Annotated in this window: 60 protein-coding genes (1 of these 60 only partly in view); 41 read left to right on the top strand and 19 right to left on the bottom strand. The window is 67.3% G+C overall.

Features of this window, described 5'->3' with window-relative positions; translation table 11 throughout:
• Window positions 1-1,011 carry the 3' portion of an AI-2E family transporter gene (locus MTR65_RS10715; RefSeq protein ID WP_243799980.1) on the top strand. The gene continues 69 nt to the left of window position 1, outside the view, so only the last 1,011 of its 1,080 coding nucleotides appear in the window; its start codon lies off the left edge, out of view; its stop codon occupies window positions 1,009-1,011.
• 25 nt (window positions 1,012-1,036) lie between these two features.
• Here MTR65_RS10715 and MTR65_RS10710 read toward each other — a convergent pair whose 3' ends face one another.
• Complete coding sequence (locus MTR65_RS10710) at window positions 1,037-1,348, bottom strand: DUF1244 domain-containing protein (protein WP_243799977.1); 312 nt, start codon at window positions 1,346-1,348, stop codon at window positions 1,037-1,039.
• Between the two features lie 77 nt (window positions 1,349-1,425).
• On the opposite strand from MTR65_RS10710, the gene pyk reads away from it, so the two are divergent.
• Window positions 1,426-2,907 (top strand): pyruvate kinase, encoded by a 1,482-nt coding sequence (pyk, locus tag MTR65_RS10705; RefSeq protein ID WP_039389023.1) that lies wholly within the window; start codon window positions 1,426-1,428, stop codon window positions 2,905-2,907.
• A 78-nt stretch (window positions 2,908-2,985) separates the two neighbouring features.
• Window positions 2,986-3,615 (top strand): LysE family translocator, encoded by a 630-nt coding sequence (locus MTR65_RS10700; protein WP_243799975.1) that lies wholly within the window; start codon window positions 2,986-2,988, stop codon window positions 3,613-3,615.
• A 31-nt stretch (window positions 3,616-3,646) separates the two neighbouring features.
• Here MTR65_RS10700 and MTR65_RS10695 read toward each other — a convergent pair whose 3' ends face one another.
• On the bottom strand, window positions 3,647-4,309 hold the full coding sequence (locus MTR65_RS10695) for a YggS family pyridoxal phosphate-dependent enzyme (protein ID WP_243799972.1): 663 nt from the start codon (window positions 4,307-4,309) through the stop codon (window positions 3,647-3,649).
• Between MTR65_RS10695 and MTR65_RS10690 the strand changes: the two genes are divergently transcribed.
• The 4 genes from MTR65_RS10690 to MTR65_RS10675 all read left to right on the top strand — a co-directional run bounded on the left by MTR65_RS10690 (window position 4,308) and on the right by MTR65_RS10675 (window position 9,782).
• On the top strand, window positions 4,308-4,922 hold the full coding sequence (locus MTR65_RS10690; protein ID WP_243799969.1) for a thiamine phosphate synthase: 615 nt from the start codon (window positions 4,308-4,310) through the stop codon (window positions 4,920-4,922). The genes MTR65_RS10695 and MTR65_RS10690 overlap by 2 nt on opposite strands.
• Window positions 4,923-5,009: 87 nt before the next feature.
• Complete coding sequence (locus MTR65_RS10685) at window positions 5,010-7,460, top strand: DNA translocase FtsK (protein ID WP_243799967.1); 2,451 nt, start codon at window positions 5,010-5,012, stop codon at window positions 7,458-7,460.
• Window positions 7,457-7,894 (top strand): hypothetical protein, encoded by a 438-nt coding sequence (locus MTR65_RS10680; RefSeq protein WP_243799965.1) that lies wholly within the window; start codon window positions 7,457-7,459, stop codon window positions 7,892-7,894. Before MTR65_RS10685 ends, MTR65_RS10680 begins: the two co-directional genes overlap by 4 nt.
• A gap of 100 nt (window positions 7,895-7,994) precedes the next feature.
• Complete coding sequence (locus MTR65_RS10675) at window positions 7,995-9,782, top strand: cation:proton antiporter domain-containing protein (protein ID WP_243799963.1); 1,788 nt, start codon at window positions 7,995-7,997, stop codon at window positions 9,780-9,782.
• Here the strand turns inward: MTR65_RS10675 and MTR65_RS10670 are convergent.
• Entirely contained in the window at window positions 9,767-10,222 is a 456-nt protein-coding gene (locus MTR65_RS10670; RefSeq protein ID WP_243799960.1) for an Lrp/AsnC family transcriptional regulator, read from the bottom strand. The genes MTR65_RS10675 and MTR65_RS10670 overlap by 16 nt on opposite strands.
• 156 nt (window positions 10,223-10,378) lie before the next feature.
• Here MTR65_RS10670 and ald point away from each other — a divergent pair, with 156 nt between their 5' ends.
• Both ald and MTR65_RS10660 read left to right on the top strand, forming a co-directional pair.
• Window positions 10,379-11,494, top strand: coding sequence for an alanine dehydrogenase (gene ald / locus MTR65_RS10665; RefSeq protein WP_243799957.1), 1,116 nt, complete (start codon window positions 10,379-10,381; stop codon window positions 11,492-11,494).
• Between the two features lie 58 nt (window positions 11,495-11,552).
• Entirely contained in the window at window positions 11,553-13,265 is a 1,713-nt protein-coding gene (locus tag MTR65_RS10660; RefSeq protein WP_327194329.1) for a sensor domain-containing diguanylate cyclase, read from the top strand.
• 12 nt (window positions 13,266-13,277) lie between these two features.
• On the opposite strand, the gene MTR65_RS10655 is transcribed toward MTR65_RS10660, so the two are convergent.
• Complete coding sequence (locus MTR65_RS10655) at window positions 13,278-13,697, bottom strand: acyl-CoA thioesterase (protein ID WP_243799954.1); 420 nt, start codon at window positions 13,695-13,697, stop codon at window positions 13,278-13,280.
• Between the two features lie 5 nt (window positions 13,698-13,702).
• Window positions 13,703-15,772 carry a S9 family peptidase gene (locus MTR65_RS10650; protein ID WP_226632415.1) on the bottom strand — a complete coding sequence of 690 codons (2,070 nt, stop codon included), beginning with the start codon at window positions 15,770-15,772 and terminating at the stop codon, window positions 13,703-13,705.
• Between the two features lie 51 nt (window positions 15,773-15,823).
• Here MTR65_RS10650 and MTR65_RS10645 point away from each other — a divergent pair, with 51 nt between their 5' ends.
• The 5 genes from MTR65_RS10645 to MTR65_RS10625 all read left to right on the top strand — a co-directional run bounded on the left by MTR65_RS10645 (window position 15,824) and on the right by MTR65_RS10625 (window position 21,135).
• Window positions 15,824-17,644, top strand: coding sequence for an aminopeptidase P family protein (locus MTR65_RS10645; protein ID WP_243799952.1), 1,821 nt, complete (start codon window positions 15,824-15,826; stop codon window positions 17,642-17,644).
• A gap of 53 nt (window positions 17,645-17,697) precedes the next feature.
• Window positions 17,698-18,105, top strand: coding sequence for a cupin domain-containing protein (locus tag MTR65_RS10640; protein WP_243799949.1), 408 nt, complete (start codon window positions 17,698-17,700; stop codon window positions 18,103-18,105).
• 208 nt (window positions 18,106-18,313) lie between these two features.
• Entirely contained in the window at window positions 18,314-18,955 is a 642-nt protein-coding gene (locus MTR65_RS10635) for an EF-hand domain-containing protein (RefSeq protein ID WP_243799947.1), read from the top strand.
• A gap of 27 nt (window positions 18,956-18,982) precedes the next feature.
• Window positions 18,983-19,717, top strand: coding sequence for a response regulator (locus MTR65_RS10630; protein ID WP_243799945.1), 735 nt, complete (start codon window positions 18,983-18,985; stop codon window positions 19,715-19,717).
• Window positions 19,714-21,135, top strand: a complete 1,422-nt coding sequence (locus tag MTR65_RS10625) for an ATP-binding protein (RefSeq protein ID WP_243799942.1) — start codon at window positions 19,714-19,716, stop codon at window positions 21,133-21,135. The genes MTR65_RS10630 and MTR65_RS10625 overlap by 4 nt, the downstream gene beginning before the upstream one ends.
• A 136-nt stretch (window positions 21,136-21,271) precedes the next feature.
• On the opposite strand, the gene MTR65_RS10620 is transcribed toward MTR65_RS10625, so the two are convergent.
• Both MTR65_RS10620 and MTR65_RS10615 read right to left on the bottom strand, forming a co-directional pair.
• Window positions 21,272-21,703, bottom strand: a complete 432-nt coding sequence (locus MTR65_RS10620) for a hypothetical protein (RefSeq protein ID WP_243799940.1) — start codon at window positions 21,701-21,703, stop codon at window positions 21,272-21,274.
• Window positions 21,704-21,727: 24 nt separating this feature from the next.
• Window positions 21,728-23,326, bottom strand: a complete 1,599-nt coding sequence (locus MTR65_RS10615) for a helicase HerA-like domain-containing protein (protein WP_243799938.1) — start codon at window positions 23,324-23,326, stop codon at window positions 21,728-21,730.
• Between the two features lie 198 nt (window positions 23,327-23,524).
• On the opposite strand from MTR65_RS10615, the gene pabB reads away from it, so the two are divergent.
• Genes pabB through arfB form a run of 4 tightly spaced genes read left to right on the top strand, consistent with a single transcriptional unit; the run spans window position 23,525 to window position 27,583 of the window.
• Window positions 23,525-25,351: an aminodeoxychorismate synthase component I gene (gene pabB, locus MTR65_RS10610; RefSeq protein WP_243799936.1), complete on the top strand. Its 1,827-nt coding sequence runs from the start codon at window positions 23,525-23,527 to the stop codon at window positions 25,349-25,351.
• A gap of 50 nt (window positions 25,352-25,401) precedes the next feature.
• Window positions 25,402-26,520, top strand: a complete 1,119-nt coding sequence (locus MTR65_RS10605; RefSeq protein ID WP_243800113.1) for a pyridoxal phosphate-dependent aminotransferase — start codon at window positions 25,402-25,404, stop codon at window positions 26,518-26,520.
• Window positions 26,517-27,170 carry an RluA family pseudouridine synthase gene (locus MTR65_RS10600; RefSeq protein WP_226632398.1) on the top strand — a complete coding sequence of 218 codons (654 nt, stop codon included), beginning with the start codon at window positions 26,517-26,519 and terminating at the stop codon, window positions 27,168-27,170. Before MTR65_RS10605 ends, MTR65_RS10600 begins: the two co-directional genes overlap by 4 nt.
• Window positions 27,167-27,583 carry an alternative ribosome rescue aminoacyl-tRNA hydrolase ArfB gene (gene arfB / locus MTR65_RS10595; RefSeq protein WP_039389057.1) on the top strand — a complete coding sequence of 139 codons (417 nt, stop codon included), beginning with the start codon at window positions 27,167-27,169 and terminating at the stop codon, window positions 27,581-27,583. Before MTR65_RS10600 ends, arfB begins: the two co-directional genes overlap by 4 nt.
• Window positions 27,584-27,599: 16 nt before the next feature.
• Here the strand turns inward: arfB and MTR65_RS10590 are convergent, their stop codons facing one another.
• The 5 genes from MTR65_RS10590 to dksA all read right to left on the bottom strand — a co-directional run bounded on the left by MTR65_RS10590 (window position 27,600) and on the right by dksA (window position 31,070).
• The gene (locus MTR65_RS10590) at window positions 27,600-27,791 is read right to left on the bottom strand and encodes a hypothetical protein (protein WP_243799933.1); all 192 of its coding nucleotides are present in this window, start codon (window positions 27,789-27,791) and stop codon (window positions 27,600-27,602) included.
• A 31-nt stretch (window positions 27,792-27,822) separates the two neighbouring features.
• Complete coding sequence (locus MTR65_RS10585) at window positions 27,823-28,212, bottom strand: DUF4112 domain-containing protein (RefSeq protein WP_039389060.1); 390 nt, start codon at window positions 28,210-28,212, stop codon at window positions 27,823-27,825.
• Between the two features lie 72 nt (window positions 28,213-28,284).
• A complete protein-coding gene (locus MTR65_RS10580) occupies window positions 28,285-29,949 on the bottom strand; it encodes an ABC transporter substrate-binding protein (protein ID WP_243799931.1) in 1,665 nt (554 codons plus the stop codon).
• Between the two features lie 71 nt (window positions 29,950-30,020).
• Window positions 30,021-30,386 carry a PilZ domain-containing protein gene (locus MTR65_RS10575; RefSeq protein ID WP_243799928.1) on the bottom strand — a complete coding sequence of 122 codons (366 nt, stop codon included), beginning with the start codon at window positions 30,384-30,386 and terminating at the stop codon, window positions 30,021-30,023.
• Window positions 30,387-30,611: 225 nt separating this feature from the next.
• Window positions 30,612-31,070, bottom strand: a complete 459-nt coding sequence (gene dksA, locus MTR65_RS10570) for an RNA polymerase-binding protein DksA (protein ID WP_039389064.1) — start codon at window positions 31,068-31,070, stop codon at window positions 30,612-30,614.
• A 299-nt stretch (window positions 31,071-31,369) separates the two neighbouring features.
• Between dksA and MTR65_RS10565 the strand changes: the two genes are divergently transcribed.
• On the top strand, window positions 31,370-31,720 hold the full coding sequence (locus tag MTR65_RS10565; protein ID WP_243799926.1) for an SEL1-like repeat protein: 351 nt from the start codon (window positions 31,370-31,372) through the stop codon (window positions 31,718-31,720).
• Between the two features lie 19 nt (window positions 31,721-31,739).
• On the opposite strand, the gene MTR65_RS10560 is transcribed toward MTR65_RS10565, so the two are convergent.
• From MTR65_RS10560 to MTR65_RS10540, 5 genes are read right to left on the bottom strand one after another with little or no spacing between them, the layout of a single operon-like run.
• Complete coding sequence (locus MTR65_RS10560) at window positions 31,740-32,882, bottom strand: GNAT family N-acetyltransferase (RefSeq protein WP_243799924.1); 1,143 nt, start codon at window positions 32,880-32,882, stop codon at window positions 31,740-31,742.
• Between the two features lie 21 nt (window positions 32,883-32,903).
• Complete coding sequence (locus MTR65_RS10555) at window positions 32,904-33,671, bottom strand: glycerophosphodiester phosphodiesterase family protein (protein WP_243799922.1); 768 nt, start codon at window positions 33,669-33,671, stop codon at window positions 32,904-32,906.
• Window positions 33,652-34,116: a RidA family protein gene (locus MTR65_RS10550; RefSeq protein WP_243799919.1), complete on the bottom strand. Its 465-nt coding sequence runs from the start codon at window positions 34,114-34,116 to the stop codon at window positions 33,652-33,654. The genes MTR65_RS10555 and MTR65_RS10550 overlap by 20 nt, the downstream gene beginning before the upstream one ends.
• Window positions 34,109-34,759, bottom strand: a complete 651-nt coding sequence (locus tag MTR65_RS10545) for an HAD family hydrolase (RefSeq protein ID WP_243799917.1) — start codon at window positions 34,757-34,759, stop codon at window positions 34,109-34,111. Before MTR65_RS10545 ends, MTR65_RS10550 begins: the two co-directional genes overlap by 8 nt.
• 37 nt (window positions 34,760-34,796) lie before the next feature.
• Window positions 34,797-35,084 carry a DUF3572 domain-containing protein gene (locus MTR65_RS10540; protein ID WP_243800110.1) on the bottom strand — a complete coding sequence of 96 codons (288 nt, stop codon included), beginning with the start codon at window positions 35,082-35,084 and terminating at the stop codon, window positions 34,797-34,799.
• Between the two features lie 62 nt (window positions 35,085-35,146).
• Between MTR65_RS10540 and MTR65_RS10535 the strand changes: the two genes are divergently transcribed.
• The 3 genes from MTR65_RS10535 (at window position 35,147) to spt (ending at window position 37,148) form a co-directional block, all read left to right on the top strand.
• The gene (locus tag MTR65_RS10535; RefSeq protein WP_243799915.1) at window positions 35,147-35,509 is read left to right on the top strand and encodes a response regulator; all 363 of its coding nucleotides are present in this window, start codon (window positions 35,147-35,149) and stop codon (window positions 35,507-35,509) included.
• Window positions 35,510-35,658: 149 nt separating this feature from the next.
• Window positions 35,659-35,898, top strand: a complete 240-nt coding sequence (locus tag MTR65_RS10530) for an acyl carrier protein (RefSeq protein WP_039391734.1) — start codon at window positions 35,659-35,661, stop codon at window positions 35,896-35,898.
• Between the two features lie 11 nt (window positions 35,899-35,909).
• Window positions 35,910-37,148, top strand: coding sequence for a serine palmitoyltransferase (gene spt / locus MTR65_RS10525; RefSeq protein ID WP_243799913.1), 1,239 nt, complete (start codon window positions 35,910-35,912; stop codon window positions 37,146-37,148).
• A 91-nt stretch (window positions 37,149-37,239) separates the two neighbouring features.
• On the opposite strand, the gene MTR65_RS10520 is transcribed toward spt, so the two are convergent.
• Window positions 37,240-37,794 (bottom strand): NADPH-dependent FMN reductase, encoded by a 555-nt coding sequence (locus MTR65_RS10520; protein WP_243799910.1) that lies wholly within the window; start codon window positions 37,792-37,794, stop codon window positions 37,240-37,242.
• Window positions 37,795-37,907: 113 nt separating this feature from the next.
• Window positions 37,908-38,546: a YqaA family protein gene (locus MTR65_RS10515; protein WP_243799908.1), complete on the bottom strand. Its 639-nt coding sequence runs from the start codon at window positions 38,544-38,546 to the stop codon at window positions 37,908-37,910.
• 191 nt (window positions 38,547-38,737) lie between these two features.
• Between MTR65_RS10515 and MTR65_RS10510 the strand changes: the two genes are divergently transcribed.
• The 19 genes from MTR65_RS10510 to MTR65_RS10420 form a co-directional block, all read left to right on the top strand.
• Window positions 38,738-39,253, top strand: a complete 516-nt coding sequence (locus tag MTR65_RS10510; RefSeq protein WP_243799906.1) for a hypothetical protein — start codon at window positions 38,738-38,740, stop codon at window positions 39,251-39,253.
• Window positions 39,243-40,565: a DNA-packaging protein gene (locus MTR65_RS10505; RefSeq protein WP_243799903.1), complete on the top strand. Its 1,323-nt coding sequence runs from the start codon at window positions 39,243-39,245 to the stop codon at window positions 40,563-40,565. The genes MTR65_RS10510 and MTR65_RS10505 overlap by 11 nt, the downstream gene beginning before the upstream one ends.
• A gap of 85 nt (window positions 40,566-40,650) precedes the next feature.
• Window positions 40,651-41,835: a phage portal protein gene (locus MTR65_RS10500; RefSeq protein ID WP_243799901.1), complete on the top strand. Its 1,185-nt coding sequence runs from the start codon at window positions 40,651-40,653 to the stop codon at window positions 41,833-41,835.
• A complete protein-coding gene (locus MTR65_RS10495) occupies window positions 41,832-42,140 on the top strand; it encodes a DUF6127 family protein (protein WP_226632356.1) in 309 nt (102 codons plus the stop codon). The genes MTR65_RS10500 and MTR65_RS10495 overlap by 4 nt, the downstream gene beginning before the upstream one ends.
• Window positions 42,137-42,574 carry an HK97 family phage prohead protease gene (locus MTR65_RS10490; protein ID WP_243799898.1) on the top strand — a complete coding sequence of 146 codons (438 nt, stop codon included), beginning with the start codon at window positions 42,137-42,139 and terminating at the stop codon, window positions 42,572-42,574. The genes MTR65_RS10495 and MTR65_RS10490 overlap by 4 nt, the downstream gene beginning before the upstream one ends.
• An 85-nt stretch (window positions 42,575-42,659) precedes the next feature.
• Window positions 42,660-43,802 (top strand): phage major capsid protein, encoded by a 1,143-nt coding sequence (locus tag MTR65_RS10485; protein WP_243799896.1) that lies wholly within the window; start codon window positions 42,660-42,662, stop codon window positions 43,800-43,802.
• A 192-nt stretch (window positions 43,803-43,994) separates the two neighbouring features.
• A complete protein-coding gene (locus MTR65_RS10480) occupies window positions 43,995-44,540 on the top strand; it encodes a head-tail connector protein (RefSeq protein WP_243799893.1) in 546 nt (181 codons plus the stop codon).
• Window positions 44,537-44,719: a hypothetical protein gene (locus tag MTR65_RS10475; protein ID WP_243799891.1), complete on the top strand. Its 183-nt coding sequence runs from the start codon at window positions 44,537-44,539 to the stop codon at window positions 44,717-44,719. Before MTR65_RS10480 ends, MTR65_RS10475 begins: the two co-directional genes overlap by 4 nt.
• Window positions 44,720-44,722: 3 nt before the next feature.
• Window positions 44,723-45,115, top strand: coding sequence for a DUF3168 domain-containing protein (locus tag MTR65_RS10470; RefSeq protein ID WP_243799889.1), 393 nt, complete (start codon window positions 44,723-44,725; stop codon window positions 45,113-45,115).
• 24 nt (window positions 45,116-45,139) lie between these two features.
• Complete coding sequence (locus MTR65_RS10465; protein WP_243799887.1) at window positions 45,140-45,547, top strand: phage major tail protein, TP901-1 family; 408 nt, start codon at window positions 45,140-45,142, stop codon at window positions 45,545-45,547.
• Entirely contained in the window at window positions 45,544-45,858 is a 315-nt protein-coding gene (locus tag MTR65_RS10460) for a gene transfer agent family protein (protein WP_243799885.1), read from the top strand. The genes MTR65_RS10465 and MTR65_RS10460 overlap by 4 nt, the downstream gene beginning before the upstream one ends.
• The gene (locus MTR65_RS10455) at window positions 45,855-46,061 is read left to right on the top strand and encodes a phage tail assembly chaperone (RefSeq protein ID WP_243799882.1); all 207 of its coding nucleotides are present in this window, start codon (window positions 45,855-45,857) and stop codon (window positions 46,059-46,061) included. Before MTR65_RS10460 ends, MTR65_RS10455 begins: the two co-directional genes overlap by 4 nt.
• Window positions 46,051-46,614 carry a tail tape measure protein gene (locus MTR65_RS10450; protein WP_243799880.1) on the top strand — a complete coding sequence of 188 codons (564 nt, stop codon included), beginning with the start codon at window positions 46,051-46,053 and terminating at the stop codon, window positions 46,612-46,614. The genes MTR65_RS10455 and MTR65_RS10450 overlap by 11 nt, the downstream gene beginning before the upstream one ends.
• 41 nt (window positions 46,615-46,655) lie before the next feature.
• Entirely contained in the window at window positions 46,656-49,004 is a 2,349-nt protein-coding gene (locus tag MTR65_RS10445) for a DUF2460 domain-containing protein (protein ID WP_243799878.1), read from the top strand.
• Entirely contained in the window at window positions 49,001-49,822 is an 822-nt protein-coding gene (locus tag MTR65_RS10440; protein WP_243799876.1) for a DUF2163 domain-containing protein, read from the top strand. Before MTR65_RS10445 ends, MTR65_RS10440 begins: the two co-directional genes overlap by 4 nt.
• Entirely contained in the window at window positions 49,819-50,259 is a 441-nt protein-coding gene (locus MTR65_RS10435; protein WP_243799873.1) for an NlpC/P60 family protein, read from the top strand. Before MTR65_RS10440 ends, MTR65_RS10435 begins: the two co-directional genes overlap by 4 nt.
• Before the next feature lie 25 nt (window positions 50,260-50,284).
• Entirely contained in the window at window positions 50,285-52,483 is a 2,199-nt protein-coding gene (locus MTR65_RS10430; RefSeq protein ID WP_243799871.1) for a GTA baseplate fiber-binding domain-containing protein, read from the top strand.
• Window positions 52,484-52,528: 45 nt separating this feature from the next.
• Window positions 52,529-52,987: a DUF2793 domain-containing protein gene (locus MTR65_RS10425; protein WP_243799868.1), complete on the top strand. Its 459-nt coding sequence runs from the start codon at window positions 52,529-52,531 to the stop codon at window positions 52,985-52,987.
• 191 nt (window positions 52,988-53,178) lie between these two features.
• On the top strand, window positions 53,179-53,817 hold a 639-nt coding region (locus tag MTR65_RS10420), incomplete at its 3' end, for an outer membrane protein (RefSeq protein ID WP_243799866.1).

The following is a 53,817-nucleotide window of genomic DNA, read 5'->3' as shown; positions in this document are numbered from 1 at the left end:
GCCGTCGCGGTGGTCACCATACTAGCCGTGCTGGGCATCGCGCTCCTGCTGGTGCGCATGGTCAGCTTCCTCCTGCTGGTCTTCGCGGCAATCGTGCTCGGCGTCGTCTTCGATGCGATCACCCGGGTGATCTGCCGTCATACGCCGCTCGGCCGGGGCATCTGCCTGACCCTGGCCGTGCTACTGCTGCTCGGTGTCTTTGCCGGAGCCTTCTACCTCTTCGGCGCGCAACTCGCCGCCCAGTTCGACATGATCCGCGACAGCATTCCGGGCGCCATTGCCCGCGTCGAGGACCTGCTCGACAGCTTGGGCATGGGCGAAACCGTGCGCAGTGCCCTGGAACAGGGGCGCGAACAGATCTCCGGCGTGTTCTCGCAGGCGGGCGGCTACGTACTCACCGTGGGCAGCACGCTGACAAATCTCGTCCTCGTGGTGGCGGGCGCGGTGTTTCTGGCCGCCAATCCCGACCTCTACCGCCGCGGCTTCCTGAAGCTCATTCCCAAGGCCGCGGAGCCCACGGCCGCAGAGGCGCTGGACGATGTGGGCATGGGCCTCAATGGCTGGATGAAGGGGCAGATCGTCTCCTCCATCGTCGTGGCCCTCCTCAGCTGGATCGGGCTGGAACTGCTTGGTGTGCCTTCCGCAGCGGGGCTTGGCGTCATGGCGGGCCTGCTCGACGTCATTCCCATGCTGGGCCCCGTCATCGCCGGGTTCCCCGCCGTACTGCTTGCCTTCACGGTCTCGCCGATGACGGCGCTGTGGACGCTCCTGCTCTATCTCCTGGTGCAGCAGCTGCAGGGCAACGTGCTCCAGCCGATGATCCAGAAGCAGGCGGTCAACATCCCGCCTGCGATCCTGCTCTTCGCAGTGCTGGCGGCGGGCATGCTGTTCGGCTTCCTCGGCGTTCTTCTGGCTTCCCCGCTCACGATCACCGCCTTCGTCCTCGTCCAGCGCATCTACGTGAAGACGCTGCTGGACAAGGACGTGGAGATCGGCCCCCAGGAGGCCTGAGCGCCGGGAACGCCGCGCGTCAGGCTCAATGGCCCGGTGCGTTCTTCTTGAGGCTCTCTTCCATGCGCGCGAGCTGCTCGGGCGTGGCGTCGGACTGGTATCTGTCCTTCCACTCGGCAAACGGCATGCCGTGGATCACCGCGCGCGCCTCGGCCTTGTCGCCCTCGAACCCGGCATCGCGGATCCAGTCGGCAAGGCAGTTGCGGCAAAAACCGGCCAGACCCATCAGGTCGATGTTCTGGGCATCGTGGCGCTGTTGCAGATGATGCACCAGTCGGCGGAACGCCGCTGCCGCAATTGCATCATCAAGCGTGTCTATCGTTGCTTTCTCGTCCATATTCCTGCCGTTCGATCTTGGTTTAGGAGCCACCCTTTGCCATATGGGCGGCGGGTTTCGAAAGAGGCAGAAAAAACTTGGCAAGCATCCCCTACCGCCGTTCTCCGCATCACCGTGGCATCAAGCGCCAGCGCAAGGTCAAGATCCTGGCCACGCTGGGCCCGGCCAGCCGTGACAAGGAGACCATCGCCAAGCTGATCCAGCGCGGGGCCGACGCCTTCCGCGTCAACATGAGCCATGGCGACCATGACACCCACCGCGAAACCATCGCCAACGTGCGCGCGGTCGAAAAGGACCTGATGCGTCCGATCGCGATCCTGTGCGACCTGCAGGGCCCCAAGCTGCGCGTCGGCACCTTCGAGGGCGGCAAGGCCTTCATCAAGCACGGCGCCCACTTCACGCTCGACCGAGATCCGGCGCCGGGCAACGATGAACGCGTGTGCCTGCCCCACCCCGAGCTCTTCGGCATCCTGACCAAGGGCCAGCGCCTCCTGATCGACGATGGCAAGCTGCAGCTGCGCGTGATCCGCGCCGAAACGGACGAGATCCTGTGCAGCGCCGAAGTCGGCGGGCCGATCTCGGACCGCAAGGGCGTGAACGTGCCCGATGCGCTTGTCCCGATCCCCGCGCTCACCGAAAAGGACCGCCGCGACCTCGACTTCGCGATGGACCAGGGCGCGGACTGGATCGGCCTCTCCTTCGTGCAGCGTCCCGAAGACGTGGCCGAGGCGCGCCGCCTGATGGGCCCCAAGGGCTCGCTCATGGCCAAGATCGAGAAGCCCGCCGCCGTGGAAAGCCTCGACGAGATCATCGAGATTTCCGATGGCATCATGGTCGCGCGCGGGGACCTGGGCGTCGAACTCCTCCCTGAGGAAGTGCCTCCGATCCAGAAGCACATCGTGGAAAAGACCCGCGCCTGGGGCAAGCCGGTGGTGGTCGCCACGCAAATGCTCGAATCGATGATCAAGAGCCCCTCGCCCACCCGCGCCGAGGTCTCCGACGTTGCCAATGCGGTCTACGACGGTGCGGACGCGGTCATGCTCTCGGCCGAGACGGCGGCGGGCGACTGGCCGGTCGAAGCGGTCACGATCATGGACCGCATCGCGGTGAAAGTCGAAAGCGACGTCACCTACCGCGAGCGTATCCACCTCGCCAAGGCGCCGCTCGATGCGACCACGGCGGACGCGCTCGCCGGGTCGTGCACCCAGATCGCCGACACGCTGCCGATCGAGGGCATCATCGTCTTCACCAGTTCGGGCATTTCCGCGCGCCGTGTGGCGCGCGAACGTCCCGCAGCTCCCATGCTGGTGCTCACCCCCAGCCAGGAAACCGCCCGGCGCGGCGCGCTTCTGTGGGGTGCACACACGGTGATGACGCGCGACATCGGCAGCTTCGAGGAGATGATCGCCAAGGGCAAGCGCATGGCTCTGCGCCACGGCTTCGGCGCGGCCGGCACCAAGCTGGTGGTGCTGGCGGGTGTGCCCTTCGGCACCAAGGGCTCGACCAACCTGCTGCACATCGTGACGCTGACGGGCAACGAGCTCGACACGCCCAACTGATCGCCCATCACACGAAACAAGGCCGCGCGGGAGATCGGATCTCCGGCGCGGCCTTGTCGTTTGCGCAGGTTTCCCAAAATGACCCTCCAAACCTGGTGGCTCTTCGCCCTGACCGTCTTTGCGATCAGCGCCACGCCCGGCCCCAACATGCTGCATATCCTGACGCGCAGTGTCGATTTCGGCCTGGCGCGCACCTTTGCGGCGATGGCGGGATGCCTTTCGGGGCTGATGCTCCTCCTCACCGCGTCGGTCGCGGGGCTCTCGACCCTTCTGGTGGCCGTGCCTGGCCTCTTCACGGCGCTGCGCTATGCGGGCGCGGCCTATCTCGTGTACTTGGGGATCAAGGCCTGGCGCACCCGGGCGGGGCTACTGGATGTGGCCGAAGATCACCTGCCGCCTGCACGCCTCGGCGCGGGCGCGCTCTACCGGGGCGGCCTCGCGATCTCGCTCAGCAACCCCAAGGCCATCCTCTTCGCTGCAGCACTTCTGCCTCAGTTCATCGACCCCGCTCAGCCCACCGGACCGCAGTTCGCCGTGCTCCTCGCCACCTTCGCGGCGATCGAGAGCTTCTGGTACATGACCTATGCGCTGGGTGGACGCTCGATGGGGCGCGTTCTGGAGCGCCCCAGCGTCAAGAACCTCTTCAACAAGCTGACCGGCGGGCTGTTCGTGGCCTTCGGGATCGCGCTCCTGACCGCACGCGGCTAAACCGGCGCGCAGCCAGGGAGCCCGCCCCGGCTCAGTCGCGCGCGCCGAACAGCGCCGAACCGACGCGCACGTGGGTCGCGCCCAGCATGATCGCGGTCTCGAAGTCGCCGCTCATCCCCATCGAGAGCTGGTCGAGCCCGTTGTCCTGCGCGATCTTTGCGAGAAGCGCAAAGAAGGGCGCCGCCTCGATGCCGAGCGGCGGCACGCACATCAGACCGATCACCGGAATGCCCGCCTCGCGCGCGGCCTCCAGCAGCGCCGGCACGTCGGCAATGGCGCAGCCACCCTTCTGGTCCTCGTCGCCGATATTGACCTGCACGAAGCAGGGCACCTTGCGACCGGCCTTCGCCATCGCCTTGCCCAGCGCGCTCACCAGCGAGGGGCGGTCGAGCGAGTGGATGCAATCGAACAGCGCGACCGCGTCCTCGGCCTTGTTCGACTGAAGCTGGCCGACGAGGTGCAGCACCAGATCGGGGTATTCCTCGCGTAGTGCGGGCCACTTCTCCTGCGCTTCCTGCACGCGGTTCTCGCCAAACACGCGCTGGCCTTCCGCAATCAACGGCCGGATCGCATCCTGCCCGTGCGTCTTGGAAATAGCGATGAGTTCGATGCCCGAGGTCTCGCGCTGGGCGATGCGGGCCGCGTGCGCGATGCTCTCGCGCACTTCGGCAAGGGGAGTGACTGGCTCATTCATGGCGCGCTGCTATAGCGTCCCCGTGCCGAACTGCCACCCATCGAATCCGCGCAAGCCACAAGCAAGGCCCCTTCCCCGGCTCTGGCTCATCAGCGATGCGCGCAACGATCCGGGGCTGGAGCACGCGCTCGCCCGCCTGCCGCGTGGATCAGGCTTCATCTACCGCCACTACCACCTGGACGGACCGGCCCGGCGAGCCCGCTTCACCCGGCTTGCCCGCACGGCGCGGGGCCGCGGGCATACCGTGATCCTGGCCGGGACTGTCGCGAAGGCACGCCACTGGGGCGCGGACGGCGCCTATGGCAGCGCGCGTCTGCTGGCACCGGGCATGGAGGGCCTTCGGCTCGTCACCGTCCACTCGCTCACCGAACTGCGCGCTGCCCACGCCGCGCGCGCCGATGCGGTGCTGCTTTCGCCCGTCTTCGCGACGCGCTCGCACCCGGGCAGGCAGGGGCTGGGCCCCTTGCGCTTTCGCGCCATCGCCGCGCGCGCGCAGGTGCCTGTCATCGCGCTTGGGGGAATGACCACCCACCGCGCCCGGGCACGGGGCATCGCACGCTGGGCCGCAATCGACGGACTTTCCGGCGATTCGCGCCATCCGCCCACAGCCTGATTCCCCCTCTGTTCTTGACGAAAACCGCCCCGCCTGCGCATGATCGCGCGGATTAGGGCCCAATTTTCAATACGCGGGAATTCGATCATGGCATCTCGGGCAATCGGCGCCGGACAGCGCGCGGGCAAGCCGGACTGGCGCGCCGTGCTTCGCCGCTCGGTGCGCCGCGCGGGCGAACTGGGCGGGGCGGTGGTGCTCTTTGCCGCCATGCTGTTCCTGATCACCGCGCTCGCAACCTACAGCCAGACCGATCCGTCCGCCTCGACCGCCGCAGGCGGTGAGGTGCAGAACTGGATGGGGCCGGTCGGGGCCTGGGTCGCCGACCAGTTCCTGTTCTATTTCGGCCCGGTCGCCTGGCTCTTCGTCCCGCTGCTCTATGTCTTTGCCCGCAAGCTCTGGCTGCTGGTGGAGGAAGAGGACGCTGAAGCCGAGCCTTCCAACCAGCGCTGGTGGAAGCCGGTTGCCATGCTGGTGGTCGCGATGATGCTGATCACGACGGTGCTTTCCTTGTGGTTCTCCGAACCGGGCGGCACGCTGCCCGCCTCGATGGGGGGCATGTCTGGGCTTCTGGGCGCGTTCCTCGTCGACGCGCTCGCTGGCCTGGCCCCGCCCGCCGCCGTGGTCTGGATCAAGATTGCCGTCGCGCTTGTCTTCTTCGTTGTAGGGCTCACGCTCATCGGACGCGTCTTCGCGCTCGACTGGGCGCGCCTGCTTTCGCTTCCCGGCCGCATCGGTCGCCTGCCCCAGGCGCTGCCCTCCCCCTCGCGCTTTACCCGCGAAGGCAAGGAACCGCCCCCCCCCAAGGCACGGCGCAAGGGCCGCGCATCGAGCGAGGACGAGGGAGACGCCCTTCCCTTCGAACCCGACGCTCCAGCGAAGGCCGCGCGCGAGGACGCCCGCAGCGGCGCGGCCGTGGGCCTTTCCGACACCGCGCCGCGCCGTGCGCCCGCCATCGTCGACAGCCAGCGCGCGGCCAAGCCTGCACAGATCGGCGTGGGATCAAGCCAGACCGACCTGTTCGACGAATACAAGCTGCCCTCGCTCGACATCCTAACCGATCCGCCCGAAGGCTCGGACAAGGAGATCGACAAGCTCAGCCTCGAGCGCAACGCGCGTCTCCTCGAAACCGTGCTCGACGACTTCAACGTCAAGGGCGAGATCACCGCGGTGCGCACAGGCCCCGTCGTTACCATGTACGAACTGGAACCCGCGCCCGGCATCAAGTCGAGCCGCGTGGTCGGTCTCGCTGACGACATCGCGCGCAACATGTCCGCGATCTCGGCGCGCGTTTCCTCGATCCCGGGCCGCACCGTCATGGGCATCGAGTTGCCCAACGCGGACCGCCAGATGGTCTCGTTCAAGGAGATGGTCGCCTCCGAAGCCTTCGCCCACCACAAGGGCATGCTGCCGATCATCCTGGGGAAGGACATCGCGGGCGAACCCGTCGTGGCTGACCTCGCCACCATGCCCCACCTGCTGGTTGCAGGTACGACCGGCTCGGGTAAATCGGTCGGCCTCAACGCCATCCTGCTCTCGCTGCTCTACCGCCTGACGCCCGCGCAGTGCCGCCTGATCCTGGTCGACCCCAAGGTCCTCGAACTCAAGAGCTACGACGATATCCCCCACCTGCTCTCGCCGGTGGTGACCGACCCGCCCAAGGCGGTGCGCGCGCTCAAGTGGGCGGTCGAGGAGATGGAACGGCGCTACCGCATGATGAGCGAGGTCTCGGTGCGCAACCTCGCCGGCTTCAACGAAAAGGTGCGCAAGGCGGCCGCCAAGGGCGAGCCGCTCGGCCGCCGCGTCCAGACCGGCTTCGATGCCGAGACGGGCGAGGCGCTCTACGAGGAAAACCAGCTCGACTACGAGGTCCTGCCCCAGATCGTCCTCATCGTCGACGAACTCGCCGACCTCATGGTGACCGTGGGCAAGGAAATCGAAGTGCTCATCCAGCGCCTCTCGCAAAAGAGCCGCGCAGCGGGCATCCACCTTATCATGGCAACCCAGCGCCCGTCTGTCGACGTCATCACCGGCGTCATCAAGGCCAACCTGCCGACCCGTATCTCCTTCGCGGTTACCAGCCGCATCGACAGCCGCACGATCCTGGGCGAACAGGGCGCCGAGCAGCTGCTGGGCAAGGGTGACATGCTCTACAAGCCCAGCACCGACCCCATCAAGCGTGTCCACGGACCCTTCGTTTCGGACGAGGAAGTCGAGCACGTTGCCGACCACTGGCGCGGCCAGGGCAAGCCGGAATACATCGAGGCCGTCACCGAGGAGCCGGAGGAAGGCAGCTTCGGCTTCGACGACCTCGACGCGACCGCCTCCGACCAGCCCGAGGAGCGCAAGTACCGCCAGGTGTGCCAGCTCGTCTTCGAGAACCAGAAGGTCTCGGTCTCCTGGCTCCAGCGCCAGATGGGCGTGGGCTACAACACCGCGGCCAAGTGGGTGGAGCGCATGGAGAATGATGGCTACGTCGGCCCGGCCAACCACGTTGGCCGACGCGACATCTACCGCGATGAAAACGGCAACCCGCTGTGAAGCCCGCTGTAAAGACTGCGTCTCTCGCGCTGGCGCTCGCCGCCCTTACCCTGCCCGCGAACCTGGCCGCAGCCCCGCTGCCCCCGGGCCAGTGGCAGCGCCTCTTCGCCCGCGATGTCGAGCGCACGCTGGGCCGTGCGGTTCTCGTCGACACGGCCTCGATCCGGATCGCCGGAAACACCCGCACCTACATCGAGGCGAACGTGCTCCAGTCGCGGCGCGGGGCCTATCCCAAGGGCACCACGCTCTACTACAGGCGCGCCGTCAATTGCGCGGGCGGTCGCCACCGTATCGTGAGCTGGTCGATCGTCGCGCCCGATGGCCGCACGATCGGCAGCGGCACGAACTCTTCGCCGCAAAGCGGCGCGCTGCAATGGGACACCGCGCAGGGCAAGGTGCTGGGCTACGTCTGCCGGGGTATTCTTCCGCGCTGAACCCTTGGTAACGCCAAAGACAATCCCTAGGTTACGCGCCCCCGGCCTCGGCCAAGCTGCAACCTGACCGGCTCTGGCCGACACGACGAGGAAAGATCCAATGGAAGAGCATGGCCAGGCGTTCCTGCTCCAGGAAGGGTTCTTCCTCTTGGGAACTGCCCTCGTCTTCGTGCTGCTGTTCCGCCGACTGGGGCTGGGCGCGACACTGGGCTATCTGCTCGCAGGCGCAATCCTGGGGCCCTATGCACTCGGCCTGATCGGGGATGCGCAGGGCAAGATCGACTTTGCCGAACTGGGCATCACCCTCCTTCTCTTCATCGTCGGCCTCGAACTGGCGCCGCGCCGCCTGTGGCGCATGCGCAGCGAGATCTTCGGACTGGGCTTCCTGCAAGTCGCGCTGTGTGGCCTGGCCATCTCGGCGATCATCTACAGCTTCACACCCTTTACGCTCCAGGCTTCGCTCGCGCTGGGGCTGCCGCTCGGCCTGTCCTCGACCGCGCAGGTCCTGCCCATGCTGCAAAGCGCAGGCCGCCTCAACAGCCCCTTTGGTGAGCGTGCCTTTGCGATCCTGCTGTTCCAGGATCTCTCGATCATCCCGCTCATCACGATCATCGCGGCGATGAACCGCAACCCGGACCTCCCCGAAGGCCCTCCGGGCTGGCAGCTTGCGGTGATGACCGTCCTCGCCATCGTCGGCCTCGTCGCCGCCGGGCGCTTCGTGATCCGTCCGCTGTTCCGCCTCATCGGCAACCTGGGCGAGCGCGAGATGTTCGTCTTCGCCGCGCTCTTCACGGTCATCGCCTCGGCCGCGCTGATGCAGGCGCTTGGCCTCTCCACGGCGCTGGGCGCCTTCATCGCGGGCGTCATGCTTGCCGATTCGCCCTACCGCCACGAACTCGAAGCCGACGTCGAGCCGTTCCGCTCGCTCCTCCTGGGCCTGTTCTTCATGGCGGTCGGCATGATGCTCGACCTTTCGGCCATTGCCGAGCGTCCGCTCTTCGTCGTCTCGATGGCGCTGGCCCTCATCGCCGCGAAGGCCGCGATCATCTTTGCCCTTGGCCTGGCCTTCAAGATGAAGTGGCGCAGCGCGCTCGCGCTGGGCTTCCTGCTCAGCCAGGGTGGTGAATTCGGCTTCGTTCTCTTCGCACAGGCCAGCGAGGCCATGCTGATCGAAAGCCGGGCCGCCAGCCTGTTCGGCGCCATCGTCACCCTTTCGATGGTCGCTACCCCGTTCCTGATGATGGCCACCCGCCGCTTCCGCGAGGCCCCGCAAGGGCGCGCCGGGGAAGAGCGCGAGGGGCCACGTGCAGACGGGGCAAGCGCGATCATCGTGGGCTATGGACGCTTTGGCCAGACCGTCGCGCAGATCCTCAATGCCGCCGACATCGCCGTCACCCTCATCGACACCGACATCGGGATGATCGACGTGGCCCAGCGCTTTGGCGCCAAGGTCTACTTCGGGGATGGACGCCGCCTCGATCTCCTGCGCCAGGCAGGCTGTTCGGACGCACAGATCATCGCCTTCTGCATCGACGGCGAGCAGCTCGACGACGCCTTCCTGCGCGCGGTCCAGACCGCGTTTCCGCAAGCCTCGATCTATGCGCGCGTCTACGACCGCCGCTCGCTCCTCAAGCTCAAGGACAGCCCCGCGCGCTTCATCGTGCGCGAAGTCCTGGGCTCGGCGGTCACGCTTTCGCGCGCGATCCTCGATGGCCTTGGCCTCTCGGTCGACGACATCGACCGCGCCGAGGGCACCTACCGCAAGATGGACAAGGAGCGCCTCTCACTCCAGCACGAGGCGCGCGATCTGCGCGTGGCGCACGACCGCATCATCACCGAGCCGCTCCACCTCGGGCGCGGCGGCGAGGCGCCTCAGGGCACCGAGTAGCCAGCAAAGCGCTTCACCCGGCGCAGCGAGAAGCTGGTCTTCATCGAGGACACGCCTGGCAGGCGCGAGAGACAATCGCGGTGGATCGTCTCGTAGTGGTCGAGATCGGCCGCCGCGACGCGCAGCTGGTAGTCCGCGCCCCCGCTCATCAGGTGGCATTCGAGAATATCGTCGAAGTCACGCACCGAACGCTCAAAGCGGTCCATTGCCTCGCTGCTTTGGCTGATGAGCGCGATTTCGACGAAGACTTCGACCGGCAGCCCGATCCGGCGCGCGTCCAGCCGCGCCACATAGCCCGCGATGAGGCCCTGTTCCTCCAGCGCGCGAATCCGGCGATGGCAGGCCGAGGCGGAAAGATGGACCTCTTCCGCCAGCTGGGCAATCGAACGCGAGGAATCGGCCTGAAGCGCCTTCAACAAGGCTCGGTCGGTGCGATCCATGACAAATTTTCCCATCTATTGCGACAGAGGTGCAAAATTATTCGAACTTCGCCCCATCGCAAGGTCAAATGAGGTAAAACTTTGCGGAAGCCCCCCTGTAGGCTGATTCCATCAGGCGCCTGGACCTTCTCCAGGCACGGATCAGGGAGTTTGCGCATGCGCGTCGGTACCGTCACGGAAATCAAGAACCACGAATACCGGGTCGGCCTGACCCCCGAGAGCGCCAGCGAACTCGTCGCCAACGGCCACGAGGTCTGGGTCCAGAGCGGTGCGGGCCTCGGCATCGGCGCGAGCGACGAGCAGTACAGCGCGCTCGGCGCCAAGGTCATCGCGACCGCCGAAGAGGTCTTCGCGGGCTGCGACATGATCGTGAAGGTGAAGGAGCCGCTCGCCCCGGAACGCGCCATGCTGCGTGAGGGCCAGATCCTCTACACCTACCTCCACCTCGCACCCGATCCCGCCCAGACCGAGGATCTGGTGAAGGCGGGCGTCACCGCCATTGCCTACGAGACCGTCACCGGCCCGAACGGCGCGCTGCCGCTCCTGAAGCCGATGAGCCAGGTTGCCGGCCGCATGTCGATCCAGGCCGGCGCCACCGCGCTCCAGAAGGCGCAGGGCGGACGCGGCGTACTGCTCGGCGGCGTTCCGGGCGTGATGCCGGGCAAGGTCGCCGTCATCGGCGGCGGTGTGGTCGGCTTCAACGCCGCGCAGATGGCCGCAGGGCTTGGCGCGGACGTGACGATCCTCGACCGCAATCCCGAGGTGCTCGAACGCCTTGGCAACTACTTCGAGGCACGCGCCAAGACCCGCTTCTCGAGCCTGGCCAACCTCGCCGAGAGCGTGGCCGATGCCGACCTTGTCATCGGCGCGGTGCTGATCCCGGGCGCCGCCGCGCCCAAGCTCGTCACACGCGAGATGCTGGGCACGATGAAGAAGGGCGCGGTCCTCGTCGATGTCGCCATCGACCAGGGCGGCTGCTTCGAGACCAGCCACGCGACCACCCATGACGACCCGACCTACATGGTCGACGGTGTGGTCCACTACTGCGTGGCCAACATGCCGGGCGCAGTCTCGCGCACCAGCACCTACGCGCTGAACAACGTGACCCTGCCCCACGCGCTCGCCATCGCGAACCTGGGCTGGAAGGGTGCGCTGGCCCGCGATCCGCACCTTGCCGAGGGTCTCAACGTCCATGCCGGCAAGGTCACCTACAAGGCCGTCGCCACCGAACTGGGCTACGATTACACACCCGTCTCGGAGCTTCTCGCCTAGCGTTCAATTTCAACCATATTAACCTTATCTTGAAGAGGCCGGGTCCAAGGAACAGCGCATGTTCTCGTGGGCCCGGCCTTTCCTGTTCTGTCTCCTGATCGCTCTGGCGGGACTGATTCCGGGATTCGCCAAGGCTGCCAATGACTTCCCTGTCGGGTCACGGTGCCATACGCTGGCATCGTCCGAGACTTCGTCCGCGATTCTTGCCCGTACCCGGGATGCATGGACGTGCGGCCCTTCGGACTGGAAAGTCAGCGGAACCCAGGCAAGCTACGTACGCATCGACGTACGGGGACGCGATCTGCCAGCAGATGCCGTCCTGACCACCCGCCTCACGCGCTACCGCAGCATGACGATCACCGCGATCGGTAGCGACGGTCGGTCCATCACGCGCAATATCGAGTCGGATGACCTGCGCTTCTCCACCACGCGCTGGCGGATGTTCACCGCGCTGCCGCGCCTGGATGGTCCGGTAGAGGCCTATGTTCTCAAGGTGACAGGGCCGCGCCACATCGGCCTTCTCTCCGACGCTGATGTCGGCTCGCGCGCCGCGCCCATGGCGGTTGGCAACCGGCAACTGATCCTGGCCGCGCTCTGCGGGCTGATGCTGATGCCGCTGATCCTGAACTTCGTCTTCTTCCGGATCCTGCGCCAGCGCTTCATCCTCTGGCATGCCGCCGCCGTCCTGGCGATGCTCACCCAGACGCTGGTCAGCAGCGGCCTCATCAACCGCTTCGTGCGCCTTTCGGTCACGGAACTGTGCCTGCTCTCGACCTTGAGCTGGGCGTTCATGGTCATCGCCACGCTGCGCTTCTTCATCGATCTGATCGAGCCCGAAACGCTGACCGCGCGCCAGCGCTTTGCTGTCGAACTGCTCTGCCCCTGGTTCCTGTTCTGGAGCGGGTACTACTTTTTCGCCGACGGGGTGCTGCTGCCCTCGGTCGCGCCGCTCTACTACATGTCGTTCCTGCCGATCATCGCCACGTTGCTGGCCACGATCGTGCTCTCGGCCCTGCGCGGCAGCCGCCTCGTCTGGTTCCAGATCGTGGGCTGGACCCCTCTCATGCTGCTGGGCATCGCGCGCAACCTCTCGATCCTGGGGCTGACCGACGCGCCGCTGGGCATGATGGTCGAGCAGCACTTCGCGATTGCCTTCGAGGTCGCAGTCACCACGCTCGGTGTGGCCGAGCGGATCATGACCATCCGCCTGCAGCGCGACCATGCCCTCGCCGAGGCGCGCTTCCAGGCCAACCTTGCGCTGCACGATCCGCTCACCGGTCTCTTCAACCGCCGCGCGATCGAGGAAAAGTTCGACACGCTCTTGCGCACCGGTTTCCATACCATGGCCGCGCTCGACATCGACCATTTCAAGGCGATCAACGATACCCACGGCCACGCCGCCGGGGACGAGGTGCTGAGAGCCGTGGGACGGGCGCTGGCAGGCGACAAGGACATCCTGACGGTACGCCTGGGCGGTGAGGAGTTCCTGCTCCTCCTGCGCGGCGAGGACGCGCTGGAACGCGCCGAACGCCTGCGCCAGGCCATTCCCAGCCGCGTTGCCAAGGAGCACACAGGGCTGCGCAAGCTGGTTACCGCCAGCATGGGGGTCTATCGTCTGGATATGACCTGCGGGCACGTCCCTTCGTTTACCGAAGTCTACACGGCCTGTGACGAATTGCTCTACGCGGCCAAGGCGGCCGGGCGCGACTGCGTGCGCAGCAACGTCTCCATCGCCCCCCTCCCGACCACACGCCTGGAACTCGTCGGGTGATCAGCTAGCCAGCTATTCGGCTGCGCTGCTCCAGAAGGGTGCGGCCACGTCTTCGGGGATGCGTACCAGCCGCCCCGAAGCAACTTCGATCACCGCCCAGGTCGTACGGGCACGCACGAGAACCTTTGCCGTCTCCTCTTCCCCCTCACGGCGAAACGCGACACAGCGGTCGAAGGTCGCGCGCTTGGGCGGATCGGGGATCCAGGTCGTCGCCGTCACACGCTCGCCCTCGCGGATGTTGCCGCGATAGTCGATCTCGTGCCGGGTGACGACCCAGACATAGGCGGCCTGGTGTTCGGGCGGAGCGACCGCTTCCCAGTGGGCGACGGAGACCTCCTCCATCCACTGTACCCAGACCGCGTTGTTGACATGGCCGAGCTGGTCGATGTGCTCCGAAGTGGCCTCGAAGCTGCGTGTGAACGGCTCGGCCATCGTGCTCAGCCCTCGATGCCCAGTTGCCACAGGATGAAGGCAAACTCCTCGGCGGTTTCCTTCAGGCTCTCGAAGCGGCCCGACTTGCCGCCGTGGCCAGCCCCCATGTTGGTCTTGAGGATCAGCTCGTTGTCATCGGTCTTGAGTTCGCGCAGGCGCGCCACCCACTTGGCCGGTTCCCAGTAGGTCACGCGCGGGTCGTTGAGCCCGGCCGTCACCATCAGCGGCGGATAGGCCTGAGCCGCGACCCGGTCGTAGGGGCTGTAGCTTGCGATATGCTCGAAAGCCGCCTTGTCGGTGATGGGATTGCCCCATTCGGGCCACTCGCCCGGAGTCAGCGGCAGCGTCTCATCCAGCATCGTTGCCAGGACGTCGACGAAGGGGACGTGCGCCACGACCGCGCCCCACAGATCGGGATCGGAATTGATGACCGCGCCCATCAGTTCGCCGCCCGCCGAGCCGCCCGAGATGCTGATCCTGCCCGCCTGCGTGTAGCCGCGCTCGATCAGGCCCTTCGCGCAGTCGACGAAGTCGGTGAAGGTATTGGTGCGGCGCTCCAGCTTGCCTGCCTTGTACCAGGCGCGGCCCATGTCATCGCCGCCCCGGATGTGCGCGATCGCAAAGGCAAAGCCGCGGTCGACAAGGCTGAGACGCGAGGTCGAGAAACCCGGATCGATCGAGATGCCGTAAGCGCCATAGCCATAGAGATGGAGCGGGCCTGCCCCTTCGCGGTCCTTGCGGTAGACGATGGAGACGGGGATCAGGGTGCCGTCGCGCGCCGCGATCTCGAGGCGTTCGGTGGCGTAGAGATCCTCGTCGTAGCCCGAGGGGATCTCCTGGACCTTGAGCGTTTCGAGCGTCTTCGCCTTCACGTCGTAATCCATCACCGAGGCGGGCTTCACCATCGATTCGTAGGACAGGCGCAGCGTCTCGACGTGCCATTCGGGATTGTTGCCGAGCCCTGCCGAGTAGCTTGCCTCGGGGAAGTCGATGGCCTCGATCCGGTCCGGATCATCGTAATAGTGGACCGCGATACGGTCGAGCCCGCGCTCGCGCCCCTCGATGACGAAGAAGTCGCGGAAGAGGTCGACGCCGGTCAGGTAGAAATCGTCCGACCCTTCGATGAGCGTGTTCCACGCCGCCGGGGCATCGATCGACGCGGTAGCGAGGCGGAAGTTCTCATGCGTGTCGTTGGTGTGGATGAAGAGCACGTCGTTGCGTTCATCGACGTCGTACTCCACGCCCTTCTCGCGCGCCTTGACGAGAATCTGCGGACCCAGCGGGTCATCGGCGCGCACCAGCCGCGCCTCGCTCGTCTCATGGTCGCTGGTGCCGATGATCAGCCACTTCTCGTTGGCCGAGAGCGAGGAGCCAACGCGGAAGCCCTCGTCGTCCTCGTGGTAGATCTCGACATCGTCCGCGAGCGGCGTGCCCAGCCAGTGCAGGCGTGCGTTGTCGGTGCGCCACTGCTCGTTCGCCAGCGAGTAGACAAGGCCGGTGTCCTTGGCCACCCAGACCAGCGCCGAGAGCGTGCCCGGGATCTCGTCGGCGAGCAGTTCGCCGGTCGCAAGGTCCTTGATACGCACGGTAAAGCGCTCCGAACCGTTGTCATCGACCGAGTAGGCAAGGAGCTTGCCGTTGGCGCTCACCGAAAGTGCGCCGAGACGGAAGTATTCCTTGCCCTCGGCCAGCGCCACCTCGTCGAGGATCAGTTCGTCCGCGCCGCCCGAGACGGGCCTCCGCCACCACTTCTTGTACTCCGCGCCTTCCTCGAACTCGATCCAGTACAGGTAGTCGCCGTCCTTCTGCGGCACGGACTTGTCGGCTTCCTTGATGCGCGCGCGCATTTCCTTGAACAGCGCGTCGATGCGCTCCTGGTGCGGGGCCATGCGCGCCTCGAACCAACGGTTCTCCGCCTCGAGGTGGGCGAGCACCTCGGTATCGGTCACCTCGGGATAGCCGGGATCGCGCAGCCAGGCGTAGTCGTCCTGGACCGTGATGCCGTGGTGGGTGAAGGAGTGGGGCTTCTTGGCCGCGACGGGGGCCGAAACGGGTGCCTGGGTGGAATCTGCCATCCCCTGCATCTATGTGTGCCCCATGACTCCCGCAAGCCGGACTTGAAAACAATGCTGATGAACACCCATGAATCGCGCCTCGACGCGCTGCGCCAGGAACTCAAGCGCCGCGGCCTCGATGGCTTCGTCGTGCCCATCTGCGATGAGCACATGAGCGAGTACGTGGGCGCCTATGCCCAGCGCCTGCCCTGGCTGACCGGCTTTGCCGGATCGGCGGGCTCGGCCATCGTTCTGACCGACCCCACCCGCACGCCCGCGGCCGCCATGTTCACCGACGGGCGCTACACCATCCAAGTGCGCGAGCAGGTCGATGCGCGCTTCTATGCCTACGAGAGCGTGCCCCAGACCAGCCACGCGCAGTGGCTCGCCGAGCACATGCCCGAAGGCGCGGTGATCGGCTACGACGCCTGGCTGCACACCGCGCACTGGACCCGCAGCGTCGATGCCGCCATCGCCGCGAAAGGCGGCAAGCTCGTCGCCGTCGAGGGCAATCCCATCGACGCGGTGTGGGAAGACCAGCCCGCGCCCTCATCGGCCCCGGCGCTTGTCCACGCCGAGGAATTTGCCGGACAGTCGAGCGAGGCCAAGCGCGCTACGCTCGCCGAGGGGCTCACCAGGCGCGGGCTCGATGCGACGGTCGTCACCGCGCTCGATTCGATTGCCTGGCTCCTCAACATCCGCGGCTCGGATGTCGAGCATACCCCTGTGGCGCTCTCCTATGTCATCGCCCACGCCGATGGCACGGCCGACCTCTTCATCGCCGAGGACAAGGTGACGCCGCAGCTGCGCCAGCACCTGGGTAACGCGGTCTCGATCCTCCCGCGCGACGGCTTTGTCGCAGGGCTGGAATGCCTCGCAGGCAAGCGCGTCGCGCTCGATCCCGACAACGCGGTAGTCGCGATTGCCCAGGCCCTGAACCACGCGGGCGCCACGGTGATCGAGGCGCGCGACCCGGTGGTCCTTCCCAAGGCCATCAAGAACCAGGTCGAACAGCAGGGCCACCGCGACGCGCAGGAGCGTGACGGCGCGGCGGTATCGCGCTTCCTCCACTGGCTCTCGCTCGAAGGCCCCAAGGGCGAGGTCACCGAACTGTCGGCCGCGGCCAGACTGCTGGGCTTCCGCCAGGAATGCGGTGATCTGCGCGACACCTCGTTCAACACGATCTCGGGTGCAGGCCCCCACGCCGCGCTGCCCCACTATGCCGTAACGGATGAGAGCAACCTGACGCTGGAGCCGAACTCGGTCTTCCTGTGCGATTCGGGCGGGCAGTACCCGGCGGGCACCACCGACATCACCCGCACCGTGTGGATCGGTCCGGGCGAACCGGACGGGGAGGTCAAGGAGCGCTTCACCCGCGTCCTCAAGGGCCATATCGCGCTCGACCGCGTGCTCTTTCCCAAGGGCACCGCGGGCAGCCAGCTCGACATTCTGGCCCGCCATGCGCTGTGGCAGGCCGGGCTCGACTATGCGCATGGCACCGGGCACGGGGTCGGCAGCTTCCTGGGCGTCCACGAAGGCCCCCAGCGCATCGCCAAGTCGGGCGGCGGCCAGCCGGGCACCGAGCAGGCGCTGCTTCCGGGCATGATCCTCTCCAACGAGCCGGGCTACTACAAGGCGGGCGAATACGGCATCCGCATCGAGAACCTGGTGCTTGTCGTCCCACGCGCAATACCGGGTGCGGAAGGCGAGTTCTACGGCTTCGAAACGCTGACCTTCGCCCCGATCGAGAAACGCCTGGTCGATACGGCCTTGCTGACCGAGGAAGAAAAGGCCTGGTGGAATGCCTACCACGCCCGCGTCAAGGAGCTGATCGGCCCGCAACTGGATGGCGCGGCGAAGGCCTGGCTGGAGGAGCAGTGCGCGCCGCTCTGAGCGGCCTGGCCCTCCCTCCCGGCAGGTAATGGCATTGGGAAAGGGACCTCGTCATGACCCGGCTTGTCCGTGAACTTGGCCGCACGCCCGTTCACCTGGGGCCGGGAGGCCATGTCGAGGCCCTGCCTGCCTTCACAGGCACCATGGACTGGTACGCGGCCTATGCACGGCGCACCCAGGCCGACGGGCCGGACGGCCGGCTCGTCGCCCTCCACTGTCTCGATGCCGACTGGGACAGCTGGGAGATGCACCCGTGCGGCGATGAGGTCGTGGTCTGCCTCGCTGGAGAGCTGACGTTGATCCGGGAAAGCCCCGAGGGCTCCCACGTCCGCGAGACCTTGCGCCCCGGGGACTATGTCATCATCCCCTCGGGGGTCTGGCACACCGCCGATATCGCACGCCTCGCCACCGCCCTTTTCATCACCACCGGGCATGGCACGCAGCACCGCCCCCGTCCCTGAACCTCCCCTCTCTTGCGCCTGTGTGAACGGGTCTGTCAGACCGAGACAATTGGCGACAAAAGACAGGCTGACTGGCAAACTTGCGCGACAAGCGGCCTCTAGAACGGTTATCAGAAAGTCGCGGCAGGGCGGTTGCCCCTCCCTTCCAGGCCCGCTGCGACTTTCGATCCATTCGCATTTGGGAAACCAAAGGAAAGAGAGACCGGACATGACCCCCACGTTCAAGACCACCCGCTTCAAGACTATCGCCCTTGGCCTGACCGCGGCGAGCCTCGCCCTTGGCGGTGCGGCCTATGCGCAGGGTGACGCCCCGCGCGGCCCCCGCCACGCGATGATGGACGCCGACAAGGACGGCATCGTTACCCGTGCCGAGGCTCAGGCCGCGGCCGAGGCGATGTTTGCCCGCATGGACGTCAACAAGGACGGCAAGATCGACGCCGCCGACCGCGAGGCGCGCCAGACGGCACGCCGCACCGCCATGTTCGAGAAGCTCGACACCAACGGCGATGGCTCGATCTCGAAGGACGAATTCATGAGCGCCGAACGCGGGCATCGCGGCCCGCGTGGTGAGCGCGCCGACGGCGAGGGTCGTCATGGCAAGCACGGCACGCACCACATGCGCCGCGGTCACCATGGCGCGCGCCACGGCGGCGGCATGATGATGCGCATGGCCGACACCAACAAGGACGGCGCCATCACCCGCGAGGAAGCGGTGGCCGCAGCCCTCACGCACTTCGACATGGTTGATGCCGACAAGGATGGACAGATCACCCCCGAAGAGCGCAAGGCGGCTCACGAAAAGATGCGCGCCCAGTTCAAGGCCCGTAAGGCCGAAGGCTCGGCCAAGTAACGAACGGGCGCGGAACGAAGGATTGCTATGAACGACACCGCGCCTGTCCGCCTGCTTCTCGTCGACGACGAAGCGGCCCTGCGTGAACCCCTGGGCGAGTACCTCTCGCGCCAGGGGTTCACCGTTACCCAGGCCAGCAGCGCCGCCGAGGCGCGCACCTTCCTGCGCGACCACAAGGCGGATCTCGTCCTTCTCGACATCATGATGCCGGGCGAGGACGGGCTCTCGTTCTGCCGCCACCTTGTCGAGGCGCAGGACCTGCCCGTGATCTTCCTCACCGCGCGCGGCGAGGCGACCGACCGCATCGTCGGGCTCGAGATCGGCGCCGACGACTATGTCGTCAAACCTTTCGAACCGCGCGAACTGGTCGCCCGCATCCGCTCGGTCCTGCGCCGCGCGGCCCGCGGCGTGCCTGCCGCCCCCGAGAACGAGGCTTTCGTCTTCGAGGGCTGGACGCTCGATCCCTTGAAGCGCCGTCTGACCGACGCGGACGGGGCGGTCGTCGCGATCTCCTCGGTCGAATTCCGCCTGCTCATGGCCTTTCTGGAGCATCCGCGCCAGGTCCTTGACCGCGATCGCCTGCTCGACATGGTCCAGGGCCGCGAGGCCCACCTCTTCGACCGCGCCGTCGACAATCAGGTCAGCCGCCTGCGCCGCAAGATCGAGGTCGACAGCCGCAATCCGCAGCTGATCCAGACCGTCTGGGGCGGCGGCTACATGCTCGCCGCCGACGTCAAGCGGGTGGCGCTGGAAGACGAATGAAAGCCCTCCTTCCCCGCAGCCTGATGGGGCAGATGCTGCTCGCCGTGGCGGTTGCCCTGCTCTTCGTCCAGTCCTTGAGCGCTTTCCTCGTCTACAGCGCCCAGCGCGACAGCTACGAAACCGGCATGCTCAACGTGGCGGCCTTCCGCATCGTCATGGAAACGCGCGGACGCGATGCGCTGCGCGGCGCCGAGCGGCCGGAACGCGCGCCTTTCGGCGGCCCGCGCCCACGCGGGTTCCCGCTCGAAACCACCTCGTCTGCGCCCAACACGGCCAGCGAAGTGCGCGACGGCCATGCCGAGACCAAGCTGGGGCAAATCCTGGGCGAGCAGTCGCTCAAGGTCGAGCGGATCGTGATCGTCCACCGCCGCCTTGGGGACGACAAGCGTGCCAGCGAACGGTTCCTGGCACACGCCCGCCACCACGGTATGGCCCGTGAACAGATGGACGAGATTCTGGGCAACCACCTGATCGTCGTCGGCGTACAGCTCGAAGGACAGGACGACTGGCTTGTCACCCGCGTGCTCTCGCCACGCGCGATGAACCTGCTGCTCTCCCCCCTGATCTTCCAGACGCTGGGCATCTACGCCGTGCTGATGGCCGCCGTCACTTTCATCCTGCGGCGCATGACCCGCCCGCTCGCAGCCCTCACCCGCCGGGTCGAGGACTTTGCCGTGGCTCGTGATCTGGATGGACAGATCCCCGTGTCGGGCCCCGAGGACATGCAGCGCCTGATCTTGGCCCACAACGCAATGGAAACCCGCATCGTCGACCTGCTCGATGAGAAGGACGTGATGCTCGGCGCCATCGGCCATGACCTCAAGACGCCGCTTGCCGCCCTGCGTGTGCGCATCGAGAGCGTCGAGGACGACATCGAGCGCGCACGCATGGCCACCACCATCGAGGACATCGTGCGCACGCTCGACGACATCCTCTCGCTCGCGCGCGTGGGCCGTCCGAGCGATCCGCTCGAACGCACCGAACTCTCCGCTCTCGTCGTTTCGGTGGTCGAGGAGTACGAGGACATGGGCGAGCCGGTGGAGCTGGGCGAGACCTGCCGGATGGCGCTCGAACTGCGGCCCACCTGGCTGCGGCGCGCGCTGCGCAACCTCATCGGCAACGCCCTGCGCTATGGCCACACGGCGCGTGTCTCGCTCGGCAAGGACGGCGGGCAGGCCGTGATCGTGATCGAGGACGACGGGCCGGGTATCCCGGACAATTCCATCGAAAGCATGATGAACCCCTTCACCCGCGGCGATCCTTCGCGCAATTCCGCCACCGGCGGCGCGGGGCTGGGTCTCGCACTTGCCCGCGCGATCGCGGACCAGCACGGCGGATCGCTGACCCTCGCCAACCGGCACAGTGCCGAGGGCCGCGTCGAGGGCCTGACCGCGCGTCTGACAATTCCGCTAGGGTAAAAAAGAAAAAATAGTTTCAAGGGGTCATCACCCCTTGGACCCCAGACTCGGCAACCTCACCTTTCTCCGCCGCGATGGCGCGCGAAAGGTGAGGTCGACAGTTTGGGGAGCCCGAGGGCGATGGCCCTCGGACCTGTCATCTTTTCGAGGCCTCCCCCGTCCCGGCTTCAGAAACCGACCATTCCCCGACCCTGCAGTCTTCCGGATCGAACGAAGCCACGGCGCGCATGGCCTGCGCAGGTTCGCCGGGCAAGGCAACCTGAAACCAGACCGTCGCCATCCACGTCCCCTTATCGTCCGCCTCATCGACCCGGAACTCCCGGAAATCGAGGCCGCGGCTGCCGGGAGGCAGGGCCGCGCTGATCTTCAAGAGCACGTCGCGCAGGAAGGCGGCGTTGCGGGTCCGGCAGATGTCGCCAGGCTCGGGTGCGGAGAGGTCCGCCTTGTCGATACCGTAGGTAGTGGGCGTCGGCGCCGGTTCCGGCGCATCGGGACTGCACGCACAAACCGCAAGCACCAGGAGCGCGCGCCCCGCCATTATGCCTGCACGGCTGATCCGCTTCCTCATCGCCTTCTCCCGAAAATACGAAACCTAGCGCATCAGACCACCAATGAGGTTGCGAGCAAAGCGACCGATACCCGGGATGCCGACAGCCTTCTCCACCGCCGATCCGAAGGTGCCAGCCGCCGCGCTCGCCGCCGAGGCGCCGGGGTTGGCGCGGCTTGTCTTGCCTTGCAGCTTCTGGGCCAGGATCGCGCCCGCACTCGCCGCCGCCGCGCTCATCGCGGCCTTCGCGGCCTTGCCGCCAAGGCCATCCCACAGGCTCGGGCTGCGGCGCTCGCGGCGGCGCACTTCCTCCTCGCCCTTCTCGGCAACTTCCTCGGCCGTCACCGCCGCATCGGCGGCCTTGGCCGCGAGCACTTCCTCGGCGCTGTCGCGGTCCACTGCCTCGTCGTACTTGCCGGCAAAGGGGCTGACCGACTGGATGATCGCGCGCTCGCGCGCCTCAAGAGGCCCCAGCCGCGAGCGGGGCGGCGCGATGAGCGTTCGCTGCACGACGCCGGGCGCGCCATCTTCGTCCAATGTCGAGACAAGCGCCTCGCCCACCTTGAGCTCGGTGATCGCCGCCTCGACATCAAGGTCGGGGTTGATGCGGAACGTCTCCGCCGCCGCCCGGATCGCACGCTTGTCGCGCACCGTGAAGGCGCGCAGCGCGTGCTGGACGCGGTTGCCCAGCTGGCCTGCGATGTCCTCGGGGATGTCGACCGGGTTCTGCGTCACGAAGAACACGCCCACGCCCTTGGAGCGGATCAGGCGCACCACTGTCTCGACCGTGTCGAGCAGCGCCTTGGGGGCATCGTCGAAGAGGAGATGCGCCTCGTCGAAGAAGAAGACGAGGCGCGGCTTCTCAGGGTCGCCCACCTCGGGCAGCGCCTCGAACAGTTCGGACAGCAGCCAGAGGAGGAACGTCGCGTAGAGCTTGGGGCTGCGCATCAGCTGATCGGCGGCGAGCACGTTGACGAAGCCGCGCCCCTTCTCGTCGCACTTGAGGAAGTCCTCGATCTCCAACGCTGGCTCGCCGAAGAACTGCCCTGCGCCCTGCGCTTCCAGCGAGAGCAGCTGGCGCTGGATCGCGCCGACACTGGCCTTCGTGACGTTGCCATAACGCGCGGACAATTCCGACGCATTCTGCGCCGTATAGGCCAGCATTGCCTGAAGATCAGCAAGATCGAGCAGCAGCAGACCTTCCTCGTCGGCGAAGCGGAAGACGATCTGAAGCACGCCCTCCTGCGTATCGTTGAGGTCCATCAGCCGGGCGAGCAGCAGCGGCCCCATCTCCGAGATGGTGGTGCGGATCGGGTGCCCCTGCTTGCCATAGATGTCCCAGAACACCGCCGGATTGTCGGCATAGGTGTAATCGGTGATCCCGATCTCTCGCGCGCGGCCTTCCAGCTTGTCGGCGTTCTTGAAGAGCGGGCTTCCCGCCATCGAGATTCCTGAAAGATCGCCTTTCACGTCGGCCAGGAACACCGGAACGCCGCTTGCGGAGAACTGCTCGGCCAGCGTCTGGAGGGTCACCGTCTTGCCCGTGCCGGTCGCGCCCGCGATAAGGCCGTGGCGGTTGGCCCGGTCCAACCGCAGCTCCTGGCGCTGCCCGTCTCCGCCCAATCCCAGATAGAGTGCGCTCATCGTCCTCATCTTGCCTTCTTTTTTTCCGCTCGCCAGGAATGGCTGGCTACGCAATAGGTGATAGAGGCGAGGCATACGCGGGGTCGAGAGTGTTTTTGTCGTGGGCAAGTGACACGCGGGTCGCTGTGTCCGACCTGCCATGCCATTGCGGGTGTTTCCACCGGGCGCATAATTGCTCTAAGGGGCCTGACGAAGACGATGACCGAGCCCTTCATTCTCCTCGACGATGCCCGCACCCATGGTGCCGTGGACGCCCGCCTCTACCGCAGCCCGGTAGAGATCGTATCCGCGCGCGCGCCTGAGGAGGTTCTGCCCGCCCTTGCCCGGATGGAAGAGCTGTCGCGCGAAGGGCTGCATCTCGCCGGATACATGACCTACGAGGCCGGGCTGGTACTCGAAGCCAAGCTTGAACGCTTCGCAGGCCAGGAGGTCGATGGGCCGCTTCTCTGGTTCGGCGCCTTCACCGCCTACGAGGCGATTGCGTCCGATGCCATGGAACTGTGGCTCTCGCGCCATGCCGTCAGCGAAGAAGCGTGGATCGGGCCGATGAAGCCGGTGCGTACGCTGGGCGAATACAGCCGCGCCTTCGACCGCCTGCAGGAAGCGATCCACGCAGGGGACATCTACCAGGCGAACCTGACGATGCCGCTGGAGGGGCCCTGGCAGGGCGATCCGCTGGGCCTCTATGCCAAGCTGCGCCCGGCCTCCGAAGCGGGCTATGGCGGGGTGATCTACGATGGGCGCGACTGGCACCTCAGCCTCTCGCCCGAACTCTTCTTCCAGATCGCGGACGGCACGGTCCACGCGCGTCCCATGAAGGGTACCCGCCCGCGCGGACGTGACCTTACCGAAGACGCGGCCCTGCGCGCCGAACTGTCCGCTTCGGTCAAGGACCGCGCCGAGAACCTGATGATTCTCGATCTCATGCGCAACGACCTCAGCCGCGTGGCCGAGCCGGGCAGCGTACGCGTGCCTGCCCCCTTCGCGATCGAGAGCTATCCGACCGTGCACCAGATGGTCTCCTCGGTCGAAGCTCGGCTGGAGGCGGGCAAGGGCCCGCTCGACCTCCTGCGCGCGCTGTTTCCCTGCGGCTCGATCACCGGCGCGCCCAAGATCCGCGCGATGGAACTGATCGAGGAGGTCGAACAGGGCCCGCGCGGCGTCTATTGCGGGTCTATCGGCCACATCGAACCCACTGGCGATGCCGCCTTCAATGTGGCAATCCGCACGCTGCGCCTGGCCCCGAAGAGCGCCGGGTCCGGCGCGTTCGGTGGCCGCGCGAGGTTGGGGGTCGGTTCGGCCATCGTTGCGGATTCGCAAAGCCTGCCGGAGTGGCGGGAATGTCTTGTCAAAGGGGGTTTCGTGCGAGGTTCGGGAACGCAAGGATCGGGGAAGGCGCCATCGCCTGCGCGCTTCGACCTGATCGAGACCATGCGCTTCACGCCCGACGAGGGCATCCCCCTCCTCGAGATGCACCTCGAGCGCATGAAGGCAAGCGCGGCGGCGCTGGGCTTCGTGTTCGACCGCCACGCGGTGCGCAACGCCATCCAGGCGCTGTGCTTCGATGCCGCGCAGGCCGCCAAGCTGCGCCTCGTGACCGCCCGCAGCGGGGCCTATGCGCTGGAACTCGCGCCCCTGCCCGAAACGCCCAGCGAACCGATAGTGGCTGCCGCCGTGCGCATTCCGGTCGACAGCTCGGACTGGCGCCTCGCCCACAAGACCAGCGACCGCGCCTTCTACGAGGCCAGCCTGGCCCTCGCCCGCGAGGCCGGGGCCGGCGAGGCCCTCCTCCTGCGCGACGATGGCCGCGTGACCGAAGGCAGCTTCACCAACATCTTCGTGGAGCGCGGCGGCGTGCTCCTGACCCCGCCCGCCACGCTTGGTCTGCTGCCCGGTGTCCTGCGCCGCTCGCTGCTGGAAAGCGGCCGCGCGCAGGAAGCCGACCTCACGCTGGACGATCTCGTGGACGGTTTCTTCCTCGGCAACGCGGTGCGTGGCCTCTTTCCGGCAAGGCTGCTCGCGTGACCCACCTTTCGACCGCCCTCTCGCGCATCGCGCCCTCGCAGACGACCGCGATGACCGACCGCGCCATCGAACTGCGCGAGGAAGGGCGCGACATCATCTCGCTCTCGGTAGGCGAACCCGATTTCGACACCCCGCCCCACGTCCTTGCCGCCGCCCACGCCGCGCTTGAGGCCGGGCTTACCAAGTACACGCCGGTCGGCGGAACCTCGCAGTTGAAGCGCGCCGCGGCCCACCACTTCCAGCGCGATCTGGGCATCGACGTTCCGACCTCGCAGATCACGGTCAGCGCGGGCGGCAAACAGGCGATTTTCCACGCCCTTCTGGCCACTGTCAGCGAGGGTGAGGAAGTGATCGTGCCCTCGCCCTGGTGGGTCAGTTATCCCGAGATGATCCGCTTTGCCGGTGGCAAGGTCGTGCCGCTGATGACCTCGCCCAGAGACAACTTCCGCTTCTCGCCCGCCGATTTCGAGGCACAGATCGGGCCGCGCACGCAGTGGCTGATGCTGAACTCGCCAGGCAATCCGACCGGCGCGTGCTACCCCGCCGAGATGCTCCTGGGCATCGCCGAGGTCCTGCGCCGCCACCCGCGCGTGATGGTCCTCTCCGACGACATCTACGCCCCGCTCAACTACACAGGTGGCGGCCATGCGACGCTCGCCGCGCTGTGCCCGGATCTGGCGGACCGCGTGCTGACCATCTCGGGCGTCTCCAAGAGCCATGCGATGACCGGCTTTCGCATTGGTCTGTCGGCAGGTCCCGAATGGCTGATCCGCGCTATGGAGCGGCTCCAGTCGCACTCCTCGGGCAATCCCTGCTCGATCAGCCAGGCTGCGGCCGTCGCCGCGCTGGAAGGCCCGCAGGAGTTTCTGGCGGAGTGGCGCGAGCGTTTCCGTGCCCGGCGCGACCAGGTCGTTGCTGCCATCAACGCCATCCCCGGCCTCTCCACCCCGACGCCCGACGGCGCGTTCTACTGCATGATCGATGCCTCCCCGCTGATGGAGCGTTTCGGTGATGACACCGCGCTCGCCCTCCACATTCTCGAACATGGCGTCGCCATCGTTCCGGCCTCGGCCTTTGGCGGAAGGAACGGTTTCCGGATCAGCTTCGCCGCCGACGAGGCCCGGCTCGACGAGGCGCTGCGCCGCATTGCAAAGGCCCTAGCCGCATGAACATTCCCATTCTCTACGAAGACGCCGAAGCGCTCGTCATCGACAAGCCCGCCGGGCTTCCCATCGACCGACCGCGCGCGGGCGGTGCCTGCCTCGAGGACTACCTTGAAGACCTCAAGCTCGGCTTCCAGCGCGCCCCGCTTCCCGTCCACCGGCTTGACCAGGACACCTCGGGCTGCCTGCTGCTGGCGCGCAACCCCAAGGCGCTCAAGCGCTTTTCCGCCGCCTTCGAGGAGCGCCTCGTGGAAAAGCGCTACCTCGGCATCGTCGATGGCGTGCTGGAACAGGAGGAAGGCACGATCGCGCTTTCGCTGTCCAAGGTCAGCACCGCCAAAAGCGGTTGGCGGATGATCCCGGCGCGCAAGGGCAAGCCCTCCACCACCCACTGGCGCAAGCTCGCCGAGGTCGATGGCCGCACCCTTGTCGAATTCCGCCCGGAAACCGGCCGTACCCACCAGATCCGCGTGCACGCGGCCTCGGGCCTGGGCGCAGCGCTGGTCGGCGATCCGGTCTATGGCAGCCGCAAGGGCGCGCCGCGCACCATGCTGCACGCCGCCGGCCTGCTCGTCCCCCGCCCCACCAAGGATCCGATCGGCGCGATGGCCCCGCTTCCTGCGGACTTTGCCGCCCTCGGTTTCGGAGACGCATGAGCGAGGCCGAAACCGTCATCAACCGCGCGCAGGCGCTTTGCTCGGAAAGCTTCATCGCGGCCTCGGGCCCGGGCGGGCAGAACGTCAACAAGGTGGCGACCGCGGTGCAGCTGCGGCTCAACGTCTACGCGCTGCGGCTCAGCCCGCCGGTCTTCGCGCGCTTCAAGGAACTGGCGGGCAGTCGCCTCACCGCCAGCGGCGAACTCGTCCTCACCGCACGCCAGTTCCGCACCCAGGAGGCCAACCGCGCCGACGCGCGCGAACGGCTCGCCGACCTTATTGAACGCGCGCACGAGTTGCCCCAGAAGCGGGCCAAGAGCCGCCTCAACCGCGTCGGCAAGACACAGCGCCTCAAGGGCAAGAAAATTCGCAGTGCGGTAAAGGCCGGGCGTGGCAAGGTGCGCCCCGACTGAAGGGACCGGACCCTCGCTAGCGCGGCGCAGCCTCGCTTGGCTCAGGCGCGGCCATTCCCGATGGGACAAGGGCCTCGCTCGGCACCCGACGTTCGTCGAGCATTTTCGCAGCGGCATCCAGCGCGCGCGCTTCGCCCACGGTGACGCCGCCCGGCCCCGGCTCGCTGTCGGCCTGGCCGCAACCGGCCAGAACAAATGCAAGCGGCACGGCAAGCGCGCCTTGTCGCAGGAACATCCGCCTAGCCCTCGATGATCCGCGTGTGCGGATGGTGCTTGTCGAGGTGCTTGAGGATGATCTTCAAGTTCCGGCTGTTCGAGCGGTAGAGGAAATCGAAAAGGTCGCCGGCAAGCGGGATTGCGCCGAGCGCGGTGTCGACGCCCACATTGGCCATCATCCGCGCGATCTGCCACTTGGGCATGCCCAGCTTGCGCGCTTCCCAGACGATGTAGAGGCCCAGTGCCGCCGCGATCATGTCGCCCGCGACCGGAACCAGCCCGACAATGGCATCGAGCCCGACCTTGCGGTTGATGCCCGGCACCGTCACCGCACGTTCGAGCACGTATTCCAACGCCTCGACCCGGCGGCGGATCGCCATCGGATCATTGCCGAGCGGAAGCTCCATCTCCATGCGCCGGGGCGAGCCCTGTCCTGTAACCACCTGTCTGCCTTTCCTGCCGCAGCCAAGTCGCTGCCGTCCCTCTTACTTGGGCAGCCAGGACAAGGGCATCAAGGGGTGCCAGCCCCAGCTGTTGGTCGAGAACCCGTTGACCGTGCCGCGCACCAGCGACCAGCGGATCGGGGTTCCAAAGGGAATAAAGACGTTCGCGGCCGTCAGTTCCGCCTCGGCCTCGGAGATGAGGGCGGCGCGCTCCTCGGCCGAGGAGGCCAGTGCCGCCTCATCGACGCGGGCGTCGGCTTCGGGCGAGCACAGGCCCTGGCGCGCGGCGCAGGAGAGGCGGTTGAGGAACCACGTGGCGCGTGGGTAGCGCGCAACGTCATCGATGAGCACCAGATCGGCCTCCTTGGCCACCTCCTCGCGGGTCAGACGCACGCTGATCGCGGCAAGGTCTGCCGCGAGCCGGGCAAAGAGGATCTGTGTTCCATCGCCCTCGGGAAGCCAGAGGGACAACTCCGGCGCGTTGTCGAGCGGGGCCGGAGGTGAACCGGGAGCATCGGGGTCGCCCGCGTTGGACGGCGCCGCCTCGCCTTCGGCATCCTCCAGCGCGGTGCGCGCCATCCAGGCACGGACCCGCGAGGATGCCACGGCGCGGCGATCTTCGGGCGACTGCTCGCTCCAGCGCTCGCCGATGGTGCCCAGGTCTCCCTCCAGGCTGGGCGAGACGACCCGGGTCGTGGGCCGCCAGCCGCCCACGCCGAAGGGATCGATCAGCGCGGACCGGTCGATGGCCATGGCAATGGCTTCGCGGTTGGCCGGGTCGGCGAGGAAGCCCTCCTCGCGCATGACCTGGAGACCGAACAGACCGACCACCGGATCAAGCTGGATCGTTCCGCGCAGGATGCCGACGCTGCGCGTCAACAGGAAATCCTGGATCCGCCCGCCCAGGACCAGATCGACCTTGCCCGCGTTGAAGCGCGCGACAGCCTCGGTACCGGGCAGGACATGCATACCCACCATCCGGGTTCGCTCCTCCCAGGCCTCGACGGCAGGGAGGCCCAGCCGGGATGGCTCGATCGGAGCCAGCCGGACAACCGCCTGCTGCGCCGTACCGTCCTCGGGCGCATCGTCATCCTCGGCAGCTGCGTTCGCCTCAGGGACCGCGCGCGGCGCGGGGACGTCGCCTTCGACGTGCGCCTCCAGGTCCGTGACAAGCGCCATGGGCCCCGCCCCCTCGTCCTTATGGACCAGCCCCAGTTCGGGCAGCGCCAGGAGCTGGAGCAGGTAGGGCATGGGCCGCAGGAGGCGGATCTCGACCACGCGCCCCGCCATCACGCGGATCTCGTCGATCCCGGCAAGGTCGCGCTCCAGCGGCGTTCCGCGCAGGTTGCGCAGCGCGGCAAGCAGGGCCGTGCGCGCCGAGGCCCCCGTCAGCTCCTCGCCATCGAGCCATTCGCCATCGCGCAAACGGAAGATGTAGCTTTGCCCATCGTCGGTGACGATCCAGCGGTCGGCAAGCGCCGGAACGACGCGCCCTTCCGCGTCAAACGCCACCAGCCCTTCGACCGTTGCGGCGCGGACCAGCCGCGCTGAGGTCGTGTCCTCTTCGGCCAGCGGTCCATCCTCGGACGGCAGGTCGACAACGGCGATCTCGAGAGCGGACTTGTCCTGCTCCCCGCAGCCCGCAAGCAGCAAGGCGCAGGACGGCATAAGAGTACGAACGAGAAGGCGCAGAGCGGGCATGCCCATCGAGTAGTCGATTTTGGACCTTGCGCAAATGCTTAAGCGCGCAGTTCCTGGCCCCGCCGGTCCGCCCGGGATCAGATCTTGCGCAGGGTCATCCCGCTGGGCCCGGCTTCCTTGTGATTGCTGAGGTAGCGCGGCGCGACGTCTTCGCCGGGCTTGACCGGCGCGCGGGCGCGCTTGGGGTCAATCTCGGTGTGGAAGGCCACTCCGAAACGGCTGTCCTGTACCCAGGCCACCGAACCCTCGACCCAGCCAAGATTGCGGATGTTCACCTGGACGACCGATCCCCGCACGACTCGCACCGGGCCCTCGCCCATCATGCCGCCCGCCGAGAGGTTGCGCACCTTGATGCGATGCTCGCCATCGAGCCCGTCGACATGCAGATCAGCCATGAGAAACAGGCTGTCGCGCGGTATCTGGCGGTTTTCGCGTTCATCCATAGGTATCAAGTCCAGCCTCTGACACAGCCGTTGGCCCGGCACCCGGGTCGGCCTTGCCCGTGCGGCCCGACATGACAGGACAGAGGCGCGCGGGCAAGCAGATTGCTTTCCCTGCACTGGTAACCGAGAGTGGCAAACAAAGGCTTAAGGGACCGATAGCGGCGGCCCCCATAGCCCTCTCAAAGCCGATTTCGAGCCATGTTCAGGCCGTATCCGGCCGTGTACTCAGTCGTCGCGGGAAATTTTTTCCCGACGCTCGTGCGCTTCCTGCGCCTCGACGGTCATCGTCGCGATCGGACGCGCCTGAAGACGACCGATGCCGATGGGCTCGCCCGTCACCTCGCAGTAGCCGTATTCGCCTTCCTCGATACGACGCAGCGCCGCATCGATCTTGGCGATCAGCTTGCGCTGACGGTCGCGGGTGCGCAGTTCGATGCCCCAATCGGTCTCGCTCGAGGCGCGATCGTTGAGATCAGGCTCACGCAAAGGTCCGTCCTGAAGCTGGGCCAGCGTACCGGCCGAGGCATCGAGGATCGATTTCTTCCAGGCCATGAGCAGGTTACGAAAGTACTCCTGCTGCGGCTCGGACATGTAGGATTCGTCGTCGCTCGGTACGTAAGCGCCGCCAATGACCCGCCGTGCCTTGGCGAGTACGTCAATTTCATTTTCTAGGGCCGTTGCCATCCAGAGAAACTCCGCAGGTATCCGCCCCGAATCGCTTCAGCCCTGCTGCTCCGGATTTTTTCCGGTAGCGCGTTCGCAATCCGCGGTCGTAGCGGCCTATAGTTCCGCACTATTGTCGGCACAAGCGGTTATCACACGATGCCCACACATTTCCTGAACGGATTTCGTCAGCTGAACATGAACAGCGCCACCGCGACTTTGCGCAAACACGGTTAACGCAAACTTCACCAGCACAATCCAGTCTTCAGGCTATCGAAGGGGCCCAAGAATCGGAGCCCGCTACAAAGGGATTTTTCGAGATGGGTACTGCCTGGATCAACGCAAACGATTTCAGTGAATCTTCCCAGGTCGCGGCCGAGACCGGTGATCTTCTCATTGCCAATTGCCTCGCCGCGGCGTCGGTCGGCGATACCGAGGCCTATTTCGATCTCGGCGTCGCGTTCTCGACCGGCAGCCATGGCGTCCCCTGCGACTTGGTCGAGGCGCACAAGTGGTTCAACCTCGCCGCTGTCGGCGAACACGAGGATGCTGCGCAGTGCCGCGCCGACGTCGCTGAAGAGATGACCGCACGCGAGATCGCCGAAGCCCAGCGCCGCGCCCGCCAGTGGCTGCGCGCCACCCCGCACGCCGCGCTGCGCAAGGCGGCCTGAGGCCGCCGCCCCTTCGGGTCTACTCGGGCGCCTTGCGGAACGGCGTACGTTCGCCAAGGAACAGTTGGTCGCGCGCGATACCGGCGCGTTCCTGCTCCAGATAATCGGCAATGGCTGCGCGCAGGCCCTCGTGCACGATATAATGTGCCGAGACCGTGCGCACGGGTTCATAGCCACGCGCCAGCTTGTGCCCCCCTTGCGCACCCGCTTCGACCCGGTCGAGCCCCAGCTCCAGCGCTGCGTCGATGGCCTGATAGTAGCACAGCTCGAAATGCAGGAAGGGCTTGTCGATCGAGGCCCCCCAGTAGCGGCCGTAGAGTGTGTCTCCGCCGATGAAGTTGAGCGCGCCCGCCACGGGCTCCTCGTCTATGAAGGCCAGGACAAGCAGGATATCCTCGCCCATCCGCTCGCTCAGGAGGTCGAAGGCTTCGCGCGTCAGGTAGGGGCGCCCCCATTTGCGCGCGCCGGTGTCCTGGTAGAAGAACCAGAAGGCGTCCCAGTGATCGGGCGTGATCTCGGCCCCGCGCAGACGCCGGATCGTGACGCCGTCCTGCGCCTTGGCGCGTTCTTTGCGCAGGTTCTTGCGCTTGGCCGAGGACAAGGCGCCGAGAAAGTCATCAAAGGTCGTATAGCCCCGGTTTTCCCAGTGGAACTGGATATCCTCACGCAAGAGCCAGCCCGCGCGCTCGAACAGGGACACCTGCTCGGGCGCGATGAAGGTGGCGTGGGCGGAGGAAAAGCCGTTGTCGCGGCACAGCGTCTCCGCCGCGCGCAGAAGCCCCAGGCCCAGCTGCGGATCGCGGGTGAGAACGCGCGGCCCCGTCGCGGGCGTGAAGGGCACCGATATCTGCAACTTGGGATAATAGGCTCCGCCCGCGCGGTGCCAGGCATCGGCCCAGGCATGGTCGAAGACGTATTCGCCCTGGCTGTGTTCCTTGAGGTAGGCGGGCAAGGCGGCGGCCAGCCGCCCGTCATCGCCTTCGACGGTGATCGGGACCGGAATCCAGCCCGCATCCTCGCCCACCGACTGCGAATCCTCCATCGCGGAAAGGAAGGCATGGCGCACGAAGGGGTTGCCCCCCGGCACCAGCGCATCCCACTCTGCGGCCGGAAGCGATCCGACGCCGTCGTGCACCCTTGCGGTAAATTCGCCTTCGCTCACGCCTGCCCTTCGACTCCTGCCTTAGTCCTGCGCCGCGCTGACCTCGAAGATCGGCGCGTCGGCATATCGTGCCGCCCGGGCGGCCTCGTCCGCGCTGCGCACGGTCCAGCTCGCCACCGGAACGCCGCGCGCGCGCTGCGCGGCCACGAAGCGGCTCGGCAGATCGCGCACGTCACAAGCCAGAAAGTCGGGTTTCGCGCTCCACATTGCAAGTCGCCGCCTGGCGCGCGCGGCCAGCGTACGGTTCCCGTCTTCGCTCATCACGAGGCCGCGCACGGTGTGCGGGGAATGGCGATGGAACCAGCGCGCGACACGCGGATCGAAGCTCATGACCGCGTGCGCCCCGGTATAGCCCTCGAGCACACGGCGCACGGCAAGACAGCGCCCGGAGACCTGCCCCTCACGCCGTGACTTGATCTCGATGAGGATTGGCACGCGGCCCGCCACTTGCGCCAGCACCTGGCGCAGGGTCGGGATTGCCTCGTCCGTTTCCAGAAGACGCAGCTCGGCCAGTTGTGCGGCACTGCGCCGGTTGACCGCCCCTTGCGCGCCGGTCAGCCGTTCGAGCGTATCATCGTGGAAGACCACCGACTGCCCATCGCTCGACCTCTGCACGTCGAGCTCGATGCCATGGCCGCCCGCCATGGCCGCCGCGAAGGCCGCCATGGAGTTTTCCGGCACCGTGCCGGAATGCAGGCCCCGGTGGGCAAAGTCATGCTGGAAGATCCAGCCGACCCTGTCCCCACGCGGAGCCGGGCTCAGCCAGCGATCAAGCCGGCCGGACAGCAACGATGGCGTCCACTTCCACCGCCGCGCCAAGCGGCAGCACGGGCACACCCACGGCGCTGCGCGCGTGCTTGCCCGCTTCGCCAAGCGCGGCAACCATCAGTTCCGAGGCGCCGTTGGCGACCTTGGGCTGGTCGGTGAAATCGCCGGTCGAGTTGACGAAGGCGCCGAGTTTCACAATCCGTTCGATCCGATCGAGCGAGCCAAGCGCAGCCTTGAGCTGGGCCAGGATCATCACCGCGCAGGCCTGCGCCGCGACGATACCTTCCTCTAGCGAGACCTCCTCGCCCAGACGCCCGGTGACGAGCTGGCCGCCCACGAAGGGAAGCTGGCCCGAGACGTGCGCCAGGCCGCCCGCTTCCACCACCGGCACGTAGGCCGCAACAGGCGCGGCCGGTTCGGGCAGGATCAGGCCGAGTTCGGAAAGACGGGTTTCGATATCACTCATTATGGGACGTATCCTCTTCATCTTCGCCCTTGAGGCGAGCCAGTACCCAAGGCAACGCCTCACTCCAGCGATCGATCCGGGCATGGGCATGCCCGGCCTCGTGGGCGCAGGAAATGAACCGCGCCAGGCGCGGTTCAGCGCACAGGTGCAGGCGGTGAACGGCAGGGGCGGTGTCCCCTACCGAATCGTGGTGCTGCGCAAGGTCATCGACGAAGACCGCACGGCTCGGCCGGTATTCCTCGAGGATGGCTTTCAGCGCAGGGCCCTTGGGACCCTGATTGGTAAAGATCGGCAGGTCGAGCCCGAATTCGCGCAGCTGCGCCGCGCGGGCGTCCTGGCGGTGATCCATCAGGTTGGTGAGGACCACGACGTCGGCGTGCTCGCAGATCGCGCCGATCGCCTCCATCGCTCCGTCGACCGGGGTCTGTCGGTGCATCTCGTCATCGAAGAAGGCGTTGAGGAGCCCCCACATCTCCGCCTCGTCGAGCTTTTCGCCCGAGCCGATGCGCGTCATCGAATTGGTGAAGCCGGGCTTCTCGAAATCGAACAGGACGCCCTTGTCCTGCTCCAGCCACTCGCAGAAATGGCCGATCATGTAGAGCAGCACTTCGTCGCAGTCGGTAATCAGCAGCGGGCGGGTCATGGCCGTTTCCTCGATTGTGCCCCGGATTGTGAATTCGTCATCGCGCCATCCTTTCGCGGGCCTCGGCGATCACCTGGGGCTCAACCCCGAGCGCCTCGGCAGCCGCCACAAGGTCGGGCTCGTAGGCGCACAGGAATTCGAGCACCCCCGCCAGCGTTGCCGGATCGGCCAGCGAAGCGCGCAGATCGTCAGGCGTGAGGCCGGTCAGCGCCAGGAAGCGCTGCGCGCGGTCGCCGTCCGCCAGCACCCAACCCAGCGCGTTGAGGGAAAGGGCCTGCGGATCGGGCGCGTCGGCCTTTGCGGGGGATGGCGATCTGGGAAGAATTGTCAGTCTCGCTTGGCTGTCCTAGAGCGGTCGATGAACCTTAGATGGGGCTCGGGCACCGCATGGCAAAGCGCATCCTCGTTGTCGAGGACAACGATCTCAACCGGAAACTCTTTTGCGACGTCCTGGTCAGCCAGGGCTTTGCCGTGGAGCCGGTCGCCGATGGCCGCGATGCCTTGGAAAAGGCCCGCGATTTCGTGCCCAACCTGGTGATCATGGACATCCAGCTGCCCAACGTCTCGGGGCTCGATCTCATCGAGGCGGCGAAGCAGGACCCGGTGCTGCGCACCATTCCCGTGCTGGCCGTGACCGCCTATGCGGGCAAGGGCGACGAGGAGCGGATTCGCGAGGCGGGCGCGGAAGGCTACCTGGCGAAGCCGGTCTCGATCGGCCCGTTCATGCAGGCCGTGCGGGCGCTGATCTGAGTGCGGCCCATGGGCCACACCGCCCACGCTCCTGCCCTTGCGAGACGCGCGTTATGCCCCACCGCGCTTGACATGTTACACCCGTGCCGCTTTTGCGCCGCATTTCCGGACCACAGAGCGCCCCGGACCTTACGGAGTTATCAATGACCATGGACCGCCAAGACGTTTCGGCCCGCATCATCGCCCTGATCGAACCCTTCAACAAGAAGGAGGTCGCGATCACCGACGCCACGCGCTTCACCGACGACCTGGAATTCGACAGCCTGACCGTCATGGACTTCGTGGCCGCCATCGAGGACGAATTCGACATCATCATCTCGATGAACCAGCAGGCCGAGATCGAGAACTTCGGCCAGCTCGTCGACGCGGTGATGAAGCTGCAGGGCTGAAAGAAACCAGTATGACCGACATGATCAGCGAAAACCAAACGGCCGAGCACACCGACCTGTTCAGCAAGTTCGACCCGCTCATCAAGATGCGCACGGACCTGCTTTCCACGGGCGTGACCGATCCCTTCGGCCTCGTCATGGAGCGCGTGATCTCGCCCACGGTCGCGATGTGCAACGGGCGCGAGACCATCCTGCTCGGCACCTACAACTACATGGGCATGACCTTCGACCCCGACGTGATCGCGGCGGGCAAGCAGGCGCTCGACGATTTCGGCTCGGGCACGACCGGCAGCCGCGTGCTCAACGGCACCTACTCGCCGCACAAGGCGGTCGAGCAGGCGCTCTGCGACTTCTATGACATGAAGCACGCCATGGTCTTCTCGACCGGCTACCAGGCGAACCTGGGCATCATCTCGACGATCGCGGGCAAGGGGGACTACATCGTCCTCGACATCGACAGCCACGCCTCGATCTGGGACGGGTGCAAGATGGGCGACGCTGAAGTCGTCCCCTTCAAGCACAACGACATCGAGGCCATGGAAAAGCGCCTGCGCCGCATTCCCGAAGGCGCGGGCAAGCTCGTCGTCCTCGAAGGCGTCTACTCGATGCTGGGCGACATCGCTCCGCTCAAGGAAATGATCGCGGTCGCCAAGAAGTACGGCGCGATGGTCCTTGTCGATGAAGCGCACTCGATGGGCTTCATCGGCGAACACGGGCGCGGCGTTGCCGAGGCGCAGGGCTGCCTCGAAGACGTCGACTTCGTGATCGGCACCTTCTCCAAGTCGGTCGGCACGGTCGGTGGCTTCTGCGTCTCGAACCACCCCAAGTTCGAGGTCATGCGCCTCGTCTGCCGCCCTTATGTCTTCACCGCCAGCCTTCCGCCGAGCGTCGTCGCCACGGCCTGCACCTCGATCCGCAAGCTGATGGATGCGGGCGAAAAGCGCGCGCACCTCTGGGAAAATTCCAAGACGCTGCACAAGGGCCTGACCGACGCCGGCTTCCAGCTCGGCACCACCGAGCCGCAGAGCGCGATCATCTCGGTCATCATGCCTGACCTCGAACGTGGCGCGGCGATGTGGGAAGCGCTCCTGCACGAAGGCCTCTACGTCAACCTCGCGCGTCCGCCGGCAACCCCAGCCAACATGACGCTGCTGCGCTGCTCGCTTTGCGCCGAGCACTCGGCCGAGCAGGTCCAGCAGATCATCGGCATGTTCACCCGCGCAGGGGAGGCCGTGAACATCCTGGGCTGATCCTTTTCAGGAACAGCCCGGCACGAAAAAGGGCGGCTGGGGTCTCGAACCCGGGCCGCCCTTTTTTCATGCCCTTGAGAGGCGAAGTCGATCAGGCCTTGGCGTGAAGCGCCACCAGGTCGAGGAACTTCTCCATAAAGCCGCCAAGGAAATCGACCGAGCCCTCGCCCACGGTGCCCTCCTCGGTCAGAAGATCATCCTTCCACTGCAGGAAAACCTCAGGCTGGGTTAGCGTCGGCATGCCAAGGCACGCGATCACGTTGCGCAGGTGCTGCTGGGCCATGGCGGTGCCGATCGCGCTGGGCGACACGCCGAAGACGGCGGCCGGCTTCCCCAGCCAGCTGTTCTCTCCATAGGGGCGCGAGCCGTGGTCGATCGCGTTCTTGAGCACACCGGGCATCGAACGGTTGTACTCGGGCGTCGCGAAGATCACGCCGTCGGCCCGCGCGATCAAGGTCTTGAGCGCCTTGACCTCGGGGGCCTGCGCCTCGTCATCCTCTTCGGTGTAGAGCGGCAGGCCGGAGATGTCGGCGAAGGTGAAGGCGTGCTCCTTCGCCGCGTCCAGCCGGGTCAGCGCCTCGGCGACCTTGCGGTTGGTGGACCCGGCGCGGATGCTTCCCACGACGACGGCAATCTTGAACGGCATCGGTCAATTCCTCCTGCTGCGCGCAAGGCCTCGCTCCAACGCGCGGCCCGTCTGCGAAATTCACAGGAGAAGCGCGGGAAGTCCCGCAAGGTTCCTTGGACCGGGCGCCCGGATCAGGCCGGAGCGGCGACCTCGCTTGGCGCGCAGGTTTCCTGCGTCTCCTTCGCACTGCCGCCCACCAGCGAGAGCACCGCGAAGCCGCCCACCAGGAGAACGCCGAAGAGCGCCGTCACCTTGCCCAGGTGCTTGTCGATGATCGCCTTGATCGGTGCCCCGAACAGGCGGAAGAGCACGCCGACCGTCATGAAGATCACGCCGCGCCCGACCAGCGCGGAAATCACGAAGGTCAGGAAGTTCATCTCCATGAAGCCGGCCATGATCGTCAGCAGCTTGAACGGCAGCGGCGTCATCGCCCCCAGCAGCACGGCCAGTTCGCCGTGCGCCTGGAAGTAGCAGCGTACCTTGGGAAAACTCTCGGCGAGGCCCAGCGCGGCCAGCATCGGCTCCCCGACCAGGTCATAGAGGAAATAGCCGATGAGGTAGCCGAACACGCCCCCCAGCACCGAGGCCAGCGTGGTGATCGCGGCGAAGCGCACCGCCTTCTTCGGCTCGGCCAGGCACATGAGGCCGAGCAGCGGGTGCGGCGGGATCGGGAAGAAGCTCGATTCGACGAAGGAGACCCCCGCCAGCCAGCGTTCGGCGTGGCGGTGCGACGCCTTGGCCATGGTCCAATCGTAAAGGCGACGCAGCATCAGGAACCCCGGTTAATCACTCAGGTCCGTGTGCTTAATCGCCTCGCTGCAGCGCGGCAAGCGATAACCTATCTGGTTATTGGTCTTGACATTGCACGCCCATATTGGTACATAAGGAGAACAACGCCGGATCGGACAGCGAATCGCCCCTCCCGGCCTTCCCCTTCCATCGATGCCCACACGGAGAGCCCATGGCGGACACGACCTCGTCCGCAGGTGGCGCGCGCCCGGAACGGACGCGTGCCCCTGCCAAGAAGCCTGCGGCCCCGCGCAACTGGCGCAGGCGCTTCCTGGCCGAACTGGCGGCCACCTCGAACGTCAGCGCCTCGGCCAAGGCGGCAGGGGTTGCCTCCTCTACCGCCTACGAAGCGCGCCGCGACGATCCCGAATTCTATCGCCAGTGGCAGGAAGCCCTGTGCGAGGGCTACGACCACCTGGAGATGACCCTCCTGCAGCGCCTGCGCGAAGGGGAGATCAAGCCGCCAACGGGCGCGAAGCGCGGCACCCGCGTCTTCGACAACGCCACCGCCTTTCGCCTGCTGACGGCACACCGCGAATCCGCGGCCCGCCAGCGCGCCATCGTCGAGAACCGCAACAGCGAGGCCATTCTCGATTCCATCAACGCCAAGATCGAGAAGATGCGCGCCCGCAGCTTCGATGCCGCGCCGTCCCCCGCCGGAAACGATGGGGCCCGCGATGCACAGTGAACACCTGGGCATCCTTCTGGCCATGGCGCCCGAGCACCGCCACCAGGTCCTGCGCGCGCTGACCGAGGCCGAGCGCGAGGAACTGGAAACCCACTGGAAGCTCTGGGCGCGGCCCGAACAAATGGCCCCCGAGGGCGACTGGCGCACCTGGCTGATCATGGCCGGGCGCGGCTTTGGCAAGACCCGCGCCGGAGCCGAATGGGTGCGCAGCGTTGCCGAGCGCGATCCGAACGCGCGCATCGCGCTTGTCGGGGCGAGCCTGCCCGAAGTGCGCGCGGTCATGGTCGAGGGCGAGAGCGGCCTCCTTGCCATCTGCCCGGCGCGCCGCCGCCCCGTCTTCGAACCCTCGCTGCGCCGTCTCGTCTGGCCCAATGGCGCGCAGGCCCTCCTGTTCTCCGCCGCCGAGCCCGAATCCCTGCGCGGTCCCCAGCACAGCCACGCCTGGTGCGACGAAATCGCCAAGTGGGACAACGCCTCCGAGCGCGCAATGCGCGCCTACGACAACCTCGTCTTGGGCCTGCGCCTGGGCGAAAGCCCCCAGCTTGCCGCCACCACCACACCCCGCGCGGTCCCCCTCGTCACCCGGCTGCTGGCCGAACCGGACGAAACGCTCGCCATCACCCGTGGCCGCACCGAAGACAACGCCGCCAACCTGCCCCCCGCCTTCCTCTCCCACGTGCGCCGCGCCTATGGGCAGAGCCAGCTGGGTCGCCAGGAGCTCGATGGCGAACTTCTCGCCGACATCGAGGGCGCGCTGTGGAGCCGCGCGCTTCTCGAAGCCTGCCGCGAAGCCGCGCCGACCGACCTTGTACGCGTTGTCGTCGGGATCGACCCCCCTGCCTCGGCGGGCGGCGATGCCTGCGGGATCGTGGTCGCCGGTCTCGATTCGACGGGCCGCGCCCATGTCCTCGCCGACGCGTCGGTGCGCCAAGCCAGCCCCGAACGCTGGGCCCGTGCGGCGGCCACCGCCGCCTCGGCCTGGCAGGCCGAGCGTGTCATTGCCGAAGCCAACCAGGGCGGCGCGATGGTCGCCAGCGTCCTGCGCGCCGCCGACCTTGCCATCCCCTTGCGGCTCGTCCACGCCAGCCGGGGCAAGGTCGCCCGCGCCGAACCTGTCGCCGCGCTCTACGAGGCGGGACGGGTGCGCCACGCAGGCACCTTCCCCGATCTCGAGGACGAGATGTGCGGCCTCCTCGCCGGAGGCACCTACCAGGGTCCCGGCCGCTCACCCGACCGCGCCGACGCGCTCGTCTGGGCGCTCACCGAACTGCTTCTGGGCAAGAGCGCGCAGCCGCGCGTGCGCCTCGCCTGATAGGGCGAAAGCCCTCTGCATCACGGCTTCTGCCCCTCCTCCTCCCACCCCTTTGCTTGTCCCGCTTGCGGGAGAAAGGCCGGTCATGTCCTTCCTCGATACGCTTGCCGCCGCCTTCAAGGGCGAAACCGCGCGCGTGCCGCTGGCGCGTGGCGCCGCCTCGCCCTGGTACTTCGCCGAGGGAGCCTCGGGCCGCGCGCCCTATGAATACACCGGCTCCGTCCAGCGCGCCTACCTCGAGAACCCGGTCGCCCAGCGCGCGGTGCGCCTCGTGGCCGAGGGCATCGCGGGCGCGCCGCTCAAACCCGCCGATCCCGCGCTCGCCCAGCTGGTGAACGCGACCAGCGCGGGCCAGTCGCTCCTCGAAACGCTCGCCGCACAGCTGCTCCTTCACGGCAATGCCTATGTCCAGATACTGAAGGACGCGCGCGGCCATCCGGTCGAGCTCTTCGCTCTGCGCCCCGAGCGCATCACCGTCCTTGCCGGCGGCGACGGCTGGCCGACGGCCTACACCTACGAGGTCGCGGGCAAGCGCATCACGATCCCCGCTCTGGATGAGGACGCCTCGCCCAACCTCGTCCACATCCGCCACTTTCACCCGGGCGACGACCATTACGGCGCGGGCTGCCTGTGCGCCGCCGACCAGGCCGTCGCCACCCACAACGCGGCCTCGGAATGGAACCGCCAGCTGCTCGAGAACGCGGCCCGTCCCTCCGGCGCGCTCGTCTACGACACGGGCGAGGGCACGCCGCTCAGCCCCGACCAGTTCGAACGCCTCAAGAGCGAGCTGTCGAGCGCCTTCTCGGGTGCGGGCAATGCCGGGCGCCCGATGCTGCTCGAAGGCGGGCTCACCTGGCAGGCCATGGCGATGAGCCCCGCGGACATGGACTTCGCGACGTTGAAAGCCGCCGCTGCGCGCGACGTCGCGCTCGCCTTCGGGGTCCCCCCCATGCTGCTGGGCCTGCCCGGCGATGCGACCTACGCCAACTACCGCGAGGCCAACCGCGCGCTCTGGCGCCTGACCCTCCTGCCGCTGGCCGCCAAGCTGCTGTCCGGCCTGACCGAAGCGCTCAGCCCCTGGTTTCCCGAGGCCGATCTCGCCATCGACCTCGACCGGGTGCCCGCGCTGGCCGAGGACCGCGAGCGGCTCTGGGCGCAGGTCTCGGACGCCGATTTCCTCGATGCGGACGAGAAGCGCGCCCTGCTGGGCCTCGCTCCCCGCACCACTTCGCCCACCCCCAAGACCGGCCAGCCGGAGAACAAATCATGAACCAGAAGGACATGCTGGTCGGCCTGATCGCGCAGGCCGCTGCCGAAGGCTCGGACCTGGTGACACTACGCGCCATTGTCGAGGAAGCGAGCGAAGTGGGCGCACAGCGCATGCTGGTCCTTGTCGGCCTCGATGACGACACCGCGCCCGAGGACCTCTGCGAGCTGCGCGAACTTCTGCGGGCCTGGCGCGACGCCAAGACCAGCGCCCGCAACGCCGCGGTCGGCTGGGCGGTGCGCGGGTTCCTCGCCCTGCTCTTGCTGGGACTTGCGGTCCGGCTCGGCGCAACGGAGATGCTGCGGTGATCGCGCCTGCCCCACTTGCCCACGCATCTGCGCCCGGGACCACCCTGCGCTTTGCAGGCTACGCCGCGCTCTTCGACACTCCCGATGCTGGCCGCGACACGATCCGGCCCGGCGCCTTTGCCCGCACCCTGGCCGCACGCGAAGATCCCCTGCCGCTCCTGTGGCAGCACCGCGCAGACCTGCGCATCGGCTGGATCGAGGCCATTTCCGAAGATGCCCGGGGCCTGCGCGTGATTGCCGCGCTCGACCGGCCCGAAGCCGCCCCCGGCCTTGCCCTGAAGCGCGGGACCGTGACCGGCCTCTCCTTCGGCTACCGCGCCCGCACCAGCCGCACCGGGCCTGCGGGACGCGAGCTGCTCGCCGTCGATCTCTTCGAGGTGAGCCTGGTCACCCACCCCATGCAGCACGGCGCGCGCGTCCACCTCGTCTCCTGAGGTCCACGACCACCGCTCCGCTTCCTTCCCCGTTTCCCTGCCGCCCGTCGCGGGCGGCTCCACTCCCCGCGAAAGGTGATACCCCATGGAAAATTCCGTCCCGGCCGAATCGCTCGATTCGTCCTTTGACCTCGTCACCCGCATGGATGCGACCGAACAGAGCGTCGAGGCCCTGCGCGGCGATGTCGACGAGGTGAAGGCGCGCCTGGAACGCGTCAGCCGTGCCGCGGCCCGCCCGGTCATCGCCGGCTCCGCCGAAGGCGCGCCGAGCCTGGAGCTGAAGGGCTTCGTCGATGGCTACCTGCGCGCCGGGCGCGAGACCGAGTGGAAGTCGATCTCGGGCGCGGTGCCCGCCGACGGCGGCTACGCCGTCCCGCGCGAGATCGATGCGCTCATTGCCGCACGCCTCAAGTCGGTCAGCCCGATCCGTTCGATCGCACAGGTCGTCCAGACCGGCTCGGCGGGCTACCGCAAGCTGATCTCGACCGGCGGCACCGCGTCGGGCTGGGTCAGCGAGACCGCCGCGCGCCCCGAAACCGACACGCCCAGCTTCGCCGAGATCGCCCCGCCCACGGGTGAACTCTACGCCAACCCGGCGGCCAGCCAGGCCATGCTCGACGATGCCGGCTTCGACCTGCCCACCTGGCTCGCCGACGAAATCGCGACCGAGTTCGCCCGCGCCGAAGGGGCCGCCTTCATCTCGGGGTCGGGCACCAACCAGCCGATGGGCTTCATCACCGGCACGACCAGCACGGCGGGCGATGCCACGCGCCAGTTCGGCACGCTCCAGCATGTCGTCTCGGGCAATGCCAGCACGCTTGGCGCGAACCCGGAGCTCAAGCTGATCGACCTCGTCCACGCGCTCAAGGCCGGACATCGCCAGGGCGCGAGCTGGGTGATGAATGCGCAGACCCTGGCCCTGGTGCGCAAGCTCAAGACCAGCGACGGTGCCTTCCTGTGGCAGCCCGGCCTGGTCGATGGCCAGCCCGACCGCCTGCTCGGCTACCCGGTGGTCGAGGCCTCGGACATGCCCGACGTGGCCGCGAACACCACCCCGATCGCCTTCGGCAACTTCCGTGCCGGCTATCTCATCGCGGAACGCAGCGCGACCGCGATCCTGCGCGATCCCTTTACCAACAAGCCCTTCGTCCACTTCTACGCAACCAAGCGCGTGGGCGGCCAGGTGCTCGATTCGGACGCGATCAAGCTGCTCAAGATCGCAGCCTGATCCACCTCGGCGCGAGATGCGCACAGAAGGACGGCTTCTCCCCTCGTCCGGAAGCCATCCTTACGCGCCTGGCGGGTTTTCCCCTCCCCGCTCGCCCTCGCGCCCGGCCCGCGCCGCCTGCCTTCCCCTCGGACGGCGCGGGCCCTTCTTTTCCGTGTTCTCTCCTGCCCACGACAACGATCGGAGATGCCGATGAACCGGGTCATCCTTACGCCGGCCACGCTGCCGTCATCGGCGCTTGCCGAGCTCAAGCAGTGGCTCGGCATCACGACCGGGTACGATGACGATGCGCTGGCCAGCCTGCTCGCCACCGCGCTCGAAACCTGCGAGGCCTTTACCGGCCTCCTTCCCCTTGAATGCACCTGCGAGGAGATCCTCCCCGCCGCGCGCGACTGGAGTTCCCTTTCCACCCATCCCGTCCAGGCCATCACCGCGCTCGAACTCGTGGGCGCGGACGGCACCCGCACACCTGTCCCGGCCAGCGATTACGCGCTGGACCTGAAGGCGGACGGGACCGGCCGCGTGCATCTGCTCTCTCTTGCCACCGGCCGCCTTGCCGTGCGCTTCACCGCAGGTCTTGCAGCCGACTGGGACACCCTGCCCGAGACCTTGCGCCACGGCATCGTGCGCCTCGCCGCCCACCAGCACCGCGAGCGCGAAGGCAGCGGCGCCTCGCCCCTGCCCCCAGCCTCGGTCGCGGCGCTGTGGCGGCCCTGGCGCCGGATGCGCCTCGCATGAGCGCAAGGCGCCTTGAGGGCGACAGCGCGGACAGCTTCGAGCCGCTCGCCCGCAGCCTCACGCAAAAGGCCCGGCGCCTTGCCGAAGCGACCTTGGCCGCCCGCCGCCTCGCCGCCCGCGACACCGATGCCCCCTGGCGCCGCGCGGACCTCGTCTGGCCGCTTTTCCGGAAAGGATGACCGATGGAAGAACTGCTCCTGCGCGCCGCGCTCCTTGCCTGGCTTCAGGGTGACCCGGCCCTGTCGGGCACCCTCAACGCCATCTGCGAGGAAGCCCCCTCGCGCACCAGCCTGCCCTGGCTGGCGATAGCCACCAGTGCCAGCACCGACTGGAGCAGCAAGACCCACCGTGGTCGCGAGGTACGCGTGGCGCTGGAACTGCAGGCCCGGGGCGACCTCCCCGCCAGCCTGGCCGCGCTCGTCACCAGCATCGAGACGCGCATCGAAAGCCTGCCCGCCGCCCACGAAGGCATCGAGATCATCACCTCCCGCTTTCTGCGCGCCCGCTCCGAGCAGCGTCCCGGCAACCGGCGCGCGATCCTTCTCGAATACGCCTTCCGACTCCTCGCCAGCTGATCCCATCCCCACAGGAGACCCGACATGACCGCCCAGAAAGGCAGTGCGTTCCTGCTCAAGATTTCCGACGGCGCCAACCCGCCGACCTACCAGACTGTCGCGGGCCTGCGCACCACGCAGATGTCGGTGACCGGCGAGACCGTCGTCACCACCCACAAGGGCAGCGGGGGCTGGCGCGAGTTGCTCTCGGGCGCGGGGACCCGCACCGTCTCGGTCAGCGCAGCGGGCATTTTCCTGGGCAGTGCGGCTGAAACGCGTATCCGCGTCAACGCCATGGAAGGCACGCTTGACGACTATGAACTGAGCTTCGAGGACGGCGAGAAGCTGCGTGGCCGTTTCCTCGTCCAGCGCCTGGATTATGCGGGCGATTTCAACGGGGAGCGCAACTACACGCTCCAGCTGGAAAGCTCGGGCGCGATCGCCGCCGCATGAGTGCGCCAGCCAACCCCTTGCGCGGCGAAGCCACGCTGGAGATCGCAGGTCACGCGCATACCTTACGCCCCTCGTTCACCGCGCTGGTCGCCGCCGAAGAGGAACTGGGCTCGCTCTATGCCCTGGTCGAACGGGCAGGCGAGGGCCAGCTGCGCCTCGGCGAAGTGGCGACGCTGTTCTGGCACTGCCTCCAGCCAGCCACAGCCGTCCCGCGCGAGGCCGTGGGCGAGGCCGTCGCCCGGCTGGGTCTGGCTCGCTGCGCCGTCCCCTTGCGCACCCTGCTTAGCCAGATTCTCAAGGGTACGGTGTGAGCGAGCCCCCGGTGCGGTTCGGGGCCGGCGCGACCCGCCTGTGCGCCATTGCCGCCCACCTCCTTGGCTGGCGACCGCACGAGTTCTGGAACGCCACGCCCGAGGAACTGGCGACAATCCTCCAACCCGCGAGCGAGGCCCCTTCGCAAGGGCTCGACCGCGCCACCCTCAACGCCATGATGGAGCGAGACAATGAGCGATGACATCGACGAACTCCTGATCGAGGTCCGCGCAAGCACCCAGGGCTTTGCCCGCGACATCGCGGCCATGCGCGGCGAGATCGACACCGGTCTTGGCGAGGGGTTTTCCCGTGCAGGCGATCGCTTCGAGCGCAGTCTGACCGGCGCGATCCGGCGCGGCAGTCTGGGCTTCGAGGACCTTAAGAATGCCGCCTTCTCCGCTTTCGATGCCATTGCCGCGCAAGGCTTGACCACGCTGGTCGGCGCGGTCAGTGGCGGCAGCGGCGCGGGCGGCGGCCTTGCCGGTCTGGTCCCGGGATTGCTCGGGCTGCCTGGCCGGGCGACCGGCGGCAACGTGGCGCCTGGCCAGGGCTACCTCGTGGGCGAACGGGGGCCAGAAGTCTTCGTGCCCACCTCGGCGGGCCGCATCGAGACGGGCGACAGTCGCCAGCCTCCGCGCGACGTACGCGTGGCCATCTCGCTTGGCGGCGAGCGCGGTGCGAGTGCCCCCCGCGCCTTGCAGCGCTCCTCGCGCCAGATCGCAAGCTCGGTGCGCCGCGCCCTCACCGCCTCCTGACCTTTCGCTTACCCACCCCATCACCGACGAGGAACCCGCCCATGGCCTTCTGGCTTGCCGACAGCCGCAAGGGACAGGACAGCGACTGGATCCAGCGCTTCGATCCGCGCTTCTGGAGCGTCAACTATCCCCGCCCCATGGTCGCGACCATCGTCTCGACCGGCCCCGATGCCCTGCGCGTCGACGCCAGCTTCCTGCGCGAGACCGACCTTGGCGGCCTGATCTGGGCAAGCGAGGACACGCTCGACCACCCGCTCCTCGCCTACCGCACCGACCGCGACTATTCCCACACCCACCTCAGCTTCCGCTGGCGTTCGGGCGGCGTACTCGCCCTTGATGCGGTCAATGGCCCGACGCTCACCATCGAGGGGCGCGACGCGCAAGGGGCCGCGCGCACCTGGTACGTGCGTCTCTGGAACTATGCGCAGGGGAGCCCGGAGGACGCGGTGATCACGCTGTCCTTCTCGCAGCTTGAAGGGGGCTTCTCTCTCCCGACGGACGCCGATCCGGTGTGGCCGGGTGATATCGACCGGATGTTCATCTCCTTCGCCCCACAGGGCTACGTGGCCAGCAGCGAGACCCCGCTCTCCGCCGAGGCGGAAGGCTGGATCGAAATGAGCGCGATCACCTGCGATGGCGAACGCGCCATGCTCGAGATCGGCGACGTCTTCCTGCCCCCGCACGGCCTAGCCATCGCGACCGGCTATGATGACGACGGCGTCCAGACCCCGGCCCGGCTCGTGCGCACCATCCGCCAGCTCGGCTATCGCGGCACGGTCCTGCACTACGTGGGCATGAGCCATTTCTTCCGCCTGGCCCAGGCCTCGGGCGACTTTCTGGTCTCCACGTCGGGCGATCCGCTCAACACCCCCACCCGCACCTGGCACTCGGCCTTCTTCGCCGCCTGCGCCGCGCAAGGGTTTCGCCCCATTGCATCCCTGTCCTACGAGCTCTTCGCCCAGCACTGCCCGGATGACTGGATGCAGCGCGACCATCTGGGCAATCCGGCGCTCACCGGCTGGGAGCCGCCCTCCTCCCTTCTCTCTCCGGCCCACGCCCAGGCGATGGCCTGGCTCCAGTCGGTCGGTGGTGCCTTCGCCCAGCTGATGGCGGACGCGGGGTGCGAGGTGCGCTTCCAGGTCGGCGAGCCCTGGTGGTGGACGACTGCACAGGGCCGAATCTGTCTCTACGATGCCGCCTCTGCTGCGGCTCTTGGCGGTGATCCCGTGGCCATCCCGGACATGCGCGCGCCCCTCACTCCCGCGCAGACTGACCTGCTCGATGCCGCCGGAGCCCTGCTCGCGCAGTCCACTGCGGCGCTGGTGAACGCGGTCCGCGCCGCCGTCGCGCCCGATCCTGTCGAAGCGCTGGCGCTCGTCTTCACCCCCACGATCCTCGCGCCTGCCATGCCCGAGCTTTACCGGGCCAACCTGCCACTCGGCTGGGCCGCCCCCGCCTTCGACCGCCTCCAGGTCGAGGACTATGACTGGCTCACCGAGGGGCGTGATGCTGCGCGCCGCCGCGCCTACGAGACGGTAAATACGCGTCTGGGCTACCCCCCGGCAGAGCAGGACTACCTCGCGGGCTTCGTCCTTGATCCCACCGATGCCGACCTGTGGCGGCGCATCGATGATGGCATCGATGAGGCCCTGTCCCGCAGTCCCCATGAGATCATTGTCTGGGCGCTGCCCCAGATCATGCGCGATGGCTACGTGCGCCTTCCCGCGCCCCCTTCCCCCCCGACCGGAGACGAGGCGATGCAGGCCTTCGACGATATTCTCTATCCTCTCGCGCTTGGCCGCGATGCCACCGTGGTCCCCGAATTCTCGACCAGCGTTTCGGTGACCGCCTCGGGCTTCGAGCGCCGCAACAGCCTGTGGGCCAATGCCCGCCTGCGCTTCGATGTGGGGCCGGGCGTGCGCTCGGAGGCCGAACTGGGCACGCTCATCGCCTTCTTCCGTGCTCGCCGGGGCCCTGCGCGTGGCTTTCGCCTGCGCGATCCGAGCGACTTCAGCTCGGCTGGCATGGTCGGCACTCCGACCGAGATCGACCAGGAACTGGGAGAGGGAGATGGCCTTCGCGCCGACTTCGCGCTTCTCAAGTGCTATGGCGAAGGCGAGGCCCTTCAGGTGCGCCGGATCACCCGGCCCGATGCGGCAAGCGTGCTCGTCTCGCTCGATGGCGTGGTCCAGGAGGGCAACTGGACCCTTTTGCCCGGCGGCGTGATCACCTTCGACGAAGCGCCCCCAGCCGGAAGCGTTGTACGCGCCGGCTTCCTCTTCGATGTGCCCGTGCGCTTTGCCGAAGACCAGCTCGAGATTTCCGGCGCCTCGTTCGCCGCGGGCGAGGCCCCCAGCGTGCCCATCGTCGAGATCCGGGAGGCCCCATGATGCGCACCTGGTTCTCCGAGGAGCTTGAAACCGTCGCCCTGTTCTGGCGCATCCTGCGCCGCGACGGCGTAACGCTGGGTTTCACCACCCACGATGCGGACCTGTGGTTCGATGGGGTCCTGCACCGCGCCTCGCCCGGAATGCTGCCCTCCTCGATCCGCCGTTCGGCCGGGTTCGAGCCGGACAGCGCAGACGTACGCGGCGCCATCACCCATGGCTCGATCACCCAGGAGGACCTCGAGCAGGGCCGCTTCGATGGCGCGGGGGTGCGTATCGGCCTCGTCGATTGGGAAACCTGCGAGCGCCACCTGCTCTACACCGGGAGCCTTGGCACCATCCTGGAAAGCGACGGCGGCTTCGAGGCCCAGCTTTCCTCGCGCAAGAGCGAACTCGCGCGCGACACCCTTCCCCGCACCAGCCCTTCGTGCCGCGCGGTCTTTGCAGGACCTGGCTGCAACCTCAATGCGCGCCGCTTCGAAACCGAAACACACATCCTCGAGGCCAACGAGGAGGAAAACAGCGTCTCGCCCGCGGGCCTCGCCGATCCTGCCCCGTTCGCGGGCGGCACCCTGCGCTGGCTCGACGGCGCACGCACAGGCCAGATCGTCACCATTCTCGGCGTGACCGCCGAGGGCGCGCTGGTGCTCGACCAGCCTATGGAACCGGCTCCCCTGCCAGGCACACCCGTGCGCCTGCGCGAGGGCTGCGACCATACGCTGGGCACCTGCTCCTCGCGCTTTGCCAACGCCATCAATTTCAGGGGCGAGCCGCACCTCCCCGGCAACGACCTGCTCCAGCGTTATCCCTCCGCCCTGTGACCCGCGCGACGGCCCCCGCCCCCTCTTCGGAGGCTCTGGTCGAAGCTGCACGCGCGCTTGTAGGTACGCCCTTCCGGCTGTGCGGACGTGATCCGGCGACCGGGCTGGACTGCGCAGGGCTTGTCGGCATCGCCCTGGCGAGGCTGGGTCGCCCCCTTGCGCTACCGGTGCGCTACACGCTGCGCTCCGTGCAGCCCCCCGATGCCGGAAGCATTCTCGCTACCGCCGGACTGCACGCCGCTCTCGGCACGCCGGCGCCCGGTGACATCGCGATGGTCCGCACCGGAGCGTGCCAATACCACTTCGTCATCCACAGCGCGCCCGAGAGCAACATGGTGATCCATGCCCATGCGGGCCTGCGCCGCATCGTCGAGGGTCCGCTGCCCGCGTCGTGGCGACAGCTGGGTGCCTGGCGTCTTCCCTCTCCCTCCTCCTGATCCACTCCTGCGGGATGCTTTCCTCATGGCCACACTTGTCTTCAGCGCGGCGGGCACGGCCCTTGCCGGTCCCATAGGCGGAGCCATCGGTTCGCTTGTCGGGCGCCAGATCGACGGCGCCCTGTTTGCCTCGTCCCGCCAGGGGCCGCGCCTGCGCGAACTCGATGCGACGCGCTCGACCTATGGCGAGGTCCTTCCCCGCCACTACGGCGCGATGCGCGTCGCGGGCAGCCTGATCTGGGCCACCGAACTCACCGAGCACAGCGAGACGATGGGCACCGGCAAGGGTTCGCCTGCCCTTTCCACCTACACCTATAGTGCAAGCTTCGCCGTCGCGCTCGCCAGCCGTCCGATCGAGGGCATTGGGCGTATCTGGGCCGACGGCAAACTGCTGCGCGGCGCGCAAGGGGACCTCAAGGCGGGCGGTACCTTGCGCGTTCACACAGGACGCGGCGACCAGCCCCTCGACCCTCTCCTTGCCAGCGCCGAGGGTGCACAAAGCTGCCCTGCCTATCGTGGCCTTGCCTACGTCGTTTTCGAGGACCTGCAGCTCGCCGACTTCTACAACCGCATTCCCGCCCTGACCTTCGAAGTCTTCGCCGGCGATACAGTCCACCTGCAGGACATCCTCGACGACGCGCTCGAGGCCTGCGAGACCAGTGCACAGCTGCCCGAACTGACAGGCTTCAGCTGTTCAGGTCCGGTGGTGGACAGCCTTCAGGCGCTCGACGGGGTCTTCCCTCTCGACACCGACGCCTCGGGCGAAAATTTGCTCGTGCGGCACGAGAGCCATGGGGGCGCCGTTAAGACACTTGGCGCCGCCGCCGTTCCCGAAGATCCGGAGGGGTTCGGCGCGCGGAGCGGCTTTGCCCGGAGCCGCGGCGAACCCGCGCCAAGCCCGCTCGCCCTGCTGCGCTACTACGACCTGGACCGTGACTACCTGCCCGGAGTGCAGCGCGTGGCCGGCCGTCCCGCCCCGGGCGCACCGGTCGGCATCGACCTGCCCGCGAGCCTCGATGCGGCCAATGCCGCACGCCTCATCCACCGTGCCCACCGGCGTGCGGAGCGCGCACGCGATACCATCGCCTGGCGTACGACCGAGCTGGATCCCGCCATTGCGCCGGGCGTCGAGGTGCGTCTTCCGGGACTTTCGGGCACCTGGCGTGTGCGGGCCTGGGAATGGTGTGAGGCGGGCGTCGAACTGGAACTGGAACGCCGCCTGCCCACAGCCACGCTGGACACCGCGCCTCTTACCGGGAGCTCGGGTCGCTATGCACCGCCCGTGGACTTGCCCCCTGGCGAAACGCACTTGGTGGCGTTCGAACTACCCCTGGACGCTGCCAGCGCGCACAGCGACGCACCGCGCCCCCACGCCGCGGCCTCCTCGTCGAGCGCGGGCTGGCCGGGCGCCGCGCTCTATGCCGATCCCGGGACCGGAATGCTGGAACCGCTCGGATCGACGGGACGGACGCGAGCGCTGCTGGGAGTCACCACCAATGCGTTGCCCTCTGCCAATTCGCTCCTGCTCGACCGGTCGTCCTCGCTCAACGTCACCCTTCTTGATCCCGCGATGGTTCTGAGTGGCGCGAACACGGCCGAACTTGCCCAGGGGGCCAATCTCGCGCTCGTCGGCGAAGAACTTGTCCAGTTCACCGAGGCGAGCCCGATCGCCCCGGGCGCATGGCGGCTCTCCGGCTTCCTGCGTGGCCTGGCTGGCAGCGAGGGTGGCCTGGCGGGCCATGCCCCGGGCGAGGCCTTTGTCCTCCTCGACACCGCCATCCGGCCCCTCGATGCAGCTCTGCTCGGCAGCGCGGCGGATCGCGAGGTCGTCGCGCTGGGCCGCGGTGATGCCGCACCGGTACGCACCAATGTCCATCTCGATGGCATCACCCGGCGTCCGCTCGCCCCGGTCCATCCGCGCCGCACGCGTCTTCCCGATGGCACCGTCCGCTTTACCTGGACCCGCCGCGCGCGCGGCGCCTGGCGCTGGGCCGACACGCTCGACGTTCCACTGGTGGAGGAGACCGAGACCTACCTGCTGACGCTGGGTGATCCTGAACAGCCACTGGCCTCCTGGCAGGTTCTGGAGCCCTGGATCGAGATTTCACCGGCAACGACAGCGACACTCGGCGAAGCTGCCAACACGGCTCAGCTGCGCGTGCGCCAGGCAGGCACCCACGCCCTCTCCCCGGCCCTCGTTCTGGGCACGCTCGAGCCGGCCTGACGCATACCCCAACCCACGATCGGAACCGATCCAAGGAGCCCAAACATGACAGACTCGGTTACCTTTGATGCCACCAGCCCTCGCTACACCCTGCCCCTGCTTTTTCAGGGGCAGGCGCAGAAGGAATTTTTCATCAACGAGGCCCTTTTTCGTCTCGATGCCCTCTTGCACATCGCAATCGAGGGAGAAGCGGCTACGCCCCCTGCCTCTGCCAATGATGGGCAGGCCTGGCTGGTCGGCGCGGGCGCCACGGGCGAATGGGCAGGCCACGAGGAAGCTCTGGCCTGCAGGCAGGGCGGACAGTGGCTCTTCGTGCCACCTCAGGAAGGCCTGCGTGTCTACGACATAGCCGCTGCACAGGAACGATTTTTCCAGGCCGGCTGGAAAAAAACGCAGAGTGTTCAGGAACCAAACGGAGGGGCCGTGGTTGACATCGAAGCAAGGGCCGCGGTCACGCAATTGGTCACGGCCTTGCAGGTCCTGGGTATGTTGCCCGGGGCGTGATGGGCGACCAAGGACGAGGGCAAAGGGGCAATGCAAAATTACCGCTGCGGTGGCGATGCACGGCCTACGGCCCTCTCCAGCGCGACATTCTTGCAACAGTGGTCCGCAATGTGCGCTTGCGCGCAGATTGTTGAAGGGTTAGAGACTCTTCGCACTCGGTGGCTCCAAATCTCTATTAGTAGGGGAAACGTATGAGGAAACTCGTCATTGGACTGGCGCTGGCTTCGACAGCTATCGCCACTCCCGCGCTCGCGCGCGATGGCGCATGGTATGTCGAGCTCGACTTCGGCGCCATGATCGTCGAAGATGCTGACGTCGACATCAATGGTGTCGATAACGCTGGCCAGCTCGACTTCAACACCGGCTTCGATGGCGGTGGCGTTGTTGGTTACGACTTCGGGGCGTTCCGTCTTGAAACCGAAGCCAGCTACCGCGAAGCCAGCGTCGACAACTATGTCGACTACGCCGGTCCGGCTTACAACCTTGGCGACGCGAATGCGCTGTCGTTCATGGTCAACGGCCTTCTCGACTTCGGTCCCGACGACGGCCTTCAGGGCTTTGTCGGCGGTGGTGCCGGTGTCGCACGCGTCAGCTACGACATCGTCGATGATAGCGACACGGGCTTTGCATGGCAGGTTCTCGCGGGCGTTCGCGCACCGCTTTCGAACCACGTCGACGTCGGCCTGAAGTATCGCTTCTTCAACGCAGACGGCATTGACCTGGTGAGCGTGGCTGGCGACAGCGCGGAAACCCGCTGGCGTTCGCACTCGCTGATGGGCACCATCAGCTACAACTTCGGCGAGGAAGCGGCTCCGCCGCCGCCGCCGCCG

The organism is Novosphingobium mangrovi (assembly GCF_022818885.1).
Lineage (GTDB): Bacteria > Pseudomonadota > Alphaproteobacteria > Sphingomonadales > Sphingomonadaceae > Novosphingobium > Novosphingobium mangrovi.
Note: the sequence above shows the minus strand (reverse complement) of the source record. Positions and strands in the feature narration are given on the sequence as shown.

Bases quoted from the DNA above. Each gene is read 5' to 3' on its own strand.
- MTR65_RS10710 (WP_243799977.1), bottom strand. From the start codon at position 1,348: ATGGACGAGAAAGCAACGATAGACACGCTTGATGATGCAATTGCGGCA.
- MTR65_RS10700 (WP_243799975.1), top strand. From the start codon at position 2,986: ATGACCCTCCAAACCTGGTGGCTCTTCGCCCTGACCGTCTTTGCGATC.
- MTR65_RS10690 (WP_243799969.1), top strand. From the start codon at position 4,308: ATGGCGCGCTGCTATAGCGTCCCCGTGCCGAACTGCCACCCATCGAAT.
- MTR65_RS10695 (WP_243799972.1), bottom strand. From the start codon at position 4,309: ATGAATGAGCCAGTCACTCCCCTTGCCGAAGTGCGCGAGAGCATCGCG.
- MTR65_RS10685 (WP_243799967.1), top strand. From the start codon at position 5,010: ATGGCATCTCGGGCAATCGGCGCCGGACAGCGCGCGGGCAAGCCGGAC.
- MTR65_RS10675 (WP_243799963.1), top strand. From the start codon at position 7,995: ATGGAAGAGCATGGCCAGGCGTTCCTGCTCCAGGAAGGGTTCTTCCTC.
- MTR65_RS10670 (WP_243799960.1), bottom strand. From the start codon at position 10,222: ATGGATCGCACCGACCGAGCCTTGTTGAAGGCGCTTCAGGCCGATTCC.
- ald (WP_243799957.1), top strand. From the start codon at position 10,379: ATGCGCGTCGGTACCGTCACGGAAATCAAGAACCACGAATACCGGGTC.
- MTR65_RS10660 (WP_327194329.1), top strand. From the start codon at position 11,553: ATGTTCTCGTGGGCCCGGCCTTTCCTGTTCTGTCTCCTGATCGCTCTG.
- MTR65_RS10655 (WP_243799954.1), bottom strand. From the start codon at position 13,697: ATGGCCGAGCCGTTCACACGCAGCTTCGAGGCCACTTCGGAGCACATC.
- MTR65_RS10650 (WP_226632415.1), bottom strand. From the start codon at position 15,772: ATGGCAGATTCCACCCAGGCACCCGTTTCGGCCCCCGTCGCGGCCAAG.
- MTR65_RS10645 (WP_243799952.1), top strand. From the start codon at position 15,824: ATGCTGATGAACACCCATGAATCGCGCCTCGACGCGCTGCGCCAGGAA.
- MTR65_RS10640 (WP_243799949.1), top strand. From the start codon at position 17,698: ATGACCCGGCTTGTCCGTGAACTTGGCCGCACGCCCGTTCACCTGGGG.
- MTR65_RS10635 (WP_243799947.1), top strand. From the start codon at position 18,314: ATGACCCCCACGTTCAAGACCACCCGCTTCAAGACTATCGCCCTTGGC.
- MTR65_RS10630 (WP_243799945.1), top strand. From the start codon at position 18,983: ATGAACGACACCGCGCCTGTCCGCCTGCTTCTCGTCGACGACGAAGCG.
- MTR65_RS10625 (WP_243799942.1), top strand. From the start codon at position 19,714: ATGAAAGCCCTCCTTCCCCGCAGCCTGATGGGGCAGATGCTGCTCGCC.
- MTR65_RS10620 (WP_243799940.1), bottom strand. From the start codon at position 21,703: ATGAGGAAGCGGATCAGCCGTGCAGGCATAATGGCGGGGCGCGCGCTC.
- MTR65_RS10615 (WP_243799938.1), bottom strand. From the start codon at position 23,326: ATGAGCGCACTCTATCTGGGATTGGGCGGAGACGGGCAGCGCCAGGAG.
- pabB (WP_243799936.1), top strand. From the start codon at position 23,525: ATGACCGAGCCCTTCATTCTCCTCGACGATGCCCGCACCCATGGTGCC.
- MTR65_RS10605 (WP_243800113.1), top strand. From the start codon at position 25,402: ATGACCGACCGCGCCATCGAACTGCGCGAGGAAGGGCGCGACATCATC.
- MTR65_RS10600 (WP_226632398.1), top strand. From the start codon at position 26,517: ATGAACATTCCCATTCTCTACGAAGACGCCGAAGCGCTCGTCATCGAC.
- arfB (WP_039389057.1), top strand. From the start codon at position 27,167: ATGAGCGAGGCCGAAACCGTCATCAACCGCGCGCAGGCGCTTTGCTCG.
- MTR65_RS10585 (WP_039389060.1), bottom strand. From the start codon at position 28,212: ATGGAGATGGAGCTTCCGCTCGGCAATGATCCGATGGCGATCCGCCGC.
- MTR65_RS10580 (WP_243799931.1), bottom strand. From the start codon at position 29,949: ATGGGCATGCCCGCTCTGCGCCTTCTCGTTCGTACTCTTATGCCGTCC.
- MTR65_RS10575 (WP_243799928.1), bottom strand. From the start codon at position 30,386: ATGGATGAACGCGAAAACCGCCAGATACCGCGCGACAGCCTGTTTCTC.
- dksA (WP_039389064.1), bottom strand. From the start codon at position 31,070: ATGGCAACGGCCCTAGAAAATGAAATTGACGTACTCGCCAAGGCACGG.
- MTR65_RS10565 (WP_243799926.1), top strand. From the start codon at position 31,370: ATGGGTACTGCCTGGATCAACGCAAACGATTTCAGTGAATCTTCCCAG.
- MTR65_RS10550 (WP_243799919.1), bottom strand. From the start codon at position 34,116: ATGAGTGATATCGAAACCCGTCTTTCCGAACTCGGCCTGATCCTGCCC.
- MTR65_RS10545 (WP_243799917.1), bottom strand. From the start codon at position 34,759: ATGACCCGCCCGCTGCTGATTACCGACTGCGACGAAGTGCTGCTCTAC.
- MTR65_RS10535 (WP_243799915.1), top strand. From the start codon at position 35,147: ATGGCAAAGCGCATCCTCGTTGTCGAGGACAACGATCTCAACCGGAAA.
- MTR65_RS10530 (WP_039391734.1), top strand. From the start codon at position 35,659: ATGGACCGCCAAGACGTTTCGGCCCGCATCATCGCCCTGATCGAACCC.
- spt (WP_243799913.1), top strand. From the start codon at position 35,910: ATGACCGACATGATCAGCGAAAACCAAACGGCCGAGCACACCGACCTG.
- MTR65_RS10520 (WP_243799910.1), bottom strand. From the start codon at position 37,794: ATGCCGTTCAAGATTGCCGTCGTCGTGGGAAGCATCCGCGCCGGGTCC.
- MTR65_RS10515 (WP_243799908.1), bottom strand. From the start codon at position 38,546: ATGCTGCGTCGCCTTTACGATTGGACCATGGCCAAGGCGTCGCACCGC.
- MTR65_RS10510 (WP_243799906.1), top strand. From the start codon at position 38,738: ATGGCGGACACGACCTCGTCCGCAGGTGGCGCGCGCCCGGAACGGACG.
- MTR65_RS10505 (WP_243799903.1), top strand. From the start codon at position 39,243: ATGCACAGTGAACACCTGGGCATCCTTCTGGCCATGGCGCCCGAGCAC.
- MTR65_RS10500 (WP_243799901.1), top strand. From the start codon at position 40,651: ATGTCCTTCCTCGATACGCTTGCCGCCGCCTTCAAGGGCGAAACCGCG.
- MTR65_RS10495 (WP_226632356.1), top strand. From the start codon at position 41,832: ATGAACCAGAAGGACATGCTGGTCGGCCTGATCGCGCAGGCCGCTGCC.
- MTR65_RS10485 (WP_243799896.1), top strand. From the start codon at position 42,660: ATGGAAAATTCCGTCCCGGCCGAATCGCTCGATTCGTCCTTTGACCTC.
- MTR65_RS10480 (WP_243799893.1), top strand. From the start codon at position 43,995: ATGAACCGGGTCATCCTTACGCCGGCCACGCTGCCGTCATCGGCGCTT.
- MTR65_RS10475 (WP_243799891.1), top strand. From the start codon at position 44,537: ATGAGCGCAAGGCGCCTTGAGGGCGACAGCGCGGACAGCTTCGAGCCG.
- MTR65_RS10470 (WP_243799889.1), top strand. From the start codon at position 44,723: ATGGAAGAACTGCTCCTGCGCGCCGCGCTCCTTGCCTGGCTTCAGGGT.
- MTR65_RS10465 (WP_243799887.1), top strand. From the start codon at position 45,140: ATGACCGCCCAGAAAGGCAGTGCGTTCCTGCTCAAGATTTCCGACGGC.
- MTR65_RS10460 (WP_243799885.1), top strand. From the start codon at position 45,544: ATGAGTGCGCCAGCCAACCCCTTGCGCGGCGAAGCCACGCTGGAGATC.
- MTR65_RS10450 (WP_243799880.1), top strand. From the start codon at position 46,051: ATGAGCGATGACATCGACGAACTCCTGATCGAGGTCCGCGCAAGCACC.
- MTR65_RS10445 (WP_243799878.1), top strand. From the start codon at position 46,656: ATGGCCTTCTGGCTTGCCGACAGCCGCAAGGGACAGGACAGCGACTGG.
- MTR65_RS10440 (WP_243799876.1), top strand. From the start codon at position 49,001: ATGATGCGCACCTGGTTCTCCGAGGAGCTTGAAACCGTCGCCCTGTTC.
- MTR65_RS10430 (WP_243799871.1), top strand. From the start codon at position 50,285: ATGGCCACACTTGTCTTCAGCGCGGCGGGCACGGCCCTTGCCGGTCCC.
- MTR65_RS10425 (WP_243799868.1), top strand. From the start codon at position 52,529: ATGACAGACTCGGTTACCTTTGATGCCACCAGCCCTCGCTACACCCTG.